The organism is Variovorax sp. MPBD4-3 (assembly GCF_058809745.1).
The window spans coordinates 56,963-112,580 of record NZ_JBXASW010000002.1; the positions used below are offsets into that span (position 1 = coordinate 56,963).

Annotated in this window: 53 protein-coding genes (2 of these 53 cut by a window edge); 18 read left to right on the top strand and 35 right to left on the bottom strand. The window is 69.0% G+C overall.

From position 1 onward, the window contains the following. Positions 1–662, top strand: the 3' portion of a protein-coding gene (locus AC1RVW_RS01345) for a PAS domain S-box protein (RefSeq protein WP_493197586.1). Its footprint begins 814 nt before the window's first position; the window shows 662 of its 1,476 coding nt (coding positions 815–1,476); the start codon falls outside the window, past its left edge; it ends in the stop codon at positions 660–662. 106 nt (positions 663–768) lie between these two features. Then, positions 769–2,106, top strand: coding sequence for a methyl-accepting chemotaxis protein (locus tag AC1RVW_RS01350; RefSeq protein WP_081271005.1), 1,338 nt, complete (start codon positions 769–771; stop codon positions 2,104–2,106). Between the two features lie 7 nt (positions 2,107–2,113). On the opposite strand, the gene ggt is transcribed toward AC1RVW_RS01350, so the two are convergent. Both ggt and AC1RVW_RS01360 read right to left on the bottom strand, forming a co-directional pair. After that, the gene (ggt, locus tag AC1RVW_RS01355) at positions 2,114–3,730 is read right to left on the bottom strand and encodes a gamma-glutamyltransferase (RefSeq protein WP_493197588.1); all 1,617 of its coding nucleotides are present in this window, start codon (positions 3,728–3,730) and stop codon (positions 2,114–2,116) included. Positions 3,731–3,747: 17 nt separating this feature from the next. Further along, positions 3,748–4,734 (bottom strand): Bug family tripartite tricarboxylate transporter substrate binding protein, encoded by a 987-nt coding sequence (locus tag AC1RVW_RS01360; protein ID WP_106937901.1) that lies wholly within the window; start codon positions 4,732–4,734, stop codon positions 3,748–3,750. Positions 4,735–4,836: 102 nt separating this feature from the next. Here AC1RVW_RS01360 and AC1RVW_RS01365 point away from each other — a divergent pair, with 102 nt between their 5' ends. The 3 genes from AC1RVW_RS01365 (at position 4,837) to AC1RVW_RS01375 (ending at position 9,792) form a co-directional block, all read left to right on the top strand. Beyond that, the gene (locus AC1RVW_RS01365; RefSeq protein WP_081271002.1) at positions 4,837–5,805 is read left to right on the top strand and encodes a LysR family transcriptional regulator; all 969 of its coding nucleotides are present in this window, start codon (positions 4,837–4,839) and stop codon (positions 5,803–5,805) included. 321 nt (positions 5,806–6,126) lie between these two features. Continuing rightward, positions 6,127–7,596, top strand: coding sequence for an aminotransferase-like domain-containing protein (locus AC1RVW_RS01370; RefSeq protein WP_081271001.1), 1,470 nt, complete (start codon positions 6,127–6,129; stop codon positions 7,594–7,596). A gap of 63 nt (positions 7,597–7,659) precedes the next feature. Beyond that, the gene (locus AC1RVW_RS01375) at positions 7,660–9,792 is read left to right on the top strand and encodes a putative bifunctional diguanylate cyclase/phosphodiesterase (RefSeq protein WP_285412559.1); all 2,133 of its coding nucleotides are present in this window, start codon (positions 7,660–7,662) and stop codon (positions 9,790–9,792) included. Positions 9,793–9,835: 43 nt separating this feature from the next. Here the strand turns inward: AC1RVW_RS01375 and AC1RVW_RS01380 are convergent, their stop codons facing one another. The 9 genes from AC1RVW_RS01380 to AC1RVW_RS01420 form a co-directional block, all read right to left on the bottom strand. Next, positions 9,836–10,162 (bottom strand): hypothetical protein, encoded by a 327-nt coding sequence (locus AC1RVW_RS01380; RefSeq protein ID WP_081270999.1) that lies wholly within the window; start codon positions 10,160–10,162, stop codon positions 9,836–9,838. Between the two features lie 20 nt (positions 10,163–10,182). Then, the gene (locus AC1RVW_RS01385) at positions 10,183–10,902 is read right to left on the bottom strand and encodes a cupin domain-containing protein (RefSeq protein WP_493197592.1); all 720 of its coding nucleotides are present in this window, start codon (positions 10,900–10,902) and stop codon (positions 10,183–10,185) included. 166 nt (positions 10,903–11,068) lie between these two features. Next, positions 11,069–11,860 (bottom strand): SDR family NAD(P)-dependent oxidoreductase, encoded by a 792-nt coding sequence (locus AC1RVW_RS01390; protein ID WP_493197593.1) that lies wholly within the window; start codon positions 11,858–11,860, stop codon positions 11,069–11,071. Next, positions 11,857–12,363: a nuclear transport factor 2 family protein gene (locus AC1RVW_RS01395; RefSeq protein WP_285412554.1), complete on the bottom strand. Its 507-nt coding sequence runs from the start codon at positions 12,361–12,363 to the stop codon at positions 11,857–11,859. The genes AC1RVW_RS01390 and AC1RVW_RS01395 overlap by 4 nt, the downstream gene beginning before the upstream one ends. Before the next feature lie 65 nt (positions 12,364–12,428). Further along, a complete protein-coding gene (locus AC1RVW_RS01400) occupies positions 12,429–13,259 on the bottom strand; it encodes an SDR family NAD(P)-dependent oxidoreductase (protein ID WP_493197595.1) in 831 nt (276 codons plus the stop codon). Next, entirely contained in the window at positions 13,256–14,230 is a 975-nt protein-coding gene (locus AC1RVW_RS01405; RefSeq protein ID WP_081270994.1) for a Bug family tripartite tricarboxylate transporter substrate binding protein, read from the bottom strand. The genes AC1RVW_RS01400 and AC1RVW_RS01405 overlap by 4 nt, the downstream gene beginning before the upstream one ends. 18 nt (positions 14,231–14,248) lie before the next feature. Beyond that, positions 14,249–14,821 (bottom strand): carboxymuconolactone decarboxylase family protein, encoded by a 573-nt coding sequence (locus AC1RVW_RS01410; protein WP_285412551.1) that lies wholly within the window; start codon positions 14,819–14,821, stop codon positions 14,249–14,251. A 7-nt stretch (positions 14,822–14,828) separates the two neighbouring features. Continuing rightward, positions 14,829–15,821, bottom strand: coding sequence for a Bug family tripartite tricarboxylate transporter substrate binding protein (locus AC1RVW_RS01415; protein ID WP_493197598.1), 993 nt, complete (start codon positions 15,819–15,821; stop codon positions 14,829–14,831). A gap of 8 nt (positions 15,822–15,829) precedes the next feature. Continuing rightward, positions 15,830–16,687, bottom strand: coding sequence for an SDR family NAD(P)-dependent oxidoreductase (locus tag AC1RVW_RS01420; protein ID WP_081271078.1), 858 nt, complete (start codon positions 16,685–16,687; stop codon positions 15,830–15,832). A 132-nt stretch (positions 16,688–16,819) separates the two neighbouring features. On the opposite strand from AC1RVW_RS01420, the gene AC1RVW_RS01425 reads away from it, so the two are divergent. Continuing rightward, positions 16,820–17,845 (top strand): substrate-binding domain-containing protein, encoded by a 1,026-nt coding sequence (locus AC1RVW_RS01425; protein WP_285412550.1) that lies wholly within the window; start codon positions 16,820–16,822, stop codon positions 17,843–17,845. Between the two features lie 20 nt (positions 17,846–17,865). Here the strand turns inward: AC1RVW_RS01425 and AC1RVW_RS01430 are convergent, their stop codons facing one another. From AC1RVW_RS01430 to AC1RVW_RS01455, 6 genes are read right to left on the bottom strand one after another with little or no spacing between them, the layout of a single operon-like run. Then, positions 17,866–18,816 carry an NAD(P)H-dependent flavin oxidoreductase gene (locus AC1RVW_RS01430; RefSeq protein WP_081270991.1) on the bottom strand — a complete coding sequence of 317 codons (951 nt, stop codon included), beginning with the start codon at positions 18,814–18,816 and terminating at the stop codon, positions 17,866–17,868. Continuing rightward, positions 18,813–19,817 carry an NAD(P)H-dependent flavin oxidoreductase gene (locus AC1RVW_RS01435; RefSeq protein WP_081270990.1) on the bottom strand — a complete coding sequence of 335 codons (1,005 nt, stop codon included), beginning with the start codon at positions 19,815–19,817 and terminating at the stop codon, positions 18,813–18,815. Before AC1RVW_RS01435 ends, AC1RVW_RS01430 begins: the two co-directional genes overlap by 4 nt. Then, positions 19,814–20,917, bottom strand: a complete 1,104-nt coding sequence (locus AC1RVW_RS01440; protein ID WP_493197601.1) for a CaiB/BaiF CoA transferase family protein — start codon at positions 20,915–20,917, stop codon at positions 19,814–19,816. The genes AC1RVW_RS01435 and AC1RVW_RS01440 overlap by 4 nt, the downstream gene beginning before the upstream one ends. Then, positions 20,914–23,040: an acetate--CoA ligase family protein gene (locus tag AC1RVW_RS01445; protein ID WP_493197603.1), complete on the bottom strand. Its 2,127-nt coding sequence runs from the start codon at positions 23,038–23,040 to the stop codon at positions 20,914–20,916. Before AC1RVW_RS01445 ends, AC1RVW_RS01440 begins: the two co-directional genes overlap by 4 nt. 21 nt (positions 23,041–23,061) lie before the next feature. Further along, positions 23,062–24,207, bottom strand: coding sequence for an acyl-CoA dehydrogenase family protein (locus AC1RVW_RS01450; protein ID WP_275892592.1), 1,146 nt, complete (start codon positions 24,205–24,207; stop codon positions 23,062–23,064). A gap of 38 nt (positions 24,208–24,245) precedes the next feature. Continuing rightward, on the bottom strand, positions 24,246–25,070 hold the full coding sequence (locus AC1RVW_RS01455) for an IclR family transcriptional regulator (protein WP_081270987.1): 825 nt from the start codon (positions 25,068–25,070) through the stop codon (positions 24,246–24,248). Positions 25,071–25,260: 190 nt separating this feature from the next. Here AC1RVW_RS01455 and AC1RVW_RS01460 point away from each other — a divergent pair, with 190 nt between their 5' ends. From AC1RVW_RS01460 to AC1RVW_RS01480, 5 genes are read left to right on the top strand one after another with little or no spacing between them, the layout of a single operon-like run. Beyond that, positions 25,261–26,247 carry a Bug family tripartite tricarboxylate transporter substrate binding protein gene (locus AC1RVW_RS01460; protein WP_409196420.1) on the top strand — a complete coding sequence of 329 codons (987 nt, stop codon included), beginning with the start codon at positions 25,261–25,263 and terminating at the stop codon, positions 26,245–26,247. 51 nt (positions 26,248–26,298) lie between these two features. Further along, entirely contained in the window at positions 26,299–26,727 is a 429-nt protein-coding gene (locus AC1RVW_RS01465) for a Zn-ribbon domain-containing OB-fold protein (RefSeq protein WP_493197606.1), read from the top strand. Then, positions 26,724–27,878 carry a thiolase family protein gene (locus AC1RVW_RS01470; RefSeq protein ID WP_493197607.1) on the top strand — a complete coding sequence of 385 codons (1,155 nt, stop codon included), beginning with the start codon at positions 26,724–26,726 and terminating at the stop codon, positions 27,876–27,878. Before AC1RVW_RS01465 ends, AC1RVW_RS01470 begins: the two co-directional genes overlap by 4 nt. 17 nt (positions 27,879–27,895) lie before the next feature. After that, positions 27,896–28,714 (top strand): enoyl-CoA hydratase/isomerase family protein, encoded by an 819-nt coding sequence (locus AC1RVW_RS01475; protein ID WP_234383122.1) that lies wholly within the window; start codon positions 27,896–27,898, stop codon positions 28,712–28,714. A 44-nt stretch (positions 28,715–28,758) separates the two neighbouring features. Next, a complete protein-coding gene (locus AC1RVW_RS01480) occupies positions 28,759–29,574 on the top strand; it encodes an SDR family NAD(P)-dependent oxidoreductase (protein ID WP_493197608.1) in 816 nt (271 codons plus the stop codon). A 15-nt stretch (positions 29,575–29,589) separates the two neighbouring features. On the opposite strand, the gene aroQ is transcribed toward AC1RVW_RS01480, so the two are convergent. Genes aroQ through AC1RVW_RS01510 form a run of 6 tightly spaced genes read right to left on the bottom strand, consistent with a single transcriptional unit; the run spans position 29,590 to position 33,920 of the window. Beyond that, positions 29,590–30,033 (bottom strand): type II 3-dehydroquinate dehydratase, encoded by a 444-nt coding sequence (gene aroQ / locus AC1RVW_RS01485; RefSeq protein WP_081270982.1) that lies wholly within the window; start codon positions 30,031–30,033, stop codon positions 29,590–29,592. Positions 30,034–30,056: 23 nt separating this feature from the next. Beyond that, complete coding sequence (gene aroE, locus AC1RVW_RS01490; RefSeq protein ID WP_081270981.1) at positions 30,057–30,878, bottom strand: shikimate dehydrogenase; 822 nt, start codon at positions 30,876–30,878, stop codon at positions 30,057–30,059. 10 nt (positions 30,879–30,888) lie between these two features. Further along, positions 30,889–32,118: a CaiB/BaiF CoA transferase family protein gene (locus AC1RVW_RS01495; protein WP_493197609.1), complete on the bottom strand. Its 1,230-nt coding sequence runs from the start codon at positions 32,116–32,118 to the stop codon at positions 30,889–30,891. Then, positions 32,115–32,567: a MaoC family dehydratase gene (locus AC1RVW_RS01500; protein WP_493197726.1), complete on the bottom strand. Its 453-nt coding sequence runs from the start codon at positions 32,565–32,567 to the stop codon at positions 32,115–32,117. Before AC1RVW_RS01500 ends, AC1RVW_RS01495 begins: the two co-directional genes overlap by 4 nt. 43 nt (positions 32,568–32,610) lie before the next feature. After that, positions 32,611–32,994 carry a VOC family protein gene (locus tag AC1RVW_RS01505; RefSeq protein WP_493197611.1) on the bottom strand — a complete coding sequence of 128 codons (384 nt, stop codon included), beginning with the start codon at positions 32,992–32,994 and terminating at the stop codon, positions 32,611–32,613. Then, on the bottom strand, positions 32,991–33,920 hold the full coding sequence (locus AC1RVW_RS01510; RefSeq protein ID WP_493197613.1) for a ketopantoate reductase family protein: 930 nt from the start codon (positions 33,918–33,920) through the stop codon (positions 32,991–32,993). Before AC1RVW_RS01510 ends, AC1RVW_RS01505 begins: the two co-directional genes overlap by 4 nt. A 102-nt stretch (positions 33,921–34,022) precedes the next feature. Between AC1RVW_RS01510 and AC1RVW_RS01515 the strand changes: the two genes are divergently transcribed. Further along, positions 34,023–34,967: a LysR family transcriptional regulator gene (locus AC1RVW_RS01515; RefSeq protein ID WP_285412539.1), complete on the top strand. Its 945-nt coding sequence runs from the start codon at positions 34,023–34,025 to the stop codon at positions 34,965–34,967. Between the two features lie 46 nt (positions 34,968–35,013). Here AC1RVW_RS01515 and AC1RVW_RS01520 read toward each other — a convergent pair whose 3' ends face one another. Beyond that, positions 35,014–35,814, bottom strand: a complete 801-nt coding sequence (locus tag AC1RVW_RS01520) for an IclR family transcriptional regulator (RefSeq protein ID WP_106937881.1) — start codon at positions 35,812–35,814, stop codon at positions 35,014–35,016. Positions 35,815–36,007: 193 nt separating this feature from the next. On the opposite strand from AC1RVW_RS01520, the gene AC1RVW_RS01525 reads away from it, so the two are divergent. Genes AC1RVW_RS01525 through AC1RVW_RS01540 form a run of 4 tightly spaced genes read left to right on the top strand, consistent with a single transcriptional unit; the run spans position 36,008 to position 41,287 of the window. After that, positions 36,008–36,964, top strand: a complete 957-nt coding sequence (locus AC1RVW_RS01525) for a tripartite tricarboxylate transporter substrate binding protein (protein ID WP_442805207.1) — start codon at positions 36,008–36,010, stop codon at positions 36,962–36,964. 33 nt (positions 36,965–36,997) lie between these two features. After that, positions 36,998–37,789 (top strand): enoyl-CoA hydratase/isomerase family protein, encoded by a 792-nt coding sequence (locus AC1RVW_RS01530; RefSeq protein ID WP_493197616.1) that lies wholly within the window; start codon positions 36,998–37,000, stop codon positions 37,787–37,789. Between the two features lie 4 nt (positions 37,790–37,793). Continuing rightward, positions 37,794–39,893: an acetate--CoA ligase family protein gene (locus AC1RVW_RS01535; RefSeq protein ID WP_493197618.1), complete on the top strand. Its 2,100-nt coding sequence runs from the start codon at positions 37,794–37,796 to the stop codon at positions 39,891–39,893. Between the two features lie 56 nt (positions 39,894–39,949). Continuing rightward, the gene (locus AC1RVW_RS01540; RefSeq protein WP_493197620.1) at positions 39,950–41,287 is read left to right on the top strand and encodes an MmgE/PrpD family protein; all 1,338 of its coding nucleotides are present in this window, start codon (positions 39,950–39,952) and stop codon (positions 41,285–41,287) included. Positions 41,288–41,329: 42 nt separating this feature from the next. Here the strand turns inward: AC1RVW_RS01540 and AC1RVW_RS01545 are convergent, their stop codons facing one another. The 11 genes from AC1RVW_RS01545 to AC1RVW_RS01595 form a co-directional block, all read right to left on the bottom strand. Further along, positions 41,330–42,655: an NAD(P)/FAD-dependent oxidoreductase gene (locus AC1RVW_RS01545; protein ID WP_493197622.1), complete on the bottom strand. Its 1,326-nt coding sequence runs from the start codon at positions 42,653–42,655 to the stop codon at positions 41,330–41,332. 76 nt (positions 42,656–42,731) lie between these two features. Then, positions 42,732–44,174 (bottom strand): aldehyde dehydrogenase family protein, encoded by a 1,443-nt coding sequence (locus AC1RVW_RS01550; RefSeq protein ID WP_493197624.1) that lies wholly within the window; start codon positions 44,172–44,174, stop codon positions 42,732–42,734. After that, on the bottom strand, positions 44,171–45,676 hold the full coding sequence (locus AC1RVW_RS01555; protein ID WP_493197626.1) for an NAD-dependent succinate-semialdehyde dehydrogenase: 1,506 nt from the start codon (positions 45,674–45,676) through the stop codon (positions 44,171–44,173). The genes AC1RVW_RS01550 and AC1RVW_RS01555 overlap by 4 nt, the downstream gene beginning before the upstream one ends. 22 nt (positions 45,677–45,698) lie before the next feature. Next, on the bottom strand, positions 45,699–46,787 hold the full coding sequence (locus tag AC1RVW_RS01560) for a tartrate dehydrogenase (protein ID WP_493197728.1): 1,089 nt from the start codon (positions 46,785–46,787) through the stop codon (positions 45,699–45,701). 11 nt (positions 46,788–46,798) lie between these two features. Continuing rightward, the gene (locus tag AC1RVW_RS01565) at positions 46,799–48,436 is read right to left on the bottom strand and encodes an ABC transporter ATP-binding protein (protein ID WP_493197628.1); all 1,638 of its coding nucleotides are present in this window, start codon (positions 48,434–48,436) and stop codon (positions 46,799–46,801) included. Beyond that, positions 48,436–49,341, bottom strand: coding sequence for an ABC transporter permease (locus AC1RVW_RS01570; RefSeq protein ID WP_493197630.1), 906 nt, complete (start codon positions 49,339–49,341; stop codon positions 48,436–48,438). The genes AC1RVW_RS01565 and AC1RVW_RS01570 overlap by 1 nt, the downstream gene beginning before the upstream one ends. A 10-nt stretch (positions 49,342–49,351) precedes the next feature. Then, positions 49,352–50,308: an ABC transporter permease gene (locus AC1RVW_RS01575; protein ID WP_081270968.1), complete on the bottom strand. Its 957-nt coding sequence runs from the start codon at positions 50,306–50,308 to the stop codon at positions 49,352–49,354. A gap of 161 nt (positions 50,309–50,469) precedes the next feature. Continuing rightward, positions 50,470–52,092, bottom strand: a complete 1,623-nt coding sequence (locus tag AC1RVW_RS01580) for an ABC transporter substrate-binding protein (RefSeq protein ID WP_493197632.1) — start codon at positions 52,090–52,092, stop codon at positions 50,470–50,472. Positions 52,093–52,165: 73 nt separating this feature from the next. Then, positions 52,166–53,458 (bottom strand): NAD(P)/FAD-dependent oxidoreductase, encoded by a 1,293-nt coding sequence (locus AC1RVW_RS01585; RefSeq protein ID WP_493197634.1) that lies wholly within the window; start codon positions 53,456–53,458, stop codon positions 52,166–52,168. 31 nt (positions 53,459–53,489) lie between these two features. After that, the gene (locus AC1RVW_RS01590; RefSeq protein ID WP_493197636.1) at positions 53,490–54,155 is read right to left on the bottom strand and encodes a haloacid dehalogenase type II; all 666 of its coding nucleotides are present in this window, start codon (positions 54,153–54,155) and stop codon (positions 53,490–53,492) included. Positions 54,156–54,242: 87 nt separating this feature from the next. Further along, positions 54,243–54,449 (bottom strand): hypothetical protein, encoded by a 207-nt coding sequence (locus tag AC1RVW_RS01595; protein ID WP_493197638.1) that lies wholly within the window; start codon positions 54,447–54,449, stop codon positions 54,243–54,245. A 221-nt stretch (positions 54,450–54,670) separates the two neighbouring features. Between AC1RVW_RS01595 and AC1RVW_RS01600 the strand changes: the two genes are divergently transcribed. Together AC1RVW_RS01600 and AC1RVW_RS01605 are read left to right on the top strand one after the other, a co-directional pair. Next, positions 54,671–55,549, top strand: a complete 879-nt coding sequence (locus tag AC1RVW_RS01600; protein WP_493197640.1) for a GNAT family N-acetyltransferase — start codon at positions 54,671–54,673, stop codon at positions 55,547–55,549. A 59-nt stretch (positions 55,550–55,608) separates the two neighbouring features. Then, positions 55,609–55,618: the start of a 2-hydroxyacid dehydrogenase gene (locus AC1RVW_RS01605; protein WP_493197642.1), read on the top strand. It continues 923 nt past the right edge of the window; 10 of the gene's 933 nt are visible here — the first part of the coding sequence; the start codon lies at positions 55,609–55,611; its stop codon lies off the right edge, out of view.

Consider the following 55,618-nt stretch of genomic DNA (forward strand, 5'->3'; position numbering starts at 1 on the left):
CGTTTCGCATGCTGCCCGTGCCCAGCGCGGTGCTCAGGGCGGAGGACCTGGTCTTCCTGGACATCAACGAGGCGTTCAGCGCCGCCACAGGCTACGCGAGCGAGGACGTCGTGGGACGGGCCGGCGAGGAGGCCGGGGTCTGGCCGGGCGAAGTCCCATCGAAGATCGCGCAGCGGCTCGCTCCGGGCGGCAGCGTGAGGAACGCCGATTTCAGGATCGGCCGCAAGGAGGGCGATGCGATCGACGCGCTGGTGTCGGCCGAGACGGTCACCATCAACGGCCAGGATTGCGTGCTTCTCGCGTGGCTGGACATCACCGATCGCAAGCGCTCCGAACTCGAACTGGTCAGCGCCATCGAGACGGTGATGCAGGACGCCTCCTGGTTCAGCCGATCGCTCATCGAGAAGCTGGCGAATGTGAAGCGCGCCGGCAACGCCGCAGAACTCGGGGATTTGACGAAGCGTGAACGCGACGTCTTCGATTCGCTGTGCCGGGGGCATTCGGACAAGGAGATCGCGAAGGAACTCGGCGTGGCGCTGAGCACCGTGCGCAATCACGTCGCGACCATCTACGCCAAGCTGGATGTCCACAGCCGGGGCGAAGCGCTGCTCTGGGCGCGCGACCATGGATGCTTCGTGGCGTCGAAGCAGGCGCAGAGCTAGGCCCGAGGAGCGCCCGCCGTGGGGGCGGCGCGAGCCTTTGCGCTCGTTTCCTACACCCAGGCCAACCGTCGATGAGTAGATTAATCAAATCGTACTCAGATCGACCATGACCTCCTTCCGCTCCCTGGTTTCGTTCCTTTCGGGCCGGCGTGTTTCCGCACGGCGCCAACTCCAGTCGCTCTATCGCAACCAGGCCGTGATCGAGTTCACGCCGCAGGGTGACGTGGTGTTCGCCAATGAGCCCTTCCTGGCGCTGATGGGCTATTCGCTCGATGCAATCAAGGGCCGGCACCACAGCATGTTCGTCGACCCGGCCGAGCGGCATTCCGGCGACTACGCACAGTTCTGGAACCGGCTGCAACGCGGCGAGCCCTTCGTCGGGCGCTGCAGGCGCATCGCCGGCAACGGCGGCGAGGTCTGGTTGCAGGCCAACTACAGCCCCGTGCTCGATGGCGCAGGCAAGGTGGTGCGGGTCGTCAAGTACGCCATGGACATCTCCGGGCAGGTGCTGCGCGACGCGGAATCGCAAAGCCAGCTGGCCGCGGTCGGGCGCGCGCAGGCCGTGATCGAGTTCGACCTCCAGGGCCGCATCCTGCGTGCCAACCGCAACTTCCTGGATGCGATGGGCTACCGCCACGAAAGCGATGTCGTCGGCCGGCACCACAGCATGTTCGTGCGCCCCGAAGAACGCCAGGGCGCCGCGTACAAGGCCTTCTGGCAGCACCTGGCGCGCGGGCAGTTCCACCAGGGGCAGTTCGAGCGTGTCGGCCGCGAGGGCAACACGGTGTGGATCGAGGCCAACTACAACCCGGTGCTCGACCAGGCCGGCCAGCCGTTCAAGGTGGTCAAGTACGCCACCGACATCACCGCCCGCTTCGAAGCGACGCGCATGGTGCAAGGCGCGTTCGAGGAACTGAAGCAGCTGGTCAGGCACAGCGCCAGCCAGGCGGGCGACGCCCATTCGCACACCCGCCAGGTGGCCAGCGTCGCGCTCGATGGCGCGGATGCCTCGGCGGACGCCATGGCGGCCATGCAGCAGATCCAGGCCGACTCCAAGCGCATCGCCGACATCGTGGGCCTGATCGACGGCATCGCCTTCCAGACCAACATGCTCGCGCTCAACGCGGCGGTGGAGGCCGCGCGCGCGGGCGAACAGGGCCGCGGGTTTGCCGTGGTCGCGGGCGAGGTGCGCAGCCTCGCGCACCGCAGCGCCGCCGCCGCGCGAGAGATCGGCGGGCTGGTCTCCGCCTCGACGGCCCGCGTGCAGGCCGGCAACGAGAAGGTGCAGGCGTCGGGCCGCGTGATACGGGAGATCCAGCAATCGGCTCAGCAGGCTTCCCGGATCATGGAGGCGATCGTCGACGCCTCGCGCAGCCAGGATGTGCGCCTGGGCGCCGTTCACGAGGCGATGGCGCGGCTGGAGGCCGCGGACAGCCGGGCCTGAACGGGCGTCAGCGCAGCCGGTACGCCACGCCGTCGCGGCCGGGGTCCGCGCCGCCATGCAGGCCGTCGGCCTGCACCTGCACGCCGTGCACCCAGCCGATCGTGTAGTTGTACGGGTTGCGGCCGATGGCGTAGCCCTGTGCTTCGAGCGCGCGCGTGGTGGAACGCGGAATGCGGTTGCACACGTCGATGGCATTGCTGGTGGACGAGAAGCGCGGCGCCGACACGGCGGCCTGCATCTCCATCCCGTGGTCGATCACGTTGAGCAGCACCTGCAGCACGCCCATGGCGATCTGCGTGCCGCCGGGGGCGCCGAGCACCACGTCGAGCGCGCCGTCCTTGAAGGTCATGGTGGGGCACGACGATGTGAAGCGGCTCTTGCCCGGCCGGATGCTGCCGGCGCGGCCCGGGCGCGGGTCGAACACGCCCATGCAGCCGTTGTACAGGAAGCCCATGCCCGGGGTGATGATGCCCGAGGGCATGGCCAGCGAGTGGGTCAGCGAGACCGCATTGCCGTCGGCGTCCACCACGCTCAGGTGAGTGGTGTCGCGGGGCACGGGCGCGCCGGGGTTCACGCGCTCCACGTTGAAGCGGTGGCCCGTGCGGATCTGCTCGGCCGCTTCGCGCGCCATGTCCTTGGACAGCAGCTGTTCCAGCGGCACGTCGAAGAACTTCGGATCCCCGATGCAGCGGTCCTTGTCGGTGGTCGCCTTCTTCATGGCCTCGCACACCCGCTGCAGGTAGCCGGGGCTGTTGTGCTCCATGCCCGCCAGGTCGAAGTGCTCGAGGATGTTGAGCATCTCCAGCAGCATGGCGCCGCCGCCCGGCGGCTGGTTGGTGGTGACGGTGCGGTCGCGGTAGCGGCCCACCAGCGGCGGGTTGCGCTGCACTTGGTACCGGGCCAGGTCGTCGAGCGTGAGCAGCGCGCCCAGCGACTGCAGGTGCGCCACCATCCGCTGCGCCAGGTCGCCTTCGTAGAACGGCCGCGCGCCTTCTTCGGCAATCTGGCGCAGCACGGCGGCCATGCCGTCGTTGCGCAGCGGCGCGCCGATGGGCTTGGGGCGCCCGTCGGGGCGGCAGTAGAGCTGGCGGCCCTCGTCGCTGTATTGCAGGCGTTCGAGGTTGCCGACGCGGCCCATGGCCGGCTCGTCGATCCAGAAGGCGTGCATGCCGGGGCGCACGAAGTAGCCGTCCGCCGCCCAGCGGATCGCCGGCTCCACCACCTGGCGCCACGGCAGGCGGCCGTGCGCCTGGTGCATCGCCTCCAGGCCCTTGAGCGTGGCCGGCGTGCCGATGGACTGGGGGCCGATGTCGTTGACACGGCCCTGGAGGATGAAGCCGAAGCCGTCCCGCGTCTCGCCCTCCAGCAGGTGCTCCCACATGTCCTCCCTGGCGGCCAGCGGCGCGGGCGAGTGGAAGTCGAAATATTCATGCACCTGGGCGCCGGGCAGGTAGACGGCGGCGGTACCGAAACCCGCGATGCCGCACATCAGCGGATCGACCACCGTCTGGGCCAGCGCGGTGGCCACGGCGGCATCGACCGCGTTTCCGCCCGCGCGCAGGATGTCGATGCCCGATTCGGCGGCCTCCGGCTGCGGGCAGACCACCATGGCTTCTTTTTTCATGGGCGTTGCTTGCCGGGTCATTTGGCGCTGAGGTTCAGCGCTTCGAGCGTGGGGCCCCATGCCTTGGCGTCACGCACCGTCGTCTCCATCACCAGCGCCGAAGGGCCCGACAGGGGGATCACGCCCATGCTCTTGAGCTTGGCCTGCACGTCGGGGCTCTTGTGGAAGGCTTGCGTGGCCTTGTTGAGCTTTTCCACGATGTCGGCCGGCGTGCCGGCGCGCGCCACCACGGCGCTCCAGCCCATGTTGTCGAAACCCTTCACGCCCAGTTCGCCCAGCGTGGGCACATCGGGCAGCTCAGGGGTGCGCTGCGGTGCCAGCACGGCCAGCGGATTGAGCTTGTGGTTCTTGATGTGGGGCAAGGCCGTGCCATACACCGGCGCCATCACCTCCGTCTGCCCGCCGATGGTGGCCAGCACGCCGTCGGCCTCGCCCTTGTAGGGGATGTGGGTCATCGAAATGCCCAGGGCGTTGTCCACCAGTTCGACGGCCAGGTGCGTGGAGTTGCCCAGGCCGGCGGAGGCGAAGTTCAGCTTGCCGGGCGCCGCCTTGGCTTTTTCCGTCAGATCCTTGAGCGTCTTGATGCCCGTGGCCGGGTTGGCCGACAGCACGAAGGGCACGGTGGTCAGCATGGACACGCCCACGAAGTCCTTCTCGGGGTTGTAGGGCAGCGGCTTGTAGGTGAACTGGTTGAGCACCATCAGCGAGACGCTGCCCAGCAGCAGGGTGTAGCCGTCGGCGGGCGCATTCAGCGCGTTCTGCGCGGCGATGAGGCCGCCCGCACCGGGCTTGTTCTCCACCACGATGGTGGCGCCGATGGCCTTGCCGGCGTGTTCGGCCCACAAGCGCGCGATGGTGTCGCTGCTGCCGCCCGGGGCTTGCGATACGACCAGGCGCACCGGACGGCTGGGGTAGCTCGCCTGCGCGTACGCGGTGGCGGCCGCGACGGCCGCGAGCGCGGCACCGATCAGGATCCTGGAGATGTGCGTGATGGGTTGGGGCACGGGGGCTTCCTCAGAGGGCTGTCATGAAAGATGAAGGTATTTTCATGACGACCCTGTCGCTCTCCTAGTGAAAATGCAGAATGGGTGCATGAAGGTTTACTCATGATTGATCGATCGGAGGGCGCGTCCTGGGCGCGAAGCATCAAGGTGCGGCACCTGGAGTCGTTCCTGGTGCTGGACGAAGCGGGCACGCTGACCGAGGCGGCGGCGCGGCTGCACATGACTCAGTCGGCCATGTCGCACTGGCTGGCCGAGCTGGAACGCGTGGCGGGCACGCCGCTGGTGGTGCGCGGGCGCAAGGTGCAGCTCACGCCGGCCGGGCACCTGCTCAGGCGGCTGGCGCTCACGGTGCTGGGCGACGTCGCCCGCACGGGCCGCGAGATGCATGCGGTGGCGGCGGGGCGCGTGCCGCGCCTGAACGTGGGCAGCGTCTGGGCGGGCATCGCCGGCGGCCTGCCCGAGGCGGTGGCCGCTTTCCAGCAGCGGCACGCCGACGTGGCCGTGTCCATCCATGACGGGCCGTTCGACAACCTGCTCAAGGGCCTGGAGACGCGTGCCATGGATGCCGTCATCGGTGTCCTGGATGCGCGGGCGCACCAGCCGCAGCTGGCACACCAGGTGCTGTTCGACGACCGGGTGAGCATCGTCATCGGGCAGGGCAGCAGGCACTGGGGCAGCAACCGGGTGCTGGACTTCGCCGACGTGCTGCGCGAGAAGTGGGTGATGCCGCCCGTCGGCACCCTCACGCGCATCCAGATGGATGCCTACCTCATCGAGCAACAGGCATCGTGGCTGGTGCCCAAGGCGGAAACCGCCTCGCTGGCCATGATGCAGGCGCTGCTGCAAAAGGGCGACTACGTGGGCGCGTGTTCGGAATCCATGGCGGACTACATGGCCTCGCTGGGGCTGTTCAAGAAAGTCGCGGTCGATTCGAACATCCGGTTCGGCCCCATCACCGTGGTCTGGAACCGCGAGCACGCCTCGGCGACCCTGATGGACTTCGTCGCCTGCCTGAAGGCGCATGCGCGGGGCGTGCCTGGTGTGCCGGTGCAGGCGCCGCCTGGCGCTTAGCGCCCACGCCACTCTCCTCGAGCGCGCGGCTTGCGGTGCGTCACGGCCCGGTACGTTCGAACGCAGGCGCGATCCGGTCGGCCTATGTGCGTCGGCCGGGTCCGGCGCTCAACGGCACGGACATGGCGGAGCTGGGCCGGCTGATTCAGCGGCTTGAGTACGGGCTGGCTGCCGGGCGTCGATCGCGGCAGACGCGAGCTTGCCACCGCGCCGTTGGATGCCTGGCATCGTGAACGCTGCTTGCATCGCAGGGCGCAATCGATAGACTGCCAGAAACCCACCCACCCAGCCGGCAGTCGACCGAGGCGCGGTGCCCACACCATGCCCCATCGTCCGGACGCTGCTTCGACGCGGTACGAACTTCTGGCTCTGGAGCTCGAGCAGCAGATTGCCGGTGGCGTGCTGCGCCCTGGCGACCGCCTGCCTTCCGTGCGCCAGGCCTGTTCCAGCCGGGGCTTGAGCGCGAGCACGGTGTTCCAGGCCTACTATCTGCTCGAATCGCGCGGCTTGGTGCGTGCGGTGCCACGGTCGGGCTACTTCGTCACGGCTCGCGCCGACGGCACGTCGCTGCGGGAACCGGAAATCTCGCAACCGCGATCCGGATCGCAGCCTGTCGAGATCAACGACCTGATCTACGCGTGCCTCGGCTCCGCGCGTGCGCGCAACATCGTGCCTCTGGGTTCTGCGTTCCTCAGCCCGACGCTGTTTCCGCTGGACAGGTTGCGGCGCGCCCTGGTCTCCAGCATGCGGCGGCTCGACCCCTGGCGCATGGTCGAAGACCTGCCGCCCGGCAATCAGCAGCTCAAACGCGAGATCGCGAAACGCTATCTGCGCCAAGGCTTTGCCGTGGCCACCGATGAGATCGTGCTCACACACGGAGCGATGGACGCATTGAACCTGTGCCTCAATGCGGTGGCGCGGCCTGGCGACGCTGTGGTGGTGGAGTCCCCCACCTTCTACGTGGCCTTGCAGGCGCTGCAGCGGCTGGGCCTGCGCGCCATCGAAGTGCCGACCCATGTGCGCGAGGGCATCGATCTCGGTCGTCTGGCGCAGGTGATGGCGCTCCACAGTCCGAAGGCCTGCTGGCTGATGACGACCTTTCAGAATCCCCTGGGCAGCCTGATGCCCGAAGCGAAGAAGCGCGACCTCGTCGCGCTGCTCGCCCGGCACGATGTGCCGTTGATCGAAGACGACGTCTATGCCGAGCTCTACGAAGGCAAGGTCGCCCCGCTGCCGGCCAAGGCCTTCGACCGGCGCGGCCTGGTGCTGCACTGCTCGTCGTTTTCCAAGTGCCTGGCTCCAGGCTACCGAGTGGGCTGGGCCGCGCCCGGCCGTTTCACACGCGAGATCGAGCGGCTGAAGTTGTCGACGAGCCTGTCGGGTTCGATTCCGGTGCAGGCGGCGCTGGCAGCGTACCTCCAGGAAGGTGGTTACGACCGGCATTTGCGAGGCCTGCGAATGTCCTTGCAGGCGCAGCGCAACAGCCTGTTCGACGCGGTGAACCGGCTTTTTCCGGACGGAACGCGGGTCGTGCGGCCGGCGGGCGGCTATTTCGTGTGGGTCGAGCTGCCCAGCGGCGTCGACGCGATCGCCTTGCACGGCGCCGCGCTGGCGCAGCACATCAGCCTGGCCCCGGGGCCGATGTTCTCTGCGCGGGCGGAGTTCCGGCACCACATCCGGTTGACCTGCGGCCAGCCCTGGAATGAAACGCTGGAACGCGCCATGCGCACGCTGGCAAGGCTGGTCGACGACGCACCGCGCGACGCGACGGCTTCTCGACCGTCGATCTGATCCGGTCGTTCGGGCCCGCAGCTGCACACGCCGCCAGCAGTGGCTGCGGGACAAACTGGTGCCATGCCCAAGAAACACGCCCTGCGGGGTGATCCGCGCCGCGGTGCAGCGCTCACGCGCATGGCGGCCAGTCCCACATCGGCGGGCCCGCAGATGACCCTGCAGGAGGTGCTGGACCGTCTGGGCCCCTCCATCTTCGCCGGGCTGCTCGACCCCGACGGCGTGCTGCGCTATGCCAACCAGGCGGCATTGCAGGCCATCGGCAGCGCGCCGGAGCAGGTGCTCGGCCAGCGTTTCGACGCCACCCCCTGGTGGCAAGCCTGCGAGGTCTCGCGACAGCGGCTCCAGCAAGCGCTGGCCGGCGCGGTGCGCGGCGAGGCCTCGCGCTTCGACGTGCGAGTGGCCACGAGCGGCGGCGCCACCTTGTCGATGGACTTCTCGCTGCTGCCGCTTTACGACCAGGCTGGCCGCGTGGTGTGGTTGATCCCGTCTGCGCGCGACGTGAGCGAACGTGAGCAGGCGCAGCACCAGTTGCAGCTCACGCGACAAGCCGTCGAACAGGCCAACGACGCGCTGTTGCAGGTCGGGCCCGATGGTGCCTATCGCGATGCCAACGCAGCGGCCTGCCGGCTGCTGGGCCTGGACCGCGAGCAACTGCTGCGGCTGCGTGTGCCCGACATCGAAACCCAGATCGATGTGGCGCAGTGGCCGCGGCGCTGGCGCGACTTGTGCGACCGGGGTTCGCTGCGTTTCGAGACCACCGTGCGCCACCAGGCGGGGCATGAGATTCCGGTCGACGTCTCCGTCAGCCTGGTGACCAGCGGCCAGGCGTCCTTCGCCCATGTCTGCATCGACGACCTGCGCGAACGCCGTGCCACCGAGCGGCGCATCCTGCAACTGCTGCAGTTCGACGAACTGACCGGGCTGCCGAATCGCCAGCTGCTCCTGGAGCGCTTGAACGCGACGGTGCAGACCAGCCTCCAGACCGTGGTGCTGGTGCTGGAGCTCGACCGTTTCAAGCGTATCAACGACGGTCTCGGCGCAGACATCGGCGACGCTGTGCTGCGCGAAGTGGCGCAGCGCCTCAGCGCCACCGTGCGCAGCGGCGATCTGGTGGCGCGCCGCGGCGGGGACGAGTTCGTGATCGTGATGCCGGCGCCATCCGTGCCGGTGCTGCACACGGCGCAGGCGCTGCTCGACAGCATTGCCCGTCCGATGCCGATCGCGGGGCAGGAAGTTCATATGACCTGCAGCATCGGCATCGCCACGGCACCTGCCGACAGTGACCACGCGGACACCTTGTTGCGCCGCGCCAGCGCCGCACTGCACCAGGCCAAGATGCTGGGACGCAACCAGGCCAGCATCTACGCCGGTGCACCGCACGACGACGACCCCGACCGGCTGGCGCTGGAGACAGCGCTGCGCAAGGCGCTGCGCGACGAGCAGCTCGATCTGCACTACCAGCCGCAAGTCGACCTTGCGCATGGCGGCATCGTGGGCGTGGAGGCATTGCTGCGCTGGCAGCACCCGACGCTGGGCCGCGTCGCGCCGGATCGCTTCATCCCCATCGCCGAGGAGACCGGCCTGATCGTCGCCATCGGCGACTGGGTGCTGCGCCGCGCCATCGAGCAGGCCGCGGCCTGGCAGGAGGCCGGGCTGCCGCCGCTGCGCATGGCCGTCAACCTGTCGGCGCGCCAGTTGCTGCATCCGGACCTGGCACGCCGCATCGAAGGCCTGCTCGCCTCGGCAGGCCTCGATCCCCGGCTGTTCGGCGTCGAGGTCACCGAGAGCATGCTGATCGGCAACTTCGACCAGGCGGTGCAGCACCTGCAAGCGCTGCGCGCGCTGGGCGTCGAAGTCTCGCTCGACGACTTCGGCACCGGCTACTCGAGCCTGAGCTACCTGCGCCGGCTGCCGGTGGACGTCGTCAAGATCGACCGTTCGCTGGTACCCGACGTCACCGCGCTGGCAGAAGATGCGTCGATCACCCGCGCCATCATCACGATGGCACACCAGCTGCAGATGAAGGTGCTTGCCGAGGGCGTCGAAAGCGAAGGCCAGGCGGCCCTGCTGGCGGCGCATCAGTGCGATCAGATGCAGGGTTACTGGTTCAGCGCGGCGCTTCCTGCAGCGGCAATCGAAACGATGCTTCGCGAAGATCGCAAGATCGATCCAGCGCTTCTCTTGTGGCGCTAGTTGGCGACACGCACGCCTCCTGCGGCCGATCGGCCGTTCTGCACTATGCCGCTCGGTCTTGCGCCTCGCCCTGCACCAGTGCTTGCGTGGGCTTCAGTTCGGTCGGGCTCAGGCGGAACTGCACGGCAACCTGCGCCAGCCGTCGCCCGGGCGACGGGGCCGCGGGCTCGTCGATCATGGGCAGAGCAACCGCGTCGGGCCATTTCAGGCGCGTGGCATTGCGCTGCTCCAGCGGCACCATCCGCGCCGTGGCTCGAGCACCGGCGGGCCCGGGCTTCCAAAGCGCATGCGTCTGCAACTGGCCCTGCGCGACCAGGCGCAGCGAGGCACCGATCGCGTCCGCGCCGATGCGGTCCGGCGGAAGCAGCATGACGCAGCGCGCGCGGCGCCTCAGCCCTGGACGCTCTGGACCACGTAGAACTTCGCCACGCGGTCGCTGCTTTCCCATCCGATGGGTGCACCCTGGGGCACGAACAGCGCATCGCCCGTGTCCACCGACAGCACGCTGCCGTCAGGGGCGGCGAAGCGCACGCTGCCTGCCAGGACATGCATGAACTCGTTCACGCGGTGCGGGCGAACGATCCGGTGGTAGGGCGTCGAGTCCCACGTGCCGGCGCTGTATTGCGCACCGTCGTCGATGAAGACGTTGTCGCTGCGGCACGCCGGCGAAGGGCCCAGCAGCACGTCCGCGGGCAGCGTGGCGGAGGGCTTGAAGTCGGCGTCGGCGCTCAGGGGAAAAAGGCCGCGCCGGGTCGGCTTCTCGCAAGCGGCGGCGCAGAACACGAATCGCACGCGGGACCCGGCCTGCACGCGCAGCGAGGTACCGCATCCGATGACGGCGCCCGCCTGGGGGCCGACCACCACCGGGGCCGCGCCGTCCGCTGTCAGCGTCAGCTCCCCCTCGACCACGACGATGGTTTCGATGTGGGGATAGCTTGGGATGTCGAGCTCGCCGATGAAGCTGGTGCGGCCCGCGCTCATCGCGCCCGGGCCTTCCCACGCGATCTCGCGATGCCGTGCAAAAGGATCGTCCTTGCCGAAGGCGGCCCTGCGGAAGGCGGTTGAAACGGGCGCGCCGTCGGCGCGATGCAGTACCAGGGCCTGGGTCATTGATTGTTCCTGCGCGATGTCGTCATTGAAAGCCGTGAGCCCAGAGCTTAGGCTGCGAGCCGCTGGTGCCGGTGCTTCAATGAGGGCCCTGCGCAGGGGAGGCTGCCGTTGTGCGGGCCGCGACGGCAGATCCTGCCGTCGGCCGGACGGTCGGGCCTGCGTGACCTCAGCGGGCGGAAGCACCGCCGTCGATGGGAATGACCGCACCCGTGATGTAGCTCGAAGCGGGCGATGCAAGGAGCAGCGCCAGGCCCTGGATTTCGTGCGGTTGCGCGACGCGCCCGAGCGGAATGTAGGTTCGCATGCGTTCGGCGGACTCGGGCAGCTTCAGGCGTCCGCCGTTGATCTCGGTTGCGAACGGGCCCGGCGCGATCGCGTTGACCAGCACGTTGTAGGGCGCCAGCTCGACCGCGGCCTGGCGAACCAGGTTGTTCACCGCCGCTTTGGATGCGACGTAGGCGTAGCCCGAAAGCGGCTCCGCGCGGATGCCGGCAATGGATGAGGTGACGATGATTCGCCCCTGGCGCCGCGGCTTCATGTGCCGTACCGAGGCGCGAAGCGTTGCCAGGACACCGTCCAGGTTGATGCGCATGACGCGGTCCCAGGCAGGGCGCTCGACGTGTTCGAGCTGGCCCGCCTCCACCGCGAAGCCGCGGCCCGCGCTGATGCCGGCATTGGCGAAGACGCAATCGAGCTGGCCGTAGCGGCGCACCGCGTCATCCACCACCGCATCCACCGCATCGGGGTCGGCGACATCCAGCACCGCCCCTTCGGCCAGGGGATGCTGCTTGCGCAGCAGCGCGACGCGCGCGTTCAGCGCGTCTTCGTCCACGTCGGTCATCAACGTGCGCGCGCCCGCAGCGAGAAGGGCCTCGGCAATCGCCGAGCCAAGCCCGCTGGCGGCGCCCGTGACCAGGGCGGTCTGTCCGCCGAGATCGAAAAGTTGGTGAACGCTCATGCGGGCTGCCTCGTCTTCTTCATGGGCAGGCTCGACTCCCAGTGCTCGGCCGCTTCCACCATGTAGTGGACGGTGAGCACGACCTTCTTGAACATCCACCGGCCATCGACGCGAACGTACTCGTCATCGAAACGACCGACCACGTACATGCTGCGGTCCCCGTGCACGGGGCGTCCGTCCAGGTAGCAGTGGCCGATCGCGGTGTCTCCACGCACCTCGACCTCGTGCTGGTGGATGAACTGCCGCGCGTACTGCACCGGGAAGTTCGCAAAGAAGGCGCGGATCGCCTCGCGCCCGAACACCTCCGGGCGACCGTTGTAGATCACGCTTGCGTCCTCCGAAAACAGCTCGTGGAGACGCTGGCCCTCGTCTTCGTTGACAAAGACGTGATAGCGGGCGCGCAGCGTGCGTATCGCGTCGCGGCTTTCCATTTCGTCGACCCGCGCTTGCAGTCTCGCCAGCCGGTCCTCGAGTTGCGCGAAAAGTTGGATCTCAGGATTCATTCAAGTTGCTCCGGGAAAGGTGCCGGCAGGGAAGGCGGCGTGTGGACGGGCAGAGCGCGCGCGCGTCATGGAACACCGGTGTGTTGCGCATCGAAGTCACCGAGCATCGCGTCCATGCGCCGGCGGATCGAGCCGCCGGTTTGAACGTGCGGGATCACATAGAAGCGTCCCGCGTGAACCGCCGCAAGCGTGGCCGCGGCAACGTCGGCCGCGTCGATGGGCGAAGCGGCCATTCCGAGGCGCACCCGGTCGCTGTATGCAGCGGCGGGTTCGACGGTGTCTGAAAGATGAGCCGGCCGGCTGCGCTGCGCCTGATGAATCTGCGTGGGTACCAGCGAAGGACACAGCACGGAAACGCCGATCGGATCGCCCGCCTGCTCGAGGTCGCGCGCCAGGCATTCGGAAAAGGCGACGACAGCGTGCTTGCTGGCGCAATACACGGCGGAGCCCGCGAGCGTGGCCAGGCCGGCGGCCGATGCGGTGTTGATCACATGGGCCGCAACACCGCGGGCCCGCATGCGAGGAACGAAGCTGCGCACGCCGTTGGCGACGCCGCGCAGGTTCACGCCCAGCACCCACTCCCAGTCGGCGTCGGTGGCCGTCCAGGCGGGCCCGAGCACCGCGACCCCCGCGTTGTTGAACAGCCAGTCGACCCCACCAAAGACCTTCTCGCAGGAAGCGGCGAAAGCCTCGACGTCGCCGGCGCGCGCGACGTCGCACTTCTGCGCGAGCGTCGGCACGCCCAGCGTGCGCGCGAGCGCTTCGGTGGCCGCGAGGCCCTCGATATCGATGTCGGCCAGCGCGAGGGCCATGCCTTCGCGCGCACAGGCCAGCGCCAGTTCCCGTCCGATGCCACTGCCCGCGCCCGTGATCGCGGCAACGCGATGGCCGGTCATTCGAGCGACACCCCGGCGGTGCGCAGCACTTCGGTCCACTTGGCGGCCTCGCGTGCCACGTACGCCTGGAACTCCGGGTGGGGCATGTCGATGATGAAGCTGCCCACCGCATCCAGCGAGCTCTTGATTTCGGGCGACCGGAGCGTCTCGGTCACCTCGGCGGACAGGCGCTTGACGATGGCCTCCGGCGTCTTCGCCGGCGCGAAGAGACCGCCCCAGCTGAGGGCTTCGATGCCGGGGTAGCCCGCTTCGGCCATGGTCGGGACGTCAGGCAGCATCGGCATGCGCTGGCCGCGCGTCACGGCCAGCGCCCGGATCTTGCCGTTGCGGATATGGGGCGCGGAGGTCTGGACGAAGTCGAACATCGCGTCGACGTTGCCCGAGATCAGATCCACCAGCGCGGCCGAACTCGCCTTGTACGGAACGTGGGTGAACCGCGTGCCGGTGCGGTTCTGCAGGAGTTCGAGACACAGGTGCCCGGACGTGCCGTTGCCGCCGGATCCGAAGTTGAGCTTGCCCGGGTTCTTCCTGGCGTACGCCACCAGTTCGGCCACCGTGCCGATGCCCAGATGCGGGCTCACCACCAGCACGTTGGCATTGCCGGACAGGCCATGAATGGCCACGAAGTCCTTCACGGGGTCGTAGCGGATGGTCTTGTAGAGCGCGCTGTTGGTGCCCTGGGTGCCCTGCGTACCCACCAGCAGCGTGTAGCCATCGGGCGCGGCGCGGGACACGAACTCGGCACCGATCGAGCCGCTCACGCCGACCTTGTTGTCGATCACGAAAGGCTGGCCGAGCCGGGTGCTCAACACGCGCGCGATCACCCGTGTCTGCTGGTCGACGACGCTGCCCGCCGAGAAGGGCACCACAAGGGTGATGGGCCTGGCCGGATAGGCCTCCTGCGCGCGCAGCATCGGCGACAGGGAAAGCAGGCCGGCGGCGGCGGAAAATTGGCGGCGATTGATGGTCATCCGTGTGTCTCCGGCGAATCAGTTCTTGCCCAGTATTTCGGACCACCGGCCGTGGCTGTCGAGCACGTTGCCGTCTTCCAGCTCGACCTCGAAGTTCTCCAGCACCCGGCACACCAGCATGTAGTAGCCGATCGTCATCACGACCTCCATCAGCTGCTGCGGCGGCAGAAGGGCGGCCAGCGCGTCGAACATCTCGGGCGGCGCCTTGACCTGGCGCACCACGGCGTCGGTGAAGTCGAGCACGCGGTGCTCGAGACTGTCGAATGGTTCTTTGTCGGCGCTGCCTTGCGGGTGGCCGAGCACCGCTTCGACCTGCGCTGCGGGCACGCCCGCCTGCGCGGCCACGCGCCGATGCTGGGTCACTTCGTAGGTGGAGCCGCACAGCGCGCCAACCCGCAGGATCACCAGCTCGCGCAGCCTCGCGGGCAGCGAGGAGTGCCGCAGGATGCTGGAGCCCAGGCCGAGGAAGCCCTGCGCAGTGGCGCCGCCGTGGGCGACCATGCGGTAGATGTTGAGCGGAGGGCGCCCGTCCAGCAGCGCGTGGAGCTCCGGCGGTGCCTCGGCCAGGTCGAAGTAGGGAATGCGAGCCATGGGTTTTTCAATCCAGTCGGATGCCGGCGGTGCGAATCACCTCGCGCCACCTGGCGGTTTCATTGCGTGCGAACTCGGCCAGGGCCTGGGGCGTGCCGCCCTGGGGCTGGATCGTCAGTTCGCGCATGCGATCGGCCACCGCCGCGGTCTGCAGCGCCCTGTTCACTTCGTGGTTGAGCCTTTCGATGATCGGCGCCGGCGTGCCGCTGGGCGCCCACAGGCCGCCCCAGGCCGCGAGTTCGCAATCGGGCAGGCCCAGTTCCTCGAAGGTCGGCACCTGCGCAAGCAGCGGCAGCCGGCTGCGCGACGTCACGGCCAGCGGGCGAATCTTCTGGCTGCGGATGTACGCGAGGTTGCCCGCCACGTTGTCGAAGATCGCCGGCAACTGCCCGCCCATCACATCGGTGATGGCCGGCGCGCTGCCCTTGTACGGAATGTGCGCGAGCTGCACCTTGGCCGCGCGATTGAGCAGCACCAGCGACAGATGGCCGCTTGTGGCGTTTCCGGGCGTGGCCACGGCGACCCGGTCGGGGGCCGAGCGGGCCAGCGCGAGAAAGCTCTTCAGGTCCCGCGCTTCGAAGGCCGGGTTGACGCAGAGCACGTTGTAGACCTTGCCTTCGAGCGCGATGGGCGCGAAATCCTTCACCGGGTCGTAGTCCAGTTTCGGATACAGGCTGACGTTCATCGCGTGGGTCGCGTTGGTGCCGTAGAAGAGCGTGTAGCCGTCGGGCGCACTGCGCGCCGCGACCGCGGCCGCGATGTTCCCGGAGGCGCCGGGCTTGTTGTCAACGACCACCGGCTGGCCCAGCTGGCGTGCCAGCTGCTCGGCCAGTCGACGCGAGGACTGGTCGGCCGAGCCGCCCGCCGGGAAGCCCACGACCAGGCGCACGGGCCGGCCGGGATAGGCATCGGCCTGGCCCGCGACGGCGAAGCCAAGGTGCGGCGCCGCGACGGCGCAGGCGGCCGCCTGGAGGACGCGACGTCGTTGGAGCGTCTGCATGGCTGCCATCAGGCGCGCGGCGCGGCGATGCCGCCGGTCAGGCCGCCGTCCACGACGAGCGCATGGCCGTTCACGTAGGAGGCCTCGTGCGACATCAGGAACAACGCCGCATAGGCCACTTCCCAGCCTGTGCCCTGGCGCCCGAAAGGCAACGGCATCGCGAGGCGGTCGGACCTGCGGCGCGTCGCCGCACGACCGATGGGCGTGTCCATCAGGCCGGGCAGGATGCTGTTGCAGCGCACGCCTTTGGCCTGCCCCGCCATCGCGATCGAGCGCGCCAGCGACACCTGGGCGGCCTTGGTCGTTTCGTAGGCCGGGTTGAAGCTCGAATTGCGCAACGCGGCGATCGACGACAGCAGCACGATGGAGCCTCCGGGCGCCATGTGCCGCAATGCCTGCTGCCCGAACAGCATGCAGGAGCGCACGTTGGTCGCGTGCTCGCGGTCCCAGGCTTCGGCGCTCTGGTTGTCCAGGGAGAGTCCGCTCGCCACGCCCACCACCATCACCAGGCCGTCCAGCCCGCCCATCTTGTGCACCGCGCGCTCCACGGTCGACGCGGCGGCATCCGGCTGCGCGACGTCGGCCACCTCGGCATGGGCGGTCGCGCCCGATGCGCGCACCAGATCGCAGGTGCGCTGCAGCGACTCGGGATTGATGTCCACACAGGTCAGCGTTGCGCCCTCGTGGGCGAACAGCAGGGAAATCGCGCGTCCGTTGCCCACGGGCGGATCGGGGTCGTCGATGTCGCGTTGGCCCGCGCCCACCACGAGGATCCGGCGTTGCTCGAGGCGCCCGGCCGAGGGGCGGAGGTCACCGAGTGCTTCAGCGAAGAGCTGGAGCCCGGGCTGGATGGCTGGCGAGGTCATGCATGTTTCCTTTTGCGCGTTGGGTGCGCCCATGGTTGGTTTTTGGAAACGTTTCCGAAATGGTGGAAACCCTTGCAGGCTGTCACCTAAGATGCACCCCATGCTCTTGCCCCAAAGGGAAAGTCCCTCCGAATGAATGCAGGAAAACAGAAGATCGATCTGCGCGACGTGGCTCGGCTGGCGGGGGTGTCGCTGGGCAGTGCGTCTCGGGCGATGAACGGCGCGGGTGCGTCGGCGGCCACGCAGGAAAAGGTGAGCCAGGCCGCGGCGGCACTGGGCTACCGTCCCAACCATGCGGCGCGGGTGCTGCGTTCGCGGCTCAGCCGAACCGTCGGCTGCCTGTTGCCCGACATCTCGAACCCGCTGTACGCACAGGTGTTTCGCGCCCTGGAGGACGAATTCCTTCGGCACGACTACCTGCTGCTGCTGGCCAACGGCGCCAACGACGCCGAGCGCGAAGTGAAGGCACTGGGAACGTTCACGCAGCGCGGCATGGACGGCGTGATCCTCGCGCCCGGCAACGAGCGCAACGCGCAACTGGTGGAGGCGTTGCGGATGCTGCCCATGCCGGCCGTCGTGTTCGACCGGGAAGTCAGCGGCGCACACGACGCCGTGCTCATCGATCACGCGGGCGGTGTGCGGCGCGTGGTCGAGCGCTTGCTGGGCCTGGGGCATCGGGACATCGCACTCGTTCTCTGGCAGGGTGACACGCGGCCCGTGCGGCGCCGCGTGCAGGGCTTTCGCACCGCGTTCCAGGCTGCGGGCCTGCCGGTGCCCGACCTGCTGGTGCAGGCGCGCAGCGTCACGGCCTCGGTCAACGCGGAGGTCACCGAACTGCTCGGTCGCCCCGACCGACCGAGCGCGCTCATCGTGCAGGGCACGCACATGCTCAACAGCGCACTGCGGGCCATCTCCGCCCGGGGCCTGCAGGTGCCGCGCGACATCTCGGTGGTCGCCATCGGCGACACGCCCTTCGCGGCCGAGCACGAACCCGCGGTGAGCGTGCTCGACATCGACCAGGCCGAAACCGCGCGTTGCCTGGTCGACCTGCTGCTCACCCGTATCGCCGAGAACGGGCTGCCTCAGCGCAAGGCCCGCATCGCGCTGCGGTACGTGGAGCGCGATTCGGTGGCGCCCCCCGCGCGAGCCTCGCGCTGAGGCCGGGCCTCAGGAGCCCGTCACGCCGGCGCGCTGCCGCGGTATTCCCGGCCCAGCGCATCCACCAGTTCGGCGACCGTCGGCACGGCGCGCACGCCGGACACCGAATGGCCCGCGCTCCAGATGTCGGTCCAGCGCTGGCTCGGCGCCGCGTTGGCGCCACCGCCGTAGCGTCTCCTCGCTTCTTCCACCGAGATGCTCTCGTCGAGCGCGGAGACATCGATGCCCAGCCTGCGCGCCGACGGCGCGAGAAAGCTGGCGGGCAAGCCGGTGAAGCCGCGCGTGAGCAGCACGTCGTCGATCGAACTGTCGACCAGCATCTGACGGTACTCCCCGCTCGCCAGGCTCTCCCGCGTGGCAATGAAGCGGGTGCCCATGATGCCGAGGTCGCAGCCGAGCGTCTTCGCGGCCCGCAGGGCCACGCCGTCCGACAGGCCGCCGGCCAGCACGATCGGGCCGTCGAACACGTCGCGGACCGCGCGCACGAAGGCGAAGGGGTTGGCCCAACCGGTGTGTCCGCCGGCACCCGCGGTGAGCAGCACCAGTCCGTCCACGCCCGACTCGATGGCGCGCACCGCATGGTGCAGCGAGGCCACGTCGGCGAAAACGCGGCAGCCGGCCTCGTGCAGGCGCGGCACCACGGCCGCGGGCGAGCCGACGCTGGTGATGACCATTTGCGCGCGGTGCCTGGCGATCAGTTCGACCTCGGCCATCACCCTGGCAGGGTCGCGCCGCATGATGAGGTTGGGGCAATAAGGCGCCGTGCGTGCCGGCGCGCCGGCGGCCTCGTCGTCCAGGCGGGCGAGCCAGGCGTCGAACTCATCGAGCGTCTGGCAGTTGGCTGTCGGAAAGGCGCCGATCACGCCGGCGGCGCAAGCGGCGGACACCAGTTCGATGCCGGAGACCCGCAGCATGGGCGCCGCGATGAGGGGCAGGGCCAGCCGGTCGAGGAAGGAAAGGGCGTGGGTCATGGCAGTGCAGTCGATGCGCTCAGGTGCGCCAGGGCGGCGCGTGTTTGCTGGATGAGTTCTTCCACGATCGCCGACAGCGGCTGTATGCGCGTGGCAAAGCCGATGGCCGGCCCGAGGGAGAGCATGCCGCTGTGCCAGTCGCCGCCGCCGTAGCAGCGTTCGCGCGCCACGCGGCTGTCGAGCAGGTGGCCGAATGCGGCGTGGTCGGCCGCGCCGGCGCGCTCGATCGCGTCGACCTGGAGGGCCGTGTCGTTGCGCAGCACACGCCAGGTGTTGCCCAGCGTGTGCAGCAGGCGCATGGTGCTGTGTTCGTCGCAGCCCAGCAGGTGCTGCTTGTAGGCGGCGTGGGCGGACACCTCCTCGCTCACGAGGAAGCGGCTGCCCATCAACACCCCGTCGGCCCCCAGCGCCAGGGCAGCGGCCAGCTGGGCGCCATGGCCGATGCCGCCGCCCAGGACCAGCGGGACATGGAACTGCTGGCGTGCCGTGGCCAGCGCGCCCATCAGCATGGTGGGCAGCTCGTTGGCACCGGGATGCCCGCCTTCCTCCATGCCCACCAGCGCCACCGCGTCGGCCCCGGCGGCCTGCGCAGTTAGGGCATGCCGCACGCTCGATGCCTTGTGAATCACCACGCCGCCGCCCGCGTGGATGGCCCGGATCAGCGCATCCGGCGCATGGCCGGCAGTCTCGAAGTGGCGCACGCCGTGGGCCAGCGCGATCTCCAGCGCGCGGTGCACGCCCGTGTTCGCTTGCGGGCGCGCCGACAGCGTGAGGTTGACGCCGTAGGGGCGACCCTCCGTCAGGTCGCTGCAGCGCCGCAGCTGGTCGCGCAGCGCATCCTCGCCGTCGAAGGAGCGTGGCGTGATGAAGCCCATGCACCCCGCGTTGGTCAGCGCGCCGACGTAGCGGGCGTCCGAGAGCCACATCAACCCGCCGCCGAGGATCGGGTAGGCGAGCCCGAAGAGCCGCGTCAGGCGGGTGGACAGCGGCGGCTGGCTCACAGCTGCTGCCGTGCGTTGTCCAGGGCCGGCGCATCAGCCAGCGCCGCCGGATCGACGCCTGCCAGCGGCACCGGAAATCGCACCAGCGACAGCGCTTGCGTGCCGTTGAACAGGCCGCGCCCCGCGAACTGCGGCAAGGCGGCCAGCGCGCCGGGGGCCACCACCGGTGCCACGGGCAGGTCGTTGCGCGCCAGTGTCTCGAAGGCCTCCGCCGAATCGCGCTGCGCGAGCTGCTGCGCGATGCGATCGTTGATGGCCTGCGCCTGCTTCTTGCGCGCACCCAGCGTCCGCCAGCCCTCGTTCGCGAAGTCGCCCATGTCCAGCACGTTGCAAAGGCGTGCCCAGAAGTGGTCTTCCAGCGCCGCGACGCTCAGGAACTGTCCGTCACGGCAACGGAAGCTGCCGTACGCGGGCTTGACCTGCGTGGCGGCGCGCTGGCTTTCGAGGCTGGTCGCGCCGTCCGCGCGGTAGGCGCCCAGGCGCGGGTTCATCCAGTGCAGCACGCAGTCGGCGAGCGCCACGTCCAGGTGCTGGCCCCGGCCCGTGCGGTCGCGCTGCAGCAGCGCCGCCAGCGTGGACGAGAGCGCGTACATCGAGCCGCACAGGTCCGCCACCGGCAGGCCGAAGTTCTGCGTCGGCGGCCCGCCGGGCTCGCCCGAGACCGCCAGCACCCCCGCCGCGGCCAGGTAGTTGATGTCGTGGCCGGGCAGATGAGCCCAGGGGCCTTCCTGCCCATAGCCGCTGAGCGACACGTAGACCAGGCGCGGGAAGCTCTCGCGCAAGCTGGCGTAGTCCAGGCCCAGGCGCGCCATCACGCCGGGGCGGTAGGCCTCCACCAGCACATCGGCCTGAGCCACCAGCTCGCGCACGCGGGCGCGCTGGGCCTCGTCCTTCAGGTCCACCAGCAGGCTGAGCTTGCCGCGGTTGACGGCTTCGAAGCCGCCCGGTCCCATGCGCCGCGCGTTGTCGCCGCCGGGCGGCCGCTCGATCTTGATGACGCGCGCACCCATCTGCGCCAGGTTCTGCGTGAAGAACGGTCCGGGCAGCAGTTCGCTGAAGTCGAGGACGGTGATGCCCGCGAGCGGGCCGGGGGCACTCATGCCACGCTCCTTTCGACGACCACCGCATCCAGCGGCAGCGCGCCCTCGCCCTCGGCGCCGACCCAGATCGGGTTGAGGTCCATCTCTTCGATGCGTTCGGCGTTGGCCATCACGAACTCGGACACGCCCATCAGCAAGCGTTCCAGTGCGGCAACGTCGGCCACCGGCCGCCCGCGCGCGCCGGCAAGCACGGGGAAGCAGCGCATCTCGCGCACCATGGACGCGGCGTCGGTGGCGCTCAGCGGCAGCAGGCGGCGGGTGACATCGCGCAGGATTTCCACATAGACCCCGCCCAGGCCGAAGGTCATCACATGCCCGAACACCGGGTCGCGCGTCACGCCCGCCATCAGCTCGACGCCGCCGCTTGGCGCCATTTTCTCGATCAGCAGCCCGTCGATGGCGGCATCGGGCTTGTGATGCCTGGCCGAAGCCATGATGTCGTCCCATGCCAGTTCCACCTGCAGGCCATTCGAAATGCCGACCTTGACGCCGCCGATGTCCGACTTGTGCAGGATGTCGGGGCTGGCGATCTTCGCGACCACGGGGTAGCCCATGCCATCGGCCAGCAGGCGCGCCTCGGCCCGGGTGCGGGCCACGGCAACCGGCAGCAGCGGGATGCCGGCCTGCCCGAGCAGCGTCTTGGCTTCCAGTTCCGACAGGTTGCGAACGGCGAGCGCTGATGCCAGGGGCATGGAAGCGGGGCGACGGCGATCGGATGGACCTGCCATGCTGCGGTGCCGCTGGCCCCATTGCGTCCAACGCTTGATGGCGCTGATCGCCTTGCCGACCGAGCGCGGCGGCGCGAAGCCTGCCTCCACCAGCATGCGGTAGCCCTCGCCCAGCCGGTCGCTCATCCAGATCGGGACGATGGGACTTTGCACACGTGCCTGCGCGGCGATGATGGTCTGCGCCATGCGGATGGTGGTTTCGCCGTAGTCCAGCGCAATGGGCGCAATCACGCAGCCCAGGTTGGGATCCGCGGCGACTGCGCCCAGCGTGCTTTCGATCAGGTCGGCGTCGCTGAGCACGGCCGCTGTCGTGTCGACGGGGTTGTTGACCGCCGCATAGTCGGGCAGCTTGCTGCGAAGCAGCTCGGTGGTGTGCGGTGCGAACTCCGCCAGGGTCAGCCCCGCCAGTCCCACCGCGTCGGCGGTCAGGGCGGTGGTGCCGCCGGACGAGCAATAGACGCCGATCGCCTCGGGCTCGCTCGGCATGGCGCGCGCGAAAAGCCAGGCGGTGTCCACCAGTTCGTCGATGTCGTCCACCTCGATCACGCCGTACTGGCGGAACACCGCGCTGTTGACTTCGGCCGAGCCCGTCAGCGAAGCGGTGTGCGACTGCGCGGCGCGCTGGCCATACGCGGACTTGCCGACCTTCAGCGCGATGACCGGCTTGCCGTTGTCGGCGGCGCACTGGAGCGCGGCCAGGAAACGCGGGCCGTCCTTGATGCCTTCCAGCAAGGTCACGATCACCTTGATGTCCGGCGCGGTTGCCATGTATTGGATGAAGTCCGCCACCTGCAGGTCCACCTCGTTGCCGGTGGACGCCCACAGCCCGATGCCGATGCCGCGCTCCATGGCCTGCATCACGTTGCGGCCCAGCCCGCCGCCCTGCGTGGCCAGGCCGATCGGGCCCTTGACCAGGTCATGCGGAAAAGAGGGCGAGAAAGTCATGCCCAGGCGCTGGTTGACGTTGGTGAGGCCGGGGCAGTTGGGGCCGTAGATGCGCATGCCGGCCTGATCGGCGATTTCCTTGAGGCGGGCCTGCGCCCGCTCTCCCTCGGCGCCGGCTTCGCCGAAGCCGGAGGTGAGGATGATGGCGAACGGCACGCGCCTGGCCGCGCATTCCTCCATCACGGCAAGCACGCCCGATGCGGGCACCGCGATGACGGCGACGTCGGGCGTCTGCGGCAGCGACGCGACGCTGGGCCAGCAGCGCAGGCCGCGCAATTCGGCCTTGGTCGGATTGACCAGGTAGAGCTCGCCGTCGATCTGCGAATGGTCCAGCAGGTTGCTGAGGGTACGCCCGCCGATGCTCTGTGGCCGATCGGACGCCCCGACCAGGGCGATGGAGCGTGGATGGATGAGGCGCGACAGGTCGGTGCTGAAGGTCGGATGGGTCATGCTGTGCAACTCCGGCGACGTTCAGGCAATGGCGGAGATGCCCAGGATCTCGCGCCCGACGATCAGGGTCTGCACTTCGGTCGTGCCTTCCGGAATGGTGCCGCCGCGGGTGTCGCGGAAAATCCGCTCGATCGGGTAGTCCGTGGCGTAGCCCAGGCCACCGTGCACCTGCAAGGCCATGCTGGCCACTTCGTGAGCGGCCTCGGTGGCGTAGAGCTTGGCGATCGACGCGGCGGTGCGTGCGCCGCTGCCGGAGTCCAGCGCGGCGGCCGCGCGCAGGCCCAGCGCCCGCGCGGCTTCGACGCGGATCGTCATGTCGACGATCAGTTTCTGCACCAGCTGGAAGCTGCCGATGGGCTTGCCGAACTGCGTGCGCGTGCGCGCGTAGTCGATGGAAAGATCGAGCGCCGACTGCGCGGCGCCCACGGCACCCATGGCGATGTTCACGCGCGCGCTGTCCAGCCCGATCAGCATCTTCTTGAGTGCGCCGCCTTCCTCGCCCAGCAGGTTCTCCCTGGGCACCTTGACGTTGTCGAAGCCCAGTTCCGCCGTGCCCGTGCTGCGCAGCACCATGGTGTCCACGCGGCGCATTTCGTAGGGCGACACGTCGCGCTCCACGAGGAACGTGGAGAGCTGGCCCTGGCAGTCCGGGCTGAAGGTGCGCGCCACGACGATGCCGAAATCGCCGAAGGCGCCGTTCGTGATCCACAGCTTGCGGCCGTTGAGCACGTAGTGGTCGCCCTGCAGGTCCGCGCGGGTCTGCACCTGCGCGATGTTGGAGCCCGTGCCGGGCTCGCTGATGGCGCTGAAGCAGCGGCGCTCGTTGGCCAGCAGGGGCTGCAGGAAGCGCTCCTTCTGCGCGGGCGTGGCTTCGGCCGCGAGCTTGTTGATCGCCGCGTTGGTGATGTTGAGCATCGTGCGCAGGGACAGCCATGCGTAGCCTGCCTCCTCCATCAGCATGGCCCAGGTGAGCTGGTCCAGCCCCATGCCGCCTTCCTCTTCCGCCAGCCGGCCGCCCAGGTAGCCGAACTCCGCCAGGGGCTTGAGCAGCTCGAAGGGGAAGGTGCGCTCCTGGTCGTGGCGGGCAACGACGGGTGCGACTTCGCTCTTCATGAAGCGGCGGATGCTGTCGCGCAGCATGGTTTGTTCTGCAGTCTGGGTGTACACGGGGTCTCCTGGTTTTTGAAGGTGAAGTTGAGCGGCGCTCAAGGCTCGTCGGGAGGCGGGGCCTTGGTGCCGCGGCGGGAAGATGTGGAAGAAGAAGAGGAGGAGGCAGGCGACGACACCGGCTGCTGCTCCCGGAAGACGACGGCCTTGACCTCCTGCAGCGCCTCGATGCAGCGCTCGCGCTGGTCGCGCATGCGGTGGGTCAGGCCGGCCACCGACAGGGCCAGGGTCTCGCCGCCGATCTGGCCGGCCACCGCCACGGCGGTCAGGCCTTCGCTGCCTTCGTTCTCGACCCAGATCCAGCCCTGTTCGCGCGCGCGCGCCACCTGCGCCTCCAGCTCGGACAGGTCGGTGATCGTTCCGGAGGCCAGCGAGCGCAGCGGCTTCAGTCGCAACTGGCGCGCCGCTTCTTCGGGCGTGCCGATCGCGAGGATCGCCTTGCCCAGCGCGGAGACGTGCAGCGCCAGCTTGTCGCCCACGTGCTGCATGTAGCGCAGCGCATGGCGGCCCTCGCTCAGCGCGATGACTTTCACGACGCCGCTCTCCAGCCTGCCGCACAGCCCGGTCTCGCCGGTGCGGTCGCGCAGCAGTTCGCACGCCTCGGCACCCACGGCGTAGAGCGGGTCGCTTGCCGAGATTTCCTTGGCCACCGTCAGCAGGCGCGCGGTTGGATAGAAGCGCCGGCTGCGCGCGGTGCGCAGCAGATAGCCCAACTCGTGCAGCGTGTGCAGCAGGTCGGAGCAACTGCTCTCGGGCAGGTCCATGAGCCGGGCCAGGTCCGAGTTAGACAGCTCGCGCTTTTCTCGCGCAAAGACTTCGAGCAGGGTCATCGTGCGGGTGGCCGCAGGAACGATGGTGGGCATGAATCCTCCGATAGGTCGTAGAAGTTGTCGATCATAGCGACGACATTCCCGACTTTCATGGAGTTTCCATCCTGGGCGGCGATCAAAAAAGTCAGAAAACACGGTTGTCAAACAACGAAGGGTTGAAGTAGTCTACGTCCATTCGTAGAAAAAACACAAACGAATCGAATTCCAAAACCAGGAGACAACCTTGAAAACCTTCCTCAAAGCCATTGCCGCTCTCGGCTGCGCACTTCTTCTTTCCGCCCCCGGGCACGCCGCCAGCGAGGCCGACGGCTGGCCGTCCAGGCCGCTGACCTTCGTCGTGCCGTTCCCGCCCGGAGGCATCACCGACAACACCTCGCGCCTGCTGGCGCAGAAGCTCGGCGAGAAGCTCGGGCAGCCCGTGGTCGTGGAAAACCGGCCCGGCGCGGGCGGCTCGATCGGTGTGGACTCCGCGGTGCGGCAGCCGGCAGACGGCTACACCCTGATCTACGGCACCCAGGGCACGCACGCCGCCAACCTGGCGCTCTACAAGAACGTGCGCTACGACCCGGTCAAGGACTTCACCGCCGTGCACGGCATGTCGGAGTCGCCGCTGATCCTGGTCATCAATCCGAACAAGCCGTTCAAGACGGTGCCCGAGCTGGTGGAGTACGCCAAGAAGAACCCCGGCAAGCTCAACTTCGGCTCGGCGGGCGCGGGCACGGCCACGCACCTGACGGCGGAGCTCTTCCAGACGACCGCGGGCATCCGGATGACGCACGTGCCCTACAAGGGCAGCAGCCCCGCGTTGACCGACCTGATCGCCGGCAACCTCGACCTCGCCTTCGACTACGCAGCCGTGGTGCTGCCCTTCGTGCAGTCGGGCAAGCTGAAGGCGCTGGCGGTCACCGGCAAGTCGCGGCTGTCCAGCGCGCCCGACCTGCCGACCGTGGGCGAACTGGGCTATCCCGGCGCTGCGTCGAGCGCGTGGGGCGCGATGTTCGTCTCGTCGAAGACGCCGGCGCCCATCGTCAAGCGCCTTGCCGACGCCATGGCCGAAGCCATCGTGAATCCAGAGCTGCTGGCCGCCACCGAGAAGTTCGGCAGCGTGCCGATGCGCGGCATGCGCGGCGAGAAGCTGGACGCTTTCGTCAAGTCGGAGATGACGCGCTGGCGCGACGTGGTGCAGAGCTCCGGCGCCAAGCTGGAGTAGCCACGCGCTGCCCGCCCCCCGCCCTTTTTGCAAAACCAGGAAACCACTTCCATGACCAATGAATTGCGTGGCCTTCAGCCACAGCATCCAACGCTCTACCAGCTCGCGCCCGACGGTGCGTCGCTGGAGTTCCTCTTCGCGCAGTGCCCGGCCTGCGGGAAGCTCGTCTTCCCCGCCAACGTGCCCGGCTGCAGCCATTGCGGCGACCCGCTGAGCAACGCCGAGAAGGTCGCGCGACCAGGCGGCGGCAAGCTGCTGGAGTTCGTGACGCTGCATGTGCCGCTGCTGCCCGACATGGAGGTGCCGCGCATTGCGGCGGACATCCTCATCGAGGACGGAATCATCGAAGAGGGCGTGATGGCCGGATCGGACGAGTCGTGCCTGCAGGTCGGCATGGCGCTTCGCGCCGTCGCCGTTGCGTTGCCCGGCGGAGAGACTTTTGCATGCCGCTTCGTGCCGGCCGAAGGAGCGGCGCGATGAGCAACTGGATCGACGACAACGACGGCGTGTACGTGGCCGGCATCGGCATGCATGCGTACCAGTTCCCGAGCGACACGCCCTACACGCACCTGGGGCTCGCCGCGGTGCGGGGCGCGCTGGCAGACGCGGGCCTGGCGTGGCCGCAGGTCCAGAGCGCCTATGTCGGAACCACGTCCATCGGCATGGCCGCGGGGCGCGTGATGTTCCGGCACCTCGGCGCCACGGGGCTGGCGGTCACGCAGGTCGAGAACGCGTCCGCATCGGGGTCGTTCGCGTTCCGCCAGGCATGCATGGAGGTGGCGCGCGGCGTGAGCGACGTGGTGCTGGCCGTCGGCGTGGACAAGCACGGCGACGGCCGGCGCGCCGCCGACAAGGAAGGGTTGGCACGGCTGAGCGACACCGCCACGGTGCCCGCCGTGAAGTTCGCCATGATGGCGCGCACTTACCTGAGGGAGCGTGGCGCCGACGCGCAGGCGATGGCCAAGGTCGCCGTCAAGAACCATGGCAATGCCTCGCGCAATCCGTATGCGCAGTTTCGCAAGCCGCGCACCCTCGAGCAGGTGCTCGGCTCGCCGCGCGTGGCGGGGGATCTGACGGTCCAGCAATGCTGCCCGCGCGGCGAAGGCGCGGCCGCCGCGATCCTGGTGTCGGGCCGCGCGCTGAGCCGCCTGGGCCTGGATGCCGCTCGCTGTGTGCGCGTGCGCGCCTCGGCGGCGTGCAGCGAGACGCCGGAAACCAGCTACGGCGCCGCCGCCGTCGACTTGGTGCGCGCCAGCGCAGGCGCCGCGCTTGCGCAGGCGGCCATTCCCGCGTCACGCCTGGATCTGCTGGAACTGCACGACGCCTTCTCGGTGGAAGAGTTGCTCTACAGCGAGGCCGTGGGTGTCTGCGAGCCGGGCGAGGGCGCGGCCTTCCTGCAGCGCGGCGACTCGCAGATCGGCGGGCGCTGCGCGATCAATGCGTCGGGCGGCCTGATCGGCATGGGGCATCCGCTGGGGCCCACCGGCATCGGCCAGATTGCGGAAATCACCCGGCAGCTTCGCGGTGAAGCCAGCGGACGGCAGCACGAGGGCGCCAACTGGGGCATGGCCCACATGATCGGCCTGGGATCCGTCGCGATCGCGCACGTGCTCTCGCGCGGCACCGCCTGAACGAAATGGAGACACCCATGACCGACAACACGCATCCTGACCGCGTCGAGCTCCCGACGCTGGACTACGCCGTCCACGGCCACGTGGCCGTCGTGACGCTCAACCGGCCCGATCGCATGAACACGCTCGGCGGAACGATGAAACCGGACCTCGCGCGCGCGTTCTTCGAACTGGCGCGCGCGGATGCGCGCGTGCGCGCGGTGGTGCTCACCGGCGCCGGCGAGCGCGCGTTCTGCGCGGGTGCCGACATCAAGGAGCGCGCGGACCATCAGATCTGCGCGACCGACTTCTTCGTCGCGCAGAAGGCCACGCACGACCTGTTCCGCGGCATCGAGGAGTTCGAGAAGCCCACCATCGCGGCGATCAACGGGGTGGCACTCGGCGGCGGGCTGGAGCTTGCGCTGTGCTGCGACATCCGGATCGCGGCGGACCATGCCCGCCTGGGGCTTCCCGAAGTCCGCCTGGGCGTCATTCCCGCGGCCGGTGGCACGCAGCGGCTGCCGCGTCTGATCGGCGAGGCGCGCGCCAAGGCGCTGATGCTGACGGCCGAACAGATCGATGCGGCTCGCGCGCTGGACTACGGGCTGGTCACCCAGGTGATGCCGGGCGCCGAACTGATGTCCGGCGCCCTCGCGCTGGCGCGGCAGATCGGCGAGATGCCGCCGCTGGCCGTGCGCTTCGTCAAGCGAGCGGTCAACCGCGGCATGCAGACCGACCTGGACAGCGGCCTCGAGTACGAGCGCTATGCCGCGGCCCTCCTGGTGGACAGCGAAGACCGCAAGGAGGGCATGCGGGCCTTCGTCGAGAAGCGAAAGCCAGTGTTCCAGGGCCGCTGAGCGCCGCCCGCATCTTCATTCATCCAACAGCAAGGAAAGTACACATGAAACTCGGTTTGGAATCCCAGGTGGCCCTGGTGACCGGAGGCGGGCAGGGCGTCGGACGCCAGATCTGCATCGAGCTCGCCCGCGAAGGCGCGCGCGTGGTCGTTAACGACCTGTTTGCCGAGCGCGCACAGGCCGTTGCGCGCGAGATCGAGAGCGAGGGAGGCCAAGCGCTGGCCGCACCCGCGGACATCACGCAGGCCGATCAGGTGCAAGGCATGGTGGACGCCGCGGTCCGGCATTTCGATGCGCCCGTGCAGATCCTGGTGAACAACGCGGGGATCATTCCCGAGCGGCGCGAAAAGGGAGGGCGCACACCGGCCTTCGTCGACATGCCCGTGGCCGATTGGGCCAAGATCGTCAATCTCAACGTCTACGGCACCTTCCACTGCTGCCATGCGGTGCTGCCCGGCATGGTGACGGCCAGGCGCGGACGCATCGTCAACATCATCTCGGAGGCGGGCCGGATCGGGGAAGCCAACATGGCCGTCTACTCCAGCGCCAAGGCCGCGATTGCCGGCTTCGCCAAGGCACTGGCGCGCGAACACGGCCGCCATGCGATCACCGTCAATTCCATCGCACTGGGTGCGGTGTCGCATGAAGGCATCAAGGACGGCCCGCTGCACATCGACGCGACGCCGCAGAACAACGAACTGCTCGCCAAGATGGTGAATATCTATCCGATCTCCAAGGGCGTCGGGCGGCTGTCCAGGCCGCAGGACGTGTCCGGCCTGGTGGCGTTTCTCGCGTCCGACCGGGCGCTCTTCATCACGGGCCAGACCGTCGGAGCGTCGGGCGGCTTCGCGATGATCTGAGGCACCAGCGCGGTCTCAGTGCGCCCGCACCGCGGCCGATGCCGCGGCACGCAGGCCGAGCAGGTAGCTGTCCACGCCGAAGCCGCAGATCTGTCCCTTCACGATCTCGGCGAACACCGAGTGATGGCGAAACGTCTCGCGCGCATGGATGTTCGACATGTGCAACTCGACGACCGGCACGGTGAGGATCGCCAGCGCATCGCGAATGCCGTAGCTGTAGTGCGTCCAGGCACCGGCGTTGATGAGCACCGCGTCCACGCCCTCGGTGAAGGCGCGATGGATGCGCTCGCACATCGCGCCTTCGCAATTGGTCTGGAAGCTCTCGACTTCGGTGCCGAGCTCCTTGCCGAGTGCCTGCAGTTGCGCGTCGATCTCGGCCAGCGTCACCGTGCCGTACTGCTTCGGGTCGCGCTTGCCGAACATGTCGTGGTTGATGCCGTGCAGCATGAGGATCTTCATGGGGTCGTCTCCAGGTCTTCGGGTCAGACCAGGGGAATGGTCATGCGGTCGATGAGGCTGCGCGTGTCGGGCCGCACGCCGCGCCACCACAGGAAGGCTTCCGCCGCCTGTTCCACCAGCATGCCGACGCCGTCGGCCAGCTTCGGCACGCCGGCGTTCTGCGCCAGGCGCAGGAAGGGCGTCAGGCCCTTCCCGTAGGCGAGCTCGTAGGCGAGCTTCGCGCCCTGCAGCGCCTGTGCGGGCAGGGGCGGCAGTTCGGCCCGGAGGCTGGCGGAGGTGCCGTTGATGACGATGTCGAATCGCTCGCCCGCCAGATCGCCGTAGCCGCAGCCTTGCACGCGGCCATGCCCGGCAAACTGTTTCGCGAGATCGACGGCCTTGGCCTGCGTGCGGTTCGCCAGCACCACCACGCCCGGTTGTTGCGCCAGAAACGGCTGCAGTGCGCCACGCACCGCGCCGCCCGCGCCGAGCACCAGCATGCGCGCGCCCTCGAGCGGAAAGCCCAGGTTGCACTGGATGTCGTTGGTCAGGCCCACGCCGTCGAAGTTGTCGGCAAGGATGCGTTCGCCTTCGAACTTCAGCGCGTTGGTGGCGCCGGCGAGCTCGGCGCGTTCGAGCCGCTCGGTGGCCAGTGCGAAGGCCTGCAGCTTGAAGGGGGCCGTGACGTTCATTCCGCGCCCGCCTGCCTTGCGGAATGCGTGCACGTCGTCGGCGAAGCGCTCCAGCGAGCCTTCGATCGCGCTGTAGTCGATGTCCTGGCCGGTCGCCTGCGCGAAGCTGCCATGGATCATCGGCGACTTGGTGTGTCCTATCGGGTTGCCGATCACGGCGTACTTGTCGGTCATGGCTGTTTCCTTACTTGCTGTAGAGCACGCCGTCGGCCTGCATGTCGGCGATCTGCGCGGCATCGAAGCCGAGGCTCGCCGCGATCTCCGCGTTGTGCTCGCCCAGCTCGGGGGCCACCTGCGTGATCGAGGTGTCGCAACCCGACATGTGGAAGGGCAGGTTTGGCAGGCGGATCTTTCCGAGCACCGGATGCTCCTGCTCGACCACCATGCCGCGCGCATGGATCTGCGGATCGGCCAGCACTTCGTCGATGCGCTGGACCTTGGCGGCCGGCACGTCGATGCCGTCCAGCAGCTTCAGCACCTGCGCGACCGGCCGCGCCGCCACCCACGGCTTCACCACGTCAAGAATTTCCGTGCGATGGGCATTGCGCCCGGCCGACGCGTGCAGCCGCGTGTCGCTGCCGAAACCCGCGGGGCCGCCGTTCTGCTCGACCAGCGCGGCAAAGCGCTTCCAGGCGTCGTCCACCTGCGCGGCGATCACGAGATCGCCGTCCTGCGCGCGGAACACGCCGTAGAGCGTGGAATTGGGCATGTCGTGCCCGGTCTGCACCGGCACCTCCTGGCCATTGGAGAGCGTGTAGCACTGCACCGCGTACTCGTGCATCGACACCAGCGTGTCGTACAGCGCCATGTCGATGTGCTGCCCGCGTCCGGACTTCACGCGCCCCAGCAGCGCGGCGTTGATTGCGGCGACCGCGTGGATGCCGGTGTACATGTCGCCCAGCGAGATGCGCAGCAGCGGCGGCGCTTCGCCCGGATTGCCGACCATCTGCATGATGCCGCTCTTGGCCTCCGCGATGAGGCCGAAGCCCGCGCGGTGCGCGTCGGGGCCGGTGTGGCCGTAGGCCGAGATCGAGCAGTACACCAGGCCGGGGTTGGTCTCGGCGAGTTCGGCATAGCCCAGGCCCAGCTTGTCGAGCGCGCCGGGGCGGTAGTTCTCGACGAACACGTCGGCGCTGTCGACCAGCTTCTTCATCAGCGCCCGGCCGCGTGGGTCCTTCGTGTTCACGCTGAGGCCCTTCTTGCCCATGTTCTGCTGCAGGAAATAGCCGCTGTGGTCGCCGACGAACCACGCATGCTGGCGCCCCGCGTCGCCCGTGCCGGGACGCTCGACCTTGATGACTTCCGCACCGAGCGCGGCAAGGCAGCGCCCGACATAGGGACCGGCCAGGAAGTGGCTGTAGTCGATGACGCGCAGGCCGGCCAGCGGCAGCGCCTGTTTCGGTGACGCGCTCATGCCGGCTTCCTCGGCACCATCACGCGGTGCTCGCCCTTTTGCACGACCTCGTCGCGCTGGTTGATGAGTTCGGACGGCAGCACGAGGATGCCCCAGCCCGGCTTGCTCGCCGATTCGCGCTTGCTGCCGACGTGGAATTTCACGCGCACCGTGTCGCCGAGCTTGATGGGGGCCACGAAGCGCCATTCCCAGCAGAGCGACATGCCCGGCATGAAGCGCATGTCGCTCTTCGTCTTGAGCCCGTCGGCCACCGACAGGCCGAACAGCCCGTGCGCCACGCGGGTGCCGAAGGGCGTGGTGCGCGCATAGGCTTCGTCGGTGTGAACGGGGGTGTGGTCGCCGGTGAGGTCGGCATACGCCATCACGCGCGCCTCCGTCACTTCATAGGGCGGGCTGATGCATTCCTGGCCGACGACGGCGTCGTCCCAGTATTTGTCTTCGATGGTCAAGGCGCTCATGGTGTGTGTCTCTCTCTGTATGGGTGGCGGGTCGTCAGGCGCGGGGATCGATGGCGAGCACGCGCGCGACGGCGCCGGCGCTGGCCTGGATGAACTCGACGGCCAGGCCGTCCGGCAGGCGCAGCCAGTTGCGGCCCTGCGGCATTTCGGTCACGCCGAAGGCCTGCGCGGCGGCGAGTGCGGCTTCGAGGTCTTCGCACATCACCCCGAGATGGCCGAGGCGGCCTTCAGGCCCTGTGTAGTCCGGCTTGGCCATGAACTGCAGGCCGCCGAGGGTCCAGTACTGCACCGGCTCTTCGAGCGTGCCCTGTACTTCGCGCATCGTCATGCCGCAGACGTCGTGGAAGAACCTGATGTGCCAGTGGATGTCCTTCACCCAGATGGCGACGTGCTCCACATAGGCGCGCGGCGTGCTCATTTCGCCTCCAGCCGGCGTTCGATGCCCTTGATGGCCGCAACCAGCGTCTGGTTGACCGGCGTCGGCACGTCATGCTGCAGCCCGCCGCGCACCACCGCGCCGTTGATGAAGTCGATCTCGGTGATGGAGCCTTTCTCCAGGCTCTGCAGCATCGAGGTCTTGAACTCGTAGGGCAGGCCTTCGGCGGCCATGACCCATGCGTCGCGCGGCGACTGGATCGACAGCTTCACGCCGCTGGCCCGCGCGACGGCCATGGCCTCGGCCACGGCGGCGACGGCCGTGGCCTCGATCTCGGGCACCGCGTAGAGGCTGCCGTACACCTGGCCCGTGATGCCGCTGAGCGCGCCGGTCGAGACGTTGATGAGCAGCTTGTCCCACATCACGCCCAGGATGTTGTCGCTGACCTCGCAGGGGAGTGCGGCGCGCTCGAATTCGGCGGCGATGGCCCTGGCGCGTTCGCTCACGCTGCCGTCGAGTTCGCCGATCACCGTGCGCTTGCCGCGCGTGCCGGCAATGACGCTGCCCGGGCCGAGCAGAACGCCACCGACGTAGGTCTTGCCGGCCAGCACGTGCGCGCGGCCGGCGACGTCGGCCAGGATCTCCTCGTGGCCCATGCCGTTCTGCAGCGACATCAGCGCGGTGCCGGGGCCGACGACCGACAGCGCGCCTTCGATGGCCGAGCGCGTGTGGAAGGACTTGACCAGCACGATCACCAGGTCGGCCGGCGGCAGGCCCTCGACGCTGTTGGCCGCGCGCACCGTGACCCGGCGTTCCGAGTCGCCTTCCTTCATGAGGAGACCGTCGCGGTTGATGGCGTCGACGTGCGCCTGGAAAGGATCGATGAGCGTGACGTCCGACCCGCCGGCGGCGAGCGTGCCGCCGATGGCGCAGCCGAGCGCGCCAGCGCCCAGGAAATAGATCTTCATGCCTGTCTCCACTAGGAATATCTCGAAGGAATGCGCTGAAGATAGGTTGCGAGCAACATCTCGTCCATGACATGGGACGAATGGTCTACATTCCGTTTTGAAATGAACGCCGACGACGACAACCTCGATGCGGGCACGGGCCTGCTCAGCCTCAAGCTGCTGCGCCTGTTCGACTTGATCTACACCACGCAGAGCGTGACGCGCGCGGCCGACCAGCTCGGCCAGAGCCAGCCGACGGTGAGCAACTGGCTGGGCCGGCTGCGCCGGCACCTGGGCGACGAGCTGTTCGTGCGCACCGCGGCGGGCATGCAGCCCACGCCGCGTGCGGACGAGCTGATCGTTCCGGCGCGCGAGGCACTGGCGGCGCTGCGCCGCGTGGCCGCGCCGCAGGAAGTGTTCGATCCGTCGAGTGCGACGCGGCGCTTTCGCATCTGCATGACCGATGCCAGCCACATCACGCTGCTGCCGCAACTGCTGGCCCATGTGCGCGCCGTGGGCCCGGGCATTCGCCTGGAGGCCGCGCGCATCGACGAGCAGACCGGGCAGGCGCTGCAGTCCGGCCAGGCCGACCTTGCGATCGGACTGGTGCCATGGCTCGAATCAGGCTTCTACCAACAGGTGCTCTATCCGCAGGATTGGGTGTGCCTGGTGAATGCACGGCATCCGCGCGTCGGCGCCAAGGGCATGGGCCTGCGCGACTACAAGGCCGAGGCGCACATCGGCATCGTCGGCGGTACGGGCGTGCAGTTGCTGGAGGCGGCGCTGCTTCGGCACCGCGTGGCGCGCCGCATCCTGCTGGAGCTGCCGGGCTTCCTGGGCCTGGCCGCCATCGTCTCGACCACCGACCTCGTGGCCACCGTGCCCCGCCAGATCGGCGAGACGCTGGCCCGCACCAACGGGCTCGCGGTGTTCGATTGCCCGGTGCCCGTGCCGCCCTTCACCGTCAAGCAGCACTGGCATGCGCGCTACAACCAGGACCCCGCGAACCGCTGGCTGCGCGGCCTGTGCGAGGGGCTCTTTGCCAGGAAATCGAAAGCGCGCGGCTAGCCTGATGCTCTGCGGCGATGGGTGGCCCCGTGCCAGGGCGTGCGAATCAAACGAACCTCGGCTCCTGCAGCACCAGGTCATGGCGAACGGCCTGGGCCAGTGCGAGAAGCGACGGTCCCAGCTCGCGCGCGATCTCGGCGATCGACTCGCGTGTCGAGAGGCTCACATTCAATGCGTAGACCGCGCCTTCGACTTCCAGCGGCGTGGCCAGGGCAACCACTTCAGGCTGCCAGGCCGCGGCGCAAAAACCTCTTTCCTGCACATCGGCGCATGCCTGCCTGATCTCGGCCTGGATGCCCTTCCAGTGCAGGCGGCGTCGTGAAAGAAGCTGCATCAGCTGGGCCCGCGGACGCGGCGCGAGCGCGGCCAGGTACGCACGGCCGAGCGAAGTGAGTTCCATCGGCACGCGCTGGCCGGAGACCACGTGGCGCAGCGCCGCGCGCCTGGCGTACCGGATGGACTCCAGGTAGACCATCTCTTCCCGGTCGGGCGCGGCCAGCCCCACGTTGATGTGGCGCTTCCTGGCCAGCTCCAGCATGCGCGGAGCCGCTGCCTGCAAGACCCGCGACGCGGTTCGCATCGCATGGGAAAGGCTCAGGACCCCGGGCGCCAGCCGGTAGGCGCGTTCGGCCTTGTCGAGCTGCAGCATGCCGGTGCCGACGAGCGTCTGCGCGAGCCTGCTCACCGTGGCTTTGGAGAGGCCCGTGCGCTCGGCCAGTTCGCCATTGCCCAGCAGCTCCGAGCCGGGACGAAAGGCGCGAAGGATCTCGATCCCCCGCTCCAGCGAGCGGTTCGCGGGCGATCGCCCGGGCTTGTGGTCGAGGAAGAAGCGGGCTTGATCGGTCATGGCGTGGGCTGCGGGGTCTTGCGGAGAGCGAATCATCATAGGGAAATTCCAATCAATGGAATTGGCCTCCCCGGATTCGATCACTTGCTCCTAAAGTCCGCGCAACCCATCCGCGGCGTAGCCAAGAACGTTCGCGAGCACAAAGGGATTCAACACTTGGTTCTGGAGACATCAGATCATGGCTGCTCATTGCATGCGCCGACTGCGCGCGCTTTTCTTCCTCTTCATGGGTCTCGCGGCCTTCGGCGCGGCATTCGCGTATCCAGACAAACCGATCCGGTTCGTCGTGCCCTTCGCTCCGGGCGGGGGCACCGACCTGATCGCCCGCACGCTGGGCGCGGAGATGTCCAAGGATCTCGGACAACCCGTCATCGTCGACAACAAGCCGGGCGCGGGAACGCTGATCGGCACGGACAACGTGGCCAAGAGCGCGCCGGACGGCTACAGCGTCGTGGTCGCCTCGTTCGCCCATGCCGTCAACCCTGCACTGCAGCCCAAGCTTCCCTACGGCAGCAACAAGGCTTTCGCGCCTGTCCTGCTCATCGGTCGCGGACCCAACGTGCTGGTGGTGCGCCCCGACAGCCCCTACAAGTCCGTGGCCGACCTGCTCGCCGCCGCGAAGGCCAACCCCGGCAAGCTGACCTATGCGTCGCAAGGCGCGGGCACTTCCGCCCACCTGGCCGGCGAGATGCTCGCCAACCTCGCGAAGGTCAAGCTCACGCACATCCCCTACCGGGGCGCAGGGCCCGCGCTGACCGATCTGCTGGGCGGCCAGGTCGACATGATGTTCGCCACCGCGGCGGCGGTGTCCAACTTCGTCGACGGCGGCAAGCTGCGCGCGCTGGGCGTGACCACGGCCGAGCCCTCGCCGGCATTCAAGGGCGTGCCGGCCATCGCCGCCAGCGTGCCGGGCTATCTGGTGGAGAGCTGGTACGGCCTGTACGTGCCGGCCGGCACGCCGCCCGCAGTCATCGAGCGCCTCAACGCCGCCGGCCGCAAGGCCGCCCGTGCACCCGACTTCGTGCGGAAGATCGAACACGAAGGGCTGGCCATCAACGCCGGGCCGCCGGCGGAGCTCGACAGCTACGTCCGGGCCGAAGAAGAACGCTGGGCGCGCGTCATCAAGGAAAACGGCATCAAGGCCGATTGAACGGCGGCCATCGACCGCCCAGGAAAAAAGCACATGACATACACCCTCATCGAGTTTCAGGTGACGGACGCCATCGCGACCGTGACATTCAACCGCCCCGACAAGCGCAACGCCATGAGCGACGACATGCGCACGGAATTCATCGACGTGCTGGAGCACGTGGCGGCGGACAAGGCCATCAGGGCCATGGTGCTGACCGGTGCGGGCAAGGGCTTCTGCGCCGGCGGGGACATCAGCGGAATGCAGAAGCGCATGAACGCACCGGCAGGCGAGGTCGGCTTCAACGGCTGGCATCGCCAGCAGCGTGTGCACCACGTGCAGGCCTTGCTGCACACCATGCCCAAGCCGGTGATCGCGGCGGTCAACGGCGCCGCCTCCGGCCTGGGGGCGGACACCGCGATGGCCTGCGACTTCATCATCGCCAGCGAGTGGGCCAGCTTCGCCTGGAGCTATGTGCTGCGCGGCATCATTCCCGATGGCGGCGGCATGTACTTCCTGCCGCGCCGCGTGGGCCTGCCGAAGGCCAAGGAGCTGATCTTCACCGGCCGCCAGGTCAAGGTGGAAGAAGCCCTTGCGCTGGGCATCGTCGACCGCAAGACCAGCGCCGAGACCTTGCTGGCCGACGCCCAGGCGTGGGCCGCAGAGCTTTCAGCGGCGTCTTCCACTGCACTCGCGCTGACCAAGACCATCCTGAACCAGAGTTTCGAGCTGACCTCGCACGACGTGTTCGCGCAGGGCAGCCAGGCGCAGGGCATCTGCTACACCAGCAGCGAGCACCGCGCGTCGGTCGAAGCGTTCCTGGCCAAGACGGCCGCGAAGGATTGACCCCATGAACGACGCCATTGCCAAGCTGCTGTCGCCACGCAGCGTCGCCGTCATCGGCGCCTCGGCAGACCCGAAGAAAACCACCGGCCGCCCCGTGGCCTATCTGCAGAAGCACGGCTTCTCCGGGCGCATCCTGCCGGTGAACCCGAAGGTCGAGCGCATCGGCGAGCTGCCGTGCTACCCCGACATCGCGTCGCTGCCCGAAGTGCCCGACGTCGCCGTCGTGCTGCTGGGGGCCGAGCGTGCGCACCTGGCCGTGAAGGAGCTGTCGCAGCGCGGCTGCGCCGCCGCCATCGTGCTGGCCAGCGGCTATACCGAAACCGGCGAGGAGGGCGCGCGGCGCCAGCAGCAGCTGGTCGAGGCAGCAGGGACGATGCGCATCCTGGGTCCCAACACCATCGGGCTCGTCAACCTCACGGACAACATCGTCCTGTCGCCGTCCGGTGCGCTGGAGATGGATGAGTTCCAGGCCGGCGGCATCGGCGTGGTCTCGCAGAGCGGGGGCATCCTGGGCTCGCTGCTGTCGCGCGCCGCGGCGCGCGGCATCGGCCTGTCGAAGCTGATCTCCACGAGCAACGAGGTCGACCTGGAACTGGCCGACTTCATCGACCACCTGGCCGACGACCCCGCCACCAAGGTGATTGCGCTGTACGTCGAAACCGTGCGCGACCCCGCGAAGTTCCGCGCGGCCTGCCTGAAGGCCGCACGCCTGGGCAAGCCGGTCGTTGCCTTCAAGATCGGCCGCTCGGAGGCGGGCGCGAAGGCCGCCGTGTCGCACACCGGTGCCATGGCGGGTGCCGACAGCATGTATGACGCGCTGTTCAGGCAGGTCGGCGTGATCCGGGCGCAGAGTTTCTCGGATCTGCTGGACATTCCCGTGGCGCTGTCCACGGGCCGCAAGCTGCGCGGCGGGCGCGTCGCCATCCTCACCTCCACGGGCGGCGCCGGCACGCTGGTGTCGGACGACCTGGGCGTGGCGGGCTTCGATACGCCCGCGCCCGACGAGGCCACCGCCAATGCACTGCGCGCGCTGCAGAGCGGCAGCGAGGCCGTGCTCGACCGCAACCCCATCGACGTGACGCTCGCGGGCCTGCGCCCCGACCTGCTGCGCGGCGCCATCAACGCGCTGCTGGCGAGCCCGAGCTACGACGCGCTGGTGATCATCGTCGGCTCCTCCAGCCTGGCCATGCCCGAACTGCTGGCCGGCGCCATCCAGGAATGCCTGCCGAACTCCGACAAGCCGGTGATGGCCTACGTGAGCCCGCATGCGCCCGAAGTGGGCGCACTGCTCACGCGGCGCGGCGTGCCGGCCTTCACCGCCGCCGAGAGCTGCACCGCCGCGCTGGCCGGCATGCTGCGCGTGCAGCGCTTCATGGCGCCTGCACAAGACGACGCGGCGCTGCCGCCGGTCGAGGCCTGCGACTTTCCCTCCGGCTCGCTCGACGAGGCAAAGGCCAAGCAGCTGTTCGCGCGCTTCGGCGTGCCCTGCGCCTCGGAACGCGTGGTCGCTTCGCCGGCCGAGGCCGAAGCCGCCGCGCGCGAGCTGGGTGGGCGCGTCGTGCTCAAGATCCTGTCGTCCGAGATCACGCACAAGAGCGACGTGGGCGGCGTTGCGGTCGGCTTGGACGGCGACACCATCGGCGAGCGCATCGGCCGCATGGCGACCGAAGTGAAGAGCCGCACCGGAATGGATGTGCAGCGCTTCCTGGTGCAGGAGATGGTCGCGGGCGGCACGGAGCTGATCCTGGGAATGCACCGCGATGCGCTGGGCACGGCCATCCTGCTGGGCATGGGCGGCGTGACGGCGGAGCTCTTCAAGGACACCACCATGCGGCTGCTCGCGCAGGACGCACAGGGCCTGAAGCCGCTCGGCCGGGCCGAGGCGCTGTCGATGGCGCAGGACCTCAAGACCTGGCCGCTGCTGGACGGGTTCCGTGGGCGGCCCAAGGCCGACGTCGAGGCGCTGGTCGACGCGATCGTCGCTTTCTCGAGGATGGCGGCGCAGCTTGGCGAGCGCCTGGTCGAGGCCGAGATCAATCCCGTCTTCGTGCTGCCGCAGGGGCAGGGCGTGCGCGCCGCCGACGGCGTGGTCGTGCTGGCCTGAGCGACAGGTCTGGTTCTTCTTCTTTCTCTCCTGTTCTCGAACCGATCGGACATCCCGTGTACGCCACCGAAGTATTCGCCCGCTACGCCACCGAATTCCGCCAGGCCCGGCTGGACGACGAGGTGCTGCACCATGCCAAACGCGCCGTGATCGACTGGCATGCCGCGCTGTTTCCCGGCCTGGACGTTGCGCCCATGCCGCAGCTTCGCGCGCTGCTTGCCGACGACCTCGACCGTGGCCGTGCGCGCCTGCCCGATGGCCGTCTGGCGCCGGCGCGTGCGGCGGCCTTGCTCAACGGCACGGCGGCCCACGCGGCCGAGGTGGACGACAGCTTTCGCGATGCCATGTACCACCCCGGCGCGGCCACCGTGGCGGCCGCGCTGGCCATCGCACAGGACCGGGGCGCCAGCGGCCTGGATTTCCTGCGCGGCGTGGTGCTCGGCTATGAGGTCTCGACGCGCATCGGCGTGGCGATGGGGCGGGCGCACTATCGCCATTGGCACAACACGGGCACGGTAGGCACCTTCGGCGCGGCCTCCGCCGCCGCCGGCCTGCTGGGGTTGCACGGCGCGCCTTTCGCCCATGCGCTGGCCACGGCCGCCACCTTCGCGGCGGGGCTGCAGCAGGCCTTCCGAATGGATTCGATGTCCAAGCCGCTGCATGCAGGGCGTGCCGCCGAAGGCGGCGTGCTCGCGGCGCAACTGGCCGCGCAGGGTGTGACGGGCGCGCTGGACGTGCTCGAGGGCGAAGCGGGCTTCGGCCGTGCCATGAGCGACGCGCCGGACTGGTCGGCGGTGGGCGACACGCTGGGGCGCGACTTCCACATCGCCCGGCTGACCTTCAAGAACCACATCGGCTGCGGCCATACCTTCGCTGCCATCGACGGTGCACTGGAACTGGCGCGCCGGCACGGCCTGCGGGCCGCGGACGTCCGCGGCGTGCACGTGGCCACCTATGGTCCCGCGCTGGACATCGCCTGCCATGAAGATCCGCGCACCGAGAACGAGGCGCGCTTCAGCCTGCGCTTCGTGGTGGCCACGGCGCTGGTGCACGGCAGCGTGCGGCTCGCGGCGTACACGCCCGAGCGGCTGGCGGATGCCGACACGCGCGCGATGATGGCGCGCATCACGGCCGTGGTCGATCCGCAGATCGACGCCGCCTTCCCGGGCCGACGCTCGGCCCGGGTGGAGATCGAGACGATCGACGGCCAGCGCCACGCCTGGCTGCAACCCGACCGCAAGGGCGACCCCGAGCTGCCGCTGTCGGACGCGGAACTGGAAGACAAGCTGCTGGAGCTGGCGGCGCCGGTGATCGGCACCGGGCGCGCGCGCACGCTGCTGCGCAACATCTGGTCGCTGGATCGGGCGGGCGACCTGCAGGGGCTGGCCGGCTGACGTCGCGCGGGCCGCCGCGGCGCTCGGGCGTCATGGCCGTCCCTAGAAGTCCGCGACCTTGCCCCACGCCGACGACAGGAATCGGTCCGGGTGATAGGGCCGTGGATCGACGAGGGGCGCGGCGCCGCTGACGATGTCGGCGATCAGATGGCCCGCCCCGGGCCCGATGCCGAAGCCATGGCCGCTGAAGCCGGCCGCCAGCACCAGTCCGCGCAGGCTCGACATCTCGCCGATTCCCGGGACACCGTCGGGCGTGCTGTCCACATAGCCCGCCCAGGCGGCCGTGACAGGACTGCCCTCCAGTGCCGGCACGAGTTCCACCGCGCGCCTGTACGTCAGCTCGACCGCCGCCGCGTCCGCCTTCGGATCCAGAATGCGCATCCGCTCCATCGGGGTCGGCTTGTCGAGCCGCCAGCGGGACCAGCCTTCATGGCCCGAGCGCACGCCCTCCAGGCCGCCGGGGGCGAGGTTGCGCCACCTTCGCTGGAACATGGGCAGGAACTGCGGTGCGAAACGCAGAAGCTGCGGTGTCGGGTCCACCCGTCCCCGGCCGCTGACGGCCAGCGTGTAGCCCCCGTCGACGCGCCGTGTCATGGAAACGCCGCTCGTGTGGAGTGCGGCCGGTATGTCTTTTTCGCCTGTGGCCACCGACAGCGCCGTCTGCCGGATCGCAGCCTGGGGAAACCGGATGCCGTACTGGCGGCAGAACGAGGATGCCCAGGCACCTCCGGCGAGTACCGCGACCTGTGTGCGGATCGATCCGTGCTCCGTGACCACTGCCGAGACCCGCCCGCCCTCTGTCTCCACGCCCCGCGCCGCGCAGCCCTGGTGCAACGTTGCGCCGAGTTTCAGGAGCGCCCGGGCCACCGCCGGGGCCGCGCGCGAAGGGTCCGCGGTGCCGTCGGTGGGAGCAAAGACGCCGCCCTTCCAAGGCTTGCCGGTGGCACGGCCGCGCTGCGCCGCTTCTTGCGCACTCAGCATCTGGGTCTTCACGTCGACCGTGCGCGCGAACTCGCCCCAGCGGGCCCAGCCAGCCAGCTCCTGCTCGCTGTTGCTCAGATAGAGCAGGCCGCATCGCTGAAAGCCGGTGACCTCACCGGTCTGCGCCGTGAATTGCTCCCACAGGTCCAGGCTCTTCGTGGCCATCGGCAACTCGCGGGCGTCCCGGTTCTGCTGGCGGCACCAGCCCCAGTTGCGGCTCGACTGTTCGGCGCCGACGCGGCCCTTTTCCACCAGCGCGACCTTCATGCCGCGCCTGGCCATGTAGTAGGCGGCGAAAACGCCGATGATGCCGCCGCCGATCACGACGACATCGGCGTGCGTCGGCAGGTCCGGGCTGGAGGCTACGGAAGATAGTGGTGCGGGCATTCTCGGAATATTCGTGAGCGGTCAGTGAAAGACTGCAGGCATGCTTGCCGTTCGTCGCCGGATGCTGAAGACGGGATCAATAGCCGACGACAGCCTTGGCCTCGAGGTATTCCTCGAATCCGTGGACGCCGTATTCGCGGCCGTTGCCGGACCTTTTGTAGCCGCCGAAAGGCGCGTGGCCGTTCCAGGCCGGATAGTTGATATGCACCTGGCCCGCGCGCAGCCGGGCCGCCACGCGGCGCGCGCGGTCGCGGTCGCCGGACTGCACGCTTGCACCGAGCCCGTAGACCGTGTCGTTGGCAATGGCGATGGCCTGCGCCTCGTCGCGGTAGGGCATGACCACCAGCACCGGGCCGAAGATTTCCTCGCTCGCCACGCGCATGGCGGGCGTGACATCGGAGAACACCGTCGGGCGCGCGAAATAGCCCTGGCCCAGCCCATCGGGCCTGCCCGGACCGCCGCACACCAGCCTGGCGCCGTCCTCGATGCCGCTGGCGATCATTGCCTGGACCCTGGCGTATTGCGCGGCATTGGCAATCGGCCCCATCGAGGTCTTTTCGTTGCGCGGATCGCCGAGCGTGATGCCGGACACCGCCGCAAGTGCCAGGGCTTCCACTTCGGCGAGCCTCGATTCGGGCACCAGCATGCGTGTGGGCGCGCTGCACGACTGGCCTGCGTTGCGCATGCCCGCCAGTACGCCCTTCGCGACGCCCTGTTCGAAATCGGCGTCGTCGAAAAAGAGGTTCGGCGATTTGCCGCCCAGTTCCTGCACCACGCGCTTGACCGTCACCGCGGCCGCCTGCGCCACGAGGACGCCGGCGCGCGTCGAGCCGGTGATGGAGATCATGTCGACGTCGGGGTGCGCCGCCAATGCCGCGCCGACCACTTCCCCCGTGCCGCCGACCAGGTTGAAGACCCCGGCCGGCGCGCCGGCGTCGTGCATCACCTGCGCAAAGAGCTGGGCGCTGTAGGGCGACAGCTCGCTGGGCTTCAGGACCACCGTGCACCCCGCGGCAATCGCGGGCGCGACCTTGGCGGTGATCTGGTACAGCGGCCAGTTCCAGGGCGTGATCAGCGCGCACACCCCGATCGGCTCCTTCGAGATGGCGAAGCCGTCCTCGATGGAAAGAAACTTGTAGTGCCGCAGCACTTCCATCTGGGTGCGCACATGCGCGATCGCGAACGGCACATGGGCGCTTCGGGCGAAGCCGATGGGCGCGCCCATCTCCGTCACGATGGCTTGTGCGAACAGCTCCGCGCGCTCCTCCAGCAGTGCCAACACGCGGCCCAGCAGTGCGAGCCGTTCGTCGTTCGTGGTTCGCGAGAAGGTTTCGAAAGCGTGCCGGGCTGCAGCGACGGCAAGGTCCACATCCGCCGACGAGCCGGCCGCGACATGCCCGACGATCTTTTCGGAAAAGGGATTGACGACCGCGATCCTCGCGGCGTGGCTGCGTTCTTCCCAGCGTCCGTCGACATAGAACCGGGCGTCGTCCCCGCTGCGGTCGTCGGATGCCGTCATCGAGTTTCACTCCACGGGTAGGTCGACAGCTGCCCCTGGCATACGTACTTGATGTGCATGTAGTCCTCCAGGCCATGCACCGAGCCCTCGCGGCCGTAGCCCGATTCCTTCACGCCGCCGAAGGGCGCCGCCTCGGCGGCCAGGGCCCCTTCGTTGATGCCGACGATGCCCGACTCCAGCGCATCGGCCACTCGCCAGATGCGCCGCACGTCGGTCGAATAGAAGTACGCCGCGAGGCCGAAGGGCGTGTCGTTGGCGGCGGCGATCACGTCGTCCTCGCTCTCGAAGCGCGTGACCGGCACCACGGGCCCGAAGGTTTCCTCGCAGCTGCACTCCATCGTCGCGTCGGCATTCACCAGCACCGTGGGCGCGTAGTAGTTGGGGCCGTCGCGTCGCGCATCGCGCAGCCGCTTGCCGCCGACGACGATGCGCGCGCCCCGCGAGACGGCATCGTGCACGTGGCGCTCGATCTTCTCGACGGCGCGCGCGTTGATCATCGGACCGATCTGCGAGGACTCGTCGCTGGCAGGCCCGACGCGCAGCGCGCCGACCCGTGCCGCGAGCTTGTCCACGAACGCATCGTGCACGGCAGCCTGCACGAACACGCGGTTCGGGCACACGCAGGTCTGGCCGCCATTGCGGAACTTCGCGGCCATCAGGCCTTCCACCGCGGCGTCGAGGTCGGCGTCTTCGAACACGATGAAGGGGGCGTTGCCGCCGAGCTCGAGGGACAGTTTCTTCAGCGTGTCGGCCGACCGGCGGGCGAGGTGCTTGCCCACGGGCGTCGAGCCGGTGAACGTGATCTTGCGCACGCGCGAGTCGTCGAGCCAGGCATCGACGACTTCCGGCGTGCGTTCGCGCGAGGCGGTCACGATGTTGAGCACGCCCGGCGGCACGCCCGCTTCCTGTGCCAGCTTCACGAGCGCGAGCGAGGTCAGGGGCGTGTCTTCGGCCGGCTTGCACACCACGGTGCACCCGGCGGCGAGTGCCGGCGCGATCTTGCGCGCGATCATGGCCGCCGGAAAGTTCCACGGCGTGATCGCGGCGACCACGCCCACGGGCTCCCTCAGCGCGAGCATGCGGCGGCCCGTCACCGGCGCCGGGATCACCTCGCCGTTGGCGCGCGTCGCTTCTTCGGCGAACCATTCGATGTAGCTGGCCGCATAGGCCACCTCGCCGCGGCCCTCGGCCAGCGGCTTGCCCTGTTCGCGCGAGATCAGCCGTCCCAGGTCTTCCTGGCGGGCCATCACGAGGTCGTTCCAGCGCTTGAGGATCTGCGCGCGCTGCTTCGCGGGCACCGCGCGCCATGCGGGGAAGGCCGCATGCGCGGCATCGACCGCCGCGCGTGCATCGGCGGGCGTGCCGTCGGGCACGCTTGCGAAGACGCCGTCGGTCGCGGGGTCGGTGACGTCGAGGCGGCGCGCGTCGCTGGCTTCGCGCCACTCGGCGCCGATGAGATGCCGCCCAGGCATCAGGTCTGCAGGTTGGAGTTCGGTGGTCATGGTCTCAAAGTCTTTCCTGGTTTCAGGCCGCCGCGACGCGCGCGGCGATCGCAAGGCCCACTTCGGTTGTGCTCGCGGAACCGCCGAGATCGCGTGTGCGCGGGCCGTCGCGCAGCACCGCCTCGATGGCTTCCAGGATCGCGTCGTGCGCGGCCCGCCCCGCGCCTTGGCCCTGGGTGAGGAAGTCCAGCATCAGCGCGCCGGACCAGATCATCGCGATCGGGTTGGCGATGTTCTGGCCGTAGATGTCGGGCGCGGAGCCGTGCACCGGCTCGAACAGCGACGGGAACCTGCGCTCCGGATTCAGGTTGGCCGAAGGCGCAAGGCCGATGGTGCCGGTGGTCGCGGGCCCGAGGTCGGAGAGGATGTCGCCGAACAGGTTGCTCGCCACCACCACGTCGAAGCGCGTGGGCTGCAGCACGAAGCGCGCCGACAGGATGTCGATGTGCTGCTTGTCGATCGTCAGCTCGGGGTAGTCGAGGCCGACCGCGTCGGCGCGCTTGTCCCACCACGGCATGCTGATGGCGATGCCGTTGCTCTTGGTGGCCACCGTCAGGTGCTTGCGCCGGCGCGCGCGCGCCGTCTCGCAGGCAAAGCGCAGCACGCGGTCGGTGCCGTGCCGGGAGAACACCGATTCCTGGATCACGATCTCGCGCTCGGTGCCTTCGTACATGACGCCGCCGAGCGAGGTGTACTCGCCCTCGGTGTTCTCGCGCACCACGAGGTAGTCGATGTCGCCGGGCTTTCGGCCGGCCAGGGGGCAGGGCACGCCCTCGAACAGGCGCACCGGCCGCAGGTTGATGTACTGGTCGAATTCGCGGCGGAACTTCAGCAGCGACCCCCAGAGCGACACATGGTCGGGCACCGCGGCGGGCCAGCCGACGGCGCCGAAGTACAGCGCGTCCACCCCCTTGAGTTGCTCCTTCCAGTCGTCCGGCATCATCTGGCCGTGCGCCGCGTAGTGGTCGGCGCTCGCCCAGTCGATGGTGCGGCAGTCGAGTTCGAAGCCGAAGCGCTCCGCGGCGGCCTGCACCACGCGCAGGCCCTCGGGCATCACTTCCTTGCCGATGCCGTCGCCGGCGATCACCGCGATGCGGAAGGTGGGCGTCATTTCGGTCCTGCTCATGATGCGATGGCATGGGGGCGGTCCATGCGGTCCATGTCGTCGAGCCAGCCCTGGCGCAACTCCGGCACCGAGCGCGCCAGCACCTCGTAGTAAGGGTGGTGCGGGCCGCGGTCGTAGTCGGCGCGCGCCACCTGCGCGAGCTTGCAGCCGTGCTGCATCACGACGATCTCGTCGCACACGGCGCGCACCGTGTGCAGGTCGTGGCTGATGAAGAGATAGGACACGCCGAGCTCGCGCCTGAGCTCCGCGATCAGGTCGAGCACCGCGGCGCCGACCACCGTGTCGAGCGCGGAGGTCACTTCGTCGCAGAGGATCAGGTCGGGCTCGGCCGCCAGTGCGCGCGCGAGGTTCACGCGCTGCTTCTGCCCGCCCGAGAGGCCGCCGGGCAGGCGCCCGGCGACGGTCTGCGGCAGCTTCACCAGGTCGAGCAGTTCACGGATGCGCCGGCGCAGCGGCTCCCCGCGCAGGCCCTTGTAGAACTCCAGCGGCCGCGCCAGGATGCGCTCGATGGTCTGCGACGGGTTCAGCGCCGTGTCGGCCATCTGGAACACGATCTGGATGCGGCGCAGCTCGTCGCGTTCGCGCTGCTGCAGCGTCGGCTTCAGTTCGCGGCCGTGGAAGAGCACGCTGCCGCTGCTGGGTTTCAGCAGGCCCGCCACCGCGCGTGCCAGCGTGGTCTTGCCCGAGCCCGATTCGCCGATCACGCCGATTGCCTGGCCGCGGTAGAGCTTCAGGTCGATGTCCTGCAGGATCGGCTTGGCCGGGCGGCCCTGCGCGTCGGCCGGGCCGTAGCCGGCCGAGAGCTGGCGCACCTCGAGCAGCAGTTCGCGGCCGTCGTCCGTGGCACCGGCCGCAGCGCGCGTCTGCGGGCGTGCCGCGGCCAGCAGGCTGCGCGTGTAGTCGTCGGCCGGCGCGGCGAGGATCTGCCCCGTCGCGTTCATCTCGCGCATGCGGCCATTGCGCAGCACCAGGATGTGGTCGGCCATCTGCGCCACCACCGCCAGGTCGTGGCTCACGTAGACGGCGGTGGCGCGGCGCTCGCGTACCACGCGGCGGAAGGCGCGCAGCACCTCGATCTGCGTGGTCACGTCCAGCGCCGTGGTCGGCTCGTCGAGGATCACGAGATCGGGGTCGCCGATCAGCGCCATCGCAGCCATCAGCCGCTGCAGCTGGCCGCCCGAGACCTGGTGCGGATAGCGCGCGCCGATGCCTTCCGGGTCGGGCAACGCCAGCTCGCGGAACAGCGCCACGGCCTTGGCCTGCGCCTCGGCCCGCTTGCACAGGCCGTGGATCACGGTGGGCTCGATCACCTGGTCCATGATCGTGCGCGAGGGGTTGAACGATGCGGCCGCGCTCTGCGCAATGTAGGAGACGGTGCGCCCGCGCAGCGCGCGCTGGGCGCGGGCATCTAGCGACAGCACTTCCGTGTCGCCGATGCGCACCCGGCCGGCCGAGATGCTGCAGCCCTGGCGTGCATGGCCCATCAGCGCCAGCGCGGTGGTGGTCTTGCCCGAACCCGACTCGCCGATCAGCGCCAGCACCTCGCCGGGCTGTACCGAGAAGCTCAGGTCGTCGACCAGTGTGCTCGTGCCCGCGCGGATGCTCAGGCCCTCGACGGTGAGTGGTGCTCCCATCAGCGTTTCCCCATTTCGCGCGCGGCACGGCCGGGCAGGTTGTCGATCACCAGGTTGACCGAGATGGTCAGGCTCGCGATGGCCAGCGCCGGCACGATGACCGAGGCGCCGCCCATGGCCAGCGCGCCGATGTTCTCGCGCACCAGCGAGCCCCAGTCGGCCGCCGGCGGCTGGATGCCCAGGCCGAGGAAGCTCAGGCTCGCCAGCAGCAGCACGATGTAGACGAAGCGCAGGCCCAGGTCGGCCAGCATCGGGCCGACGATGTTGGGCAGGATCTCGCGCAGCATGATGTAGAGCGTGCCCTCGCCGCGTGCGCGCGCCACCGTCACGTAGTCGAGCGCGTTGATGTTGACGGCCAGCGAGCGCGCGATGCGGAAGGCGCCCGGCACGTAGATGATGGCCGCGGTGGCGACCAGCATCGGCACCGAGGAGCCGAAGCCCGCCACCATGATGAGCGCGAACATCTTGCTCGGGATCGCGGTCAGCGTGTCCAGGCCGCGGCTGAGCGCGGCATCGAGCCAGCGGCCGCTGGCGGCGGCCAGCAGCGCCAGCGTGGTGCCGATGCCGCTGGCCACGACCGTGGCGAGCAGCGCCACGCCGACCGTGTAGCGCGCGCCCTGGACCACGAGCGCCAGCATGTCGCGGCCGAGGTAGTCGGTGCCGAGCCAATGCGCCGCGCTGATCGGCATGAACACGTTCGAGGTGCCCGTCGCCGCCGTGCCGAACGAAAGCAGCCAGGGGCCGAAGGCCGCCGCGAGCACCCAGAACAGCAGCACCGCGAGGCCGAGCAGGCCGGAGGCGCCAAAGGCGCCGAGCCAGCGCCTCGCGCCGCCCCGGCGTTCTTGCGCCACCGGCGCCAGGGAGGCCGCGGCGTTCACGGCCTCGGGAGTTGTGGACGTTTCCATGACGCTTCCTTCAGCGGTGCCGCAGCCGCGGGTTGGCGACGATGCCGCAGATGTCGGCGGCGGTCACCAGGATCAGGTAGGCGCTGCAGAAGATCATGGCGCAGGTCTGCACCAGCGGCATGTCGCGCTGCGAGACGCCGTCCACCATCAGCTTGGCGATGCCCGGGTAGTTGAAGATGGTCTCGACGATGATCACGCCGCCCAGCAGGTACGACAGGCTCAGCGCCACCGCGTTGGCGATCGGCCCCACGGCGTTCGGCAGCGCGTGCGCCAGCACCGTGCGCATCGGCGAGGCGCCCTTGAGCCGCACCATCTCGATGTAGGGCGCCTCGAGCTGGTCGATCACGGCGGCGCGCGTCATGCGCATCATCTGCGCGACGATCACGCAGCACAGCACGAGCACCGGCATCGCGAAGGCCTGCAGCATCTGGCCGAGCGAATCGATGTCGCTGACGAAGGACAGCGCCGGCAGCCAGCGCAGCTTCACCGCGAACACCAGCACCGCCAGCGTGGCGACCAGGAACTCCGGCACCGACACCACCGCCACCGCCGAGGTGGAGGCCGCGCGGTCGAACCACGAGCCGCGCCATACCGCCGAGGCGATGCCCAGCGCGAGCGCGATGGGCACCGAGAACAGCGCGGTGACGGCGGCCAGCAGCAGCGAGTTGGGCAGGCGGCTGGCCACCAGTTGCGACACCGGCATCTGCGTGGTCGCCGAGCGGCCCAGGTCGCCCTTTGCCATGCCGAGCAGCCATTGCGCATAGCGCCTGGGCGCGGGAACGTCCAGGCCCATCTGCACGCGCAGTGCGGCGAGGGCTTCCGGCGTCGCGTCCTGCCCGAGTTGCTCCTCTGCCGCGTCGCCCGGCAGCACCGCCGTGATCGAGAACACGATCACCGACACCGCCAGAAGCGACAGCAGCGCCAGCGCAACGCGTTGCACCAAGAGCTTGAGGATCAGTCGATTCATCTCAGCAATCCCATTTCACCGGAGGCAGTAGCGCACCGACGCGGCCGGCGGAGCCAGGCCCCTTCGGGAAACACCGCGGAACCGGCTTAGCCGGGCCGCAGGTGTTGCCCCCGGAAGGGGGTTGGCGAAGCGACACGAAGTGCGCGAAGCCTGGGGGAGAGTCATGATTCAAGCCAGACGTTCTCGGCGAAGTTGTAGCCCATGAGGCCGCCCAGCGGAATCGGCGACAGCCCCTTGAGCTTGGCGCTGTGCCCGTCGATGCTCGCGAGGAACAGCGGAATGCCGATGCCCGCGTCCTGGTGGATCATGGTCTGCATGTCGGCATACATCTGCTTGCGCTTGGCCAGATCGGTCTCGGCGCGCGCGGCCAGCAGCAGCTGGTCGAATTTGTCGCTCTTCCAGCGCGACTCGTTCCAGGCAGCGCCCGACTGGAAGAACTGCGTGAGCAGCACGTCCGCACTCGGGCGCGGGTTGACGTTGCCGAAGCCCACCTGGCTGTTGAGCCAGTGGTTCGACCAGTAGCCGTCCGCCGGCATGCGCTTGATGTCGATCTCCAGACCGGCGCGCTGGGCGGTCTGCTGCAGAAGCAATGACATTTCCACCGAGTACAGCGCGGCGGGCGAGGCCACCATCGACACTTTGCCGGTGACACCCGATTTCTGCAGGTGGAACCTGGCCTTGTCGAGGTCGAAGGGGCGCTGCGGCAGGCCGGCGAAGTGGAAGCGGTTGGTCGGGTCGATCGGCTGGTCGTTGCCGACCACCGCGTAGTCGAGCGCGATGGTCTTCTTCATCTGTTCGCGGTCGAACAGGTGCTTCATGCCGAGCACGAAATCGGGGTTGGCGCCGGGGCCCACGTCCTTGCGCATCACCAGGTCGGAATACTGGCCCGACTGGGTCACGAAGATGCCGAAGCCGGGCGTGCCCTTGACGCGCTCCACCGAGCGCGGATTGACCGAGGCCACCAGGTCCATGCCGCCCGACAGCAGCGCATTGACGCGTGCGCTCTCGTCGCCGATGCCGACGAACTCGATCTCGTCGAGGTACGGCTTGCCGGGCTTCCAGTAGGCCTCGTTGCGCACCACCAGCGAGCGGATGCCGGGCTTGAACTCCTTGAGCTTGTAGGGGCCGGTGCCGATGCCGGCGTTGAAGTCGGTGGTGCCGTCCTTGACGATCTGGAAGTGGAAGGTGCCCAGGATCACCGGCAGGTCGGCGTTGGGCGCGCTCAGCACGATCGTCACTTCATTCGCGCCCGTGGCCTTCACGCTCTCGATCTGGTCGGCCAGCACCTTGGCCTTGGAGGCGACGGCGGGCTCCTTGTGGCGCATCACCGAGAAGACCACGTCGGCGGGCGCGAGCGCCTTGCCGTCGTGGAAGGCGACACCCTTGCGCAGCGTGAACACCCAGGTCTTCGCGTCCTTCGTGGTGAAAGATTCGGCCAGCGCGGGCTGCGGCGCGAGGCTGCCGTCCAGCGAAGTCAGGCCGTTGTAGAGCATGTTGCAGCGCGAGTAGTCGGTCTGGTTCGACTGCTTGGCGGGGTCGAGCGTGTCGGTCGCGGCGGCCGTGGCGCCCGCCACCCGGATGCGGCCGCCGCGCCGCGGCGTCTGCGCGTGCGCCGACACCGCCATGCCCGCGAGGCTGCCGGCCAGCGTGGCCTGCATGCCGCCGGCCATCAGCATCGCCAGGATGTCGCGCCGGGAGGCACCGCGCTTGAGCGATGCCATGACACGAAGGCTTTCATCGGGGCCGACGAGGTTTTCGAAGCTCTTGTTGCTGCTGTCGCTCATGGTGGGTGCTCCTGGGAGGCCTTGGGTGGAAGAAAAAGCGGAAACGAAAGAAAGAAGGGGGCGAAGGCAAGCCTCAGGCCAGCCTGTCCTTGAGCCGGTAGTAGAGGCCCACCGCCGGAAGGAACCACGGCGGGCCGAAGTGGCCGGGAATGGCGGGCCAGTCGCGGCCCTGCCACGGGTTGGCGCCCGCATCGCCGTTCATCACGGCGGCCATGCGATCGCCCATGTGCACCGACATCTGCGTGCCGTGGCCGCTGTAGCCCATGGCGTAGTAGAGGCCGTCGCGTTCGCCGGCGTGCGGCAGGCGGTCCTGCGTCATGTCGACCAGTCCGCCCCAGCAATAGTCGAGCCGCACCTCGCCGAGCTGCGGAAAGGTCTGGGCCAGCCCTGCGCGCAGGATCTCTCCGCTGGCGGCGTCCGACTGAGGGCTGGAGACCGCAAAGCGTGCGCGCCCGCCGAACACCAGCCGGTGGTCCGCCGTGAGCCGGAAGTAGTGGTGGATGTTGGCGATGGTCGTGTAGGTGCGCTGTCCCGCGAGCAGCGCATGCGCGCGCTCCGCGCCCAGCGGCTCGGTGACGACGATGAAGCTGCCGATCGGCACGATGCGCCGGCGCAGCCAGCCGAAGCTGCCATAGCCGCCATGGCGCGTCGCGCCCGTGGCCAGCAGCACCTGCTCGGCGGCGACCGTGCCGCGCGCTGTGTGCAGCCGGTGAGCGTGGCCCTGGCCCACCCGTTCGATGCGGCGCACCTCGGTGCCGGTGTAGATCTGCGCGCCGCAGCGCTGCGCTGCGGTGGCCAGCCCGTGCGCGAAGCGGCCCATGTGCATCTGGCCGCTGCGCTTGTAGAGCAGGCCGCCGTGGAAGCGATCGCTCTGCACTTCGGCGCGCACGCGTGCCGCGTCCAGGATCTCGACATCGCTGTCCACGCCATCGTCGAGCAGGCGCCGCGCGCTGTGCGCGAGCGCGCTCATCTGGTTCGCCCGTGTGGCGAGCTTGAGCTTGCCGTGGCGCATGAAGTCGCAGTCGATGGCTTCCTCGCGCACCAGCCGCGCCACGGTGTCGACCGCGGCGTCGTACGCGTGATACCAGCCGCGTGCGCGTTCGACGCCCACCTTGGCGGCCACATCGGCGTAGTCGACCGCCAGCCCGTTGTTGACGTGCCCGCCGTTGCGCCCCGACGCTTCGGCCGCCACCCGCGTGCCGGCCTCGAGCACCGCGACGCGCGCGCCCCGCCTGGCCAGCGCCAGCGCCGCCGACAGGCCGGTGAAGCCGCCGCCGACGATGGCGACGTCGACCTGCGCCGGGAGTTCTCGCGCCTCGGGCACGAAGGCAGGTGCCGAATCGGTCCAGTAAGAGTCGAGCTTCATGGCTGGGGGCTGGTGCGGTGGAGAAGAAAGATCAGAGACCCACGACGCTTGGCAGGCCGCCGATGTCCTTGATTTCCGTGTAGCGGTACGCCGGATTGCCGGGCCCGTGGCCGCGGTTGACGAACACCTTGTTGACGATGCCCAGGTCGTCCGCCGACATCAGGTCGTAGCGCAGGCTGGACGAGACGTGCAGCACGTCTTCAGGGTTGCAACCCAGCGAGTCGAGCATGTACTCGAAGGCCGTCAGGCGCGGCTTGTAGGCCTGGGCCTGCTGCGCGGTGTAGACGCGGTGGAAGGGCGCGCCCAGCATCGCGACGTTCTTCTGGATCTGGTCGTCCGATGCGTTCGACAGGATCACCAGCGGAATTTCCTTGGCCACCTTGGCCAGGCCGGCGGGCACGTCGTCGTGCGGGCCCCAGGTGGGCACCGCGTCGTAGATCTTCTGCGCGTCGATGTCGAAGTACTGGATCTTCCATTTGCGGCACAGGCGTCGCACGGCGTTCTTCAGCACCACCTCGTAGGGCTGCCAGGCACCCAGCACCTCGTCGAAGCGGTAGGCCGCGAAGTCGGCGATGAACTGCGCCATGCGCTCGGCCGGAACGCGGTCGGCAAAGAGCTCGTGGGACATCTCCGCCATGCGGAAGCGGGTCAGCGTTCCGTAGCAGTCGAAAGTCACGTACTTGGGTTTGAAGGTCATGGTCTCTGGTCCTGTGTGTCGTTAGTTCGTCGGCCTGTTGGAACCGGTCGCCGGCCACTTCTTCAGACGGCAATTGCGACAAGCAAATTACGGATTGATTGCAGCACGCAGCCAGGCAGCAGTTGTACGGAAATACGTTGCCCGCCGCGATGAAGCTGCGGTTTGGAGGGCCGGCGACGGCATGCCATGCGGTCTGCCCTGCGCAGGTGCGGCGTGCACCTCGGTGCGCCGCCGATGCACGACGATGCGGCCGGCATCGGCCGGGAAGATCTGTCGCGTCTGGAAGGCTTGCATGGGCTTGTGATCGGTGGGACTGCGCAAGAGCGGCGGTCCATGCTAGGCAGGTTGGCGCAGCATTTGTATGCGTACAGCGGCGCCCCACCGCAGCGAATTGCAAAACCGGGGCGCTCGGCAGCCGAAGCTTGCAAGTTGCGTCGCGGGTCGCTTCCGGTATGGCAACGCGCGCCGATGTCGTCCAAGATGGAAGGGAAATCCCTTTGCTGCGAGACCCTTCAATGCCTGACCAGACCCCGAATGCACCCGCCGGCGACGGCGTGGTGCTCAGACCGATGACCCCCTCCGACCTGCCGTCCGCGCAGGCGCTGACCGACCAGTTGCGCTGGCCGCACCGGCTGGCGGACTGGGAGCAGGTGTTCGCGCATGCGCAGGGCGTGGTGGCCGAGCGTGACGGCGAGATCGTCGGTTGCGCGCTGCGCTGGCTCTGGGGCGAGCGCCACGCAAGCCTGGGCCTCGTGGTCGTGACGCCGGCCTGCCAGGGCCGCCGCATCGGGCATCGCCTGATGAGCGCGGTGCTCGACGGCCTGGAGGAGCGCACGGTGCTGCTGCACGCCACCGCCGAGGGGCGCGGCCTCTACGAGCGCCTGGGCTTCGTGCGCACGGGCGAGCTGCGCCAGCACCAGGGCCTCGCGCAGCCCGCGCCGCTGGTGGCCCTGCAGCCCGGCTGGCGACTGCGGCCCGCCGGTGTCCACGAGGCCGCCGCGTTGCAGGCCCTGGACGCCGCGGCGCGCGGCATGCCGCGCGATGCACTGATCAAGGATCTGCTCGCCAGCGCCGACGCCTGCGTGGTGCTCGACCAAGACAACGAACCGCGCGGCTTCGCGATGCTGCGCCGCTTCGGGCGCGGTCATTCGATCGGGCCGGTGGTCGCGCCCGATCTCGATGGCGCCAAGGCGCTGATCGCGCACCTCGCCAGCGTGAATGCCGGGCACTTCACGCGCATCGACATCGACTTCGACAGCGGGCTGGCCGAATGCCTGGAGAGCATCGGGCTGCTGCGCGTGGATGCGCCCACGACGATGGTGCGTGGTGCGCCTCTCGTGATGCCGCCCGGCGGGCCCTCGCTCTTCGCCGTCGTGACCCAGGCCGTGGGATGAGCGCGTGCTGTTCAGGGCGCGAGCGCGCCGACCGGGTACCAGCCTGAGCTGATCTCCTCATGAAAACCA

Bases quoted from the DNA above. Each gene is read 5' to 3' on its own strand.
- AC1RVW_RS01350 (WP_081271005.1), top strand. From the start codon at position 769: ATGACCTCCTTCCGCTCCCTGGTTTCGTTCCTTTCGGGCCGGCGTGTT.
- ggt (WP_493197588.1), bottom strand. From the start codon at position 3,730: ATGAAAAAAGAAGCCATGGTGGTCTGCCCGCAGCCGGAGGCCGCCGAA.
- AC1RVW_RS01365 (WP_081271002.1), top strand. From the start codon at position 4,837: ATGATTGATCGATCGGAGGGCGCGTCCTGGGCGCGAAGCATCAAGGTG.
- AC1RVW_RS01370 (WP_081271001.1), top strand. From the start codon at position 6,127: ATGCCCCATCGTCCGGACGCTGCTTCGACGCGGTACGAACTTCTGGCT.
- AC1RVW_RS01375 (WP_285412559.1), top strand. From the start codon at position 7,660: ATGCCCAAGAAACACGCCCTGCGGGGTGATCCGCGCCGCGGTGCAGCG.
- AC1RVW_RS01380 (WP_081270999.1), bottom strand. From the start codon at position 10,162: ATGCTGCTTCCGCCGGACCGCATCGGCGCGGACGCGATCGGTGCCTCG.
- AC1RVW_RS01385 (WP_493197592.1), bottom strand. From the start codon at position 10,902: ATGACCCAGGCCCTGGTACTGCATCGCGCCGACGGCGCGCCCGTTTCA.
- AC1RVW_RS01390 (WP_493197593.1), bottom strand. From the start codon at position 11,860: ATGAGCGTTCACCAACTTTTCGATCTCGGCGGACAGACCGCCCTGGTC.
- AC1RVW_RS01395 (WP_285412554.1), bottom strand. From the start codon at position 12,363: ATGAATCCTGAGATCCAACTTTTCGCGCAACTCGAGGACCGGCTGGCG.
- AC1RVW_RS01400 (WP_493197595.1), bottom strand. From the start codon at position 13,259: ATGACCGGCCATCGCGTTGCCGCGATCACGGGCGCGGGCAGTGGCATC.
- AC1RVW_RS01405 (WP_081270994.1), bottom strand. From the start codon at position 14,230: ATGACCATCAATCGCCGCCAATTTTCCGCCGCCGCCGGCCTGCTTTCC.
- AC1RVW_RS01410 (WP_285412551.1), bottom strand. From the start codon at position 14,821: ATGGCTCGCATTCCCTACTTCGACCTGGCCGAGGCACCGCCGGAGCTC.
- AC1RVW_RS01415 (WP_493197598.1), bottom strand. From the start codon at position 15,821: ATGCAGACGCTCCAACGACGTCGCGTCCTCCAGGCGGCCGCCTGCGCC.
- AC1RVW_RS01420 (WP_081271078.1), bottom strand. From the start codon at position 16,687: ATGACCTCGCCAGCCATCCAGCCCGGGCTCCAGCTCTTCGCTGAAGCA.
- AC1RVW_RS01425 (WP_285412550.1), top strand. From the start codon at position 16,820: ATGAATGCAGGAAAACAGAAGATCGATCTGCGCGACGTGGCTCGGCTG.
- AC1RVW_RS01430 (WP_081270991.1), bottom strand. From the start codon at position 18,816: ATGACCCACGCCCTTTCCTTCCTCGACCGGCTGGCCCTGCCCCTCATC.
- AC1RVW_RS01440 (WP_493197601.1), bottom strand. From the start codon at position 20,917: ATGAGTGCCCCCGGCCCGCTCGCGGGCATCACCGTCCTCGACTTCAGC.
- AC1RVW_RS01445 (WP_493197603.1), bottom strand. From the start codon at position 23,040: ATGACCCATCCGACCTTCAGCACCGACCTGTCGCGCCTCATCCATCCA.
- AC1RVW_RS01455 (WP_081270987.1), bottom strand. From the start codon at position 25,070: ATGCCCACCATCGTTCCTGCGGCCACCCGCACGATGACCCTGCTCGAA.
- AC1RVW_RS01465 (WP_493197606.1), top strand. From the start codon at position 26,299: ATGACCAATGAATTGCGTGGCCTTCAGCCACAGCATCCAACGCTCTAC.
- AC1RVW_RS01470 (WP_493197607.1), top strand. From the start codon at position 26,724: ATGAGCAACTGGATCGACGACAACGACGGCGTGTACGTGGCCGGCATC.
- AC1RVW_RS01475 (WP_234383122.1), top strand. From the start codon at position 27,896: ATGACCGACAACACGCATCCTGACCGCGTCGAGCTCCCGACGCTGGAC.
- AC1RVW_RS01480 (WP_493197608.1), top strand. From the start codon at position 28,759: ATGAAACTCGGTTTGGAATCCCAGGTGGCCCTGGTGACCGGAGGCGGG.
- aroQ (WP_081270982.1), bottom strand. From the start codon at position 30,033: ATGAAGATCCTCATGCTGCACGGCATCAACCACGACATGTTCGGCAAG.
- aroE (WP_081270981.1), bottom strand. From the start codon at position 30,878: ATGACCGACAAGTACGCCGTGATCGGCAACCCGATAGGACACACCAAG.
- AC1RVW_RS01495 (WP_493197609.1), bottom strand. From the start codon at position 32,118: ATGAGCGCGTCACCGAAACAGGCGCTGCCGCTGGCCGGCCTGCGCGTC.
- AC1RVW_RS01505 (WP_493197611.1), bottom strand. From the start codon at position 32,994: ATGAGCACGCCGCGCGCCTATGTGGAGCACGTCGCCATCTGGGTGAAG.
- AC1RVW_RS01510 (WP_493197613.1), bottom strand. From the start codon at position 33,920: ATGAAGATCTATTTCCTGGGCGCTGGCGCGCTCGGCTGCGCCATCGGC.
- AC1RVW_RS01515 (WP_285412539.1), top strand. From the start codon at position 34,023: ATGAACGCCGACGACGACAACCTCGATGCGGGCACGGGCCTGCTCAGC.
- AC1RVW_RS01520 (WP_106937881.1), bottom strand. From the start codon at position 35,814: ATGACCGATCAAGCCCGCTTCTTCCTCGACCACAAGCCCGGGCGATCG.
- AC1RVW_RS01525 (WP_442805207.1), top strand. From the start codon at position 36,008: ATGCGCCGACTGCGCGCGCTTTTCTTCCTCTTCATGGGTCTCGCGGCC.
- AC1RVW_RS01530 (WP_493197616.1), top strand. From the start codon at position 36,998: ATGACATACACCCTCATCGAGTTTCAGGTGACGGACGCCATCGCGACC.
- AC1RVW_RS01535 (WP_493197618.1), top strand. From the start codon at position 37,794: ATGAACGACGCCATTGCCAAGCTGCTGTCGCCACGCAGCGTCGCCGTC.
- AC1RVW_RS01545 (WP_493197622.1), bottom strand. From the start codon at position 42,655: ATGCCCGCACCACTATCTTCCGTAGCCTCCAGCCCGGACCTGCCGACG.
- AC1RVW_RS01550 (WP_493197624.1), bottom strand. From the start codon at position 44,174: ATGACGGCATCCGACGACCGCAGCGGGGACGACGCCCGGTTCTATGTC.
- AC1RVW_RS01555 (WP_493197626.1), bottom strand. From the start codon at position 45,676: ATGACCACCGAACTCCAACCTGCAGACCTGATGCCTGGGCGGCATCTC.
- AC1RVW_RS01560 (WP_493197728.1), bottom strand. From the start codon at position 46,787: ATGACGCCCACCTTCCGCATCGCGGTGATCGCCGGCGACGGCATCGGC.
- AC1RVW_RS01565 (WP_493197628.1), bottom strand. From the start codon at position 48,436: ATGGGAGCACCACTCACCGTCGAGGGCCTGAGCATCCGCGCGGGCACG.
- AC1RVW_RS01570 (WP_493197630.1), bottom strand. From the start codon at position 49,341: ATGGAAACGTCCACAACTCCCGAGGCCGTGAACGCCGCGGCCTCCCTG.
- AC1RVW_RS01575 (WP_081270968.1), bottom strand. From the start codon at position 50,308: ATGAATCGACTGATCCTCAAGCTCTTGGTGCAACGCGTTGCGCTGGCG.
- AC1RVW_RS01580 (WP_493197632.1), bottom strand. From the start codon at position 52,092: ATGAGCGACAGCAGCAACAAGAGCTTCGAAAACCTCGTCGGCCCCGAT.
- AC1RVW_RS01585 (WP_493197634.1), bottom strand. From the start codon at position 53,458: ATGAAGCTCGACTCTTACTGGACCGATTCGGCACCTGCCTTCGTGCCC.
- AC1RVW_RS01590 (WP_493197636.1), bottom strand. From the start codon at position 54,155: ATGACCTTCAAACCCAAGTACGTGACTTTCGACTGCTACGGAACGCTG.
- AC1RVW_RS01595 (WP_493197638.1), bottom strand. From the start codon at position 54,449: ATGCAAGCCTTCCAGACGCGACAGATCTTCCCGGCCGATGCCGGCCGC.
- AC1RVW_RS01600 (WP_493197640.1), top strand. From the start codon at position 54,671: ATGCCTGACCAGACCCCGAATGCACCCGCCGGCGACGGCGTGGTGCTC.